Source organism: Roseibium sp. SCP14 (assembly GCF_040329475.1).
In the GTDB taxonomy this organism is placed as follows: domain Bacteria; phylum Pseudomonadota; class Alphaproteobacteria; order Rhizobiales; family Stappiaceae; genus Roseibium.
Map to the genome: position 1 here is coordinate 114,942 of NZ_JBDZYH010000005.1, position 57,142 is coordinate 172,083.

Annotated in this window: 51 protein-coding genes (2 of these 51 only partly in view); 15 read left to right on the forward strand and 36 right to left on the reverse strand. The window is 57.7% G+C overall.

Annotated elements, in window-relative coordinates:
• Together ABLQ08_RS20685 and ABLQ08_RS20690 are read right to left on the reverse strand one after the other, a co-directional pair.
• Nucleotides 1–161: the start of an ABC transporter permease gene (locus ABLQ08_RS20685; RefSeq protein WP_352945795.1), read on the reverse strand. It extends 799 nt beyond the left edge of the window; only the first 161 of its 960 coding nucleotides appear in the window; it begins with the start codon at nt 159–161; its stop codon lies beyond the left edge, outside the window.
• A 12-nt stretch (nt 162–173) separates the two neighbouring features.
• Nucleotides 174–1,760 carry an ABC transporter substrate-binding protein gene (locus ABLQ08_RS20690; RefSeq protein ID WP_352945797.1) on the reverse strand — a complete coding sequence of 529 codons (1,587 nt, stop codon included), beginning with the start codon at nt 1,758–1,760 and terminating at the stop codon, nt 174–176.
• 201 nt (nt 1,761–1,961) lie between these two features.
• Between ABLQ08_RS20690 and ABLQ08_RS20695 the strand changes: the two genes are divergently transcribed.
• Nucleotides 1,962–2,726 carry a DeoR/GlpR family DNA-binding transcription regulator gene (locus ABLQ08_RS20695; RefSeq protein ID WP_352945799.1) on the forward strand — a complete coding sequence of 255 codons (765 nt, stop codon included), beginning with the start codon at nt 1,962–1,964 and terminating at the stop codon, nt 2,724–2,726.
• Between the two features lie 19 nt (nt 2,727–2,745).
• Here ABLQ08_RS20695 and ABLQ08_RS20700 read toward each other — a convergent pair whose 3' ends face one another.
• From ABLQ08_RS20700 to ABLQ08_RS20730, 7 genes are all read right to left on the reverse strand, one after another.
• Complete coding sequence (locus tag ABLQ08_RS20700; protein WP_352945800.1) at nt 2,746–3,813, reverse strand: bifunctional transcriptional activator/DNA repair enzyme AdaA; 1,068 nt, start codon at nt 3,811–3,813, stop codon at nt 2,746–2,748.
• Nucleotides 3,814–3,895: 82 nt separating this feature from the next.
• Entirely contained in the window at nt 3,896–4,705 is an 810-nt protein-coding gene (gene panB / locus ABLQ08_RS20705) for a 3-methyl-2-oxobutanoate hydroxymethyltransferase (RefSeq protein WP_352945801.1), read from the reverse strand.
• A 37-nt stretch (nt 4,706–4,742) separates the two neighbouring features.
• A complete protein-coding gene (gene panC, locus ABLQ08_RS20710) occupies nt 4,743–5,594 on the reverse strand; it encodes a pantoate--beta-alanine ligase (RefSeq protein ID WP_352945803.1) in 852 nt (283 codons plus the stop codon).
• A 102-nt stretch (nt 5,595–5,696) separates the two neighbouring features.
• Entirely contained in the window at nt 5,697–7,313 is a 1,617-nt protein-coding gene (locus tag ABLQ08_RS20715; protein WP_352945805.1) for a thiamine pyrophosphate-binding protein, read from the reverse strand.
• Nucleotides 7,310–8,590, reverse strand: a complete 1,281-nt coding sequence (locus ABLQ08_RS20720) for a CaiB/BaiF CoA transferase family protein (RefSeq protein ID WP_352945807.1) — start codon at nt 8,588–8,590, stop codon at nt 7,310–7,312. Before ABLQ08_RS20720 ends, ABLQ08_RS20715 begins: the two co-directional genes overlap by 4 nt.
• A 128-nt stretch (nt 8,591–8,718) precedes the next feature.
• On the reverse strand, nt 8,719–9,570 hold the full coding sequence (locus tag ABLQ08_RS20725) for an alpha/beta hydrolase family esterase (protein WP_352945808.1): 852 nt from the start codon (nt 9,568–9,570) through the stop codon (nt 8,719–8,721).
• A gap of 140 nt (nt 9,571–9,710) precedes the next feature.
• Entirely contained in the window at nt 9,711–10,496 is a 786-nt protein-coding gene (locus ABLQ08_RS20730; protein ID WP_352945809.1) for an ion channel, read from the reverse strand.
• A 236-nt stretch (nt 10,497–10,732) separates the two neighbouring features.
• On the opposite strand from ABLQ08_RS20730, the gene ABLQ08_RS20735 reads away from it, so the two are divergent.
• Nucleotides 10,733–11,494 (forward strand): SDR family oxidoreductase, encoded by a 762-nt coding sequence (locus tag ABLQ08_RS20735; protein ID WP_352945811.1) that lies wholly within the window; start codon nt 10,733–10,735, stop codon nt 11,492–11,494.
• Nucleotides 11,495–11,557: 63 nt separating this feature from the next.
• Here the strand turns inward: ABLQ08_RS20735 and ABLQ08_RS20740 are convergent, their stop codons facing one another.
• From ABLQ08_RS20740 to ABLQ08_RS20750, 3 genes are all read right to left on the reverse strand, one after another.
• The gene (locus ABLQ08_RS20740) at nt 11,558–16,030 is read right to left on the reverse strand and encodes an ExeM/NucH family extracellular endonuclease (RefSeq protein WP_352945812.1); all 4,473 of its coding nucleotides are present in this window, start codon (nt 16,028–16,030) and stop codon (nt 11,558–11,560) included.
• Nucleotides 16,031–16,627: 597 nt separating this feature from the next.
• Complete coding sequence (locus tag ABLQ08_RS20745; protein WP_352945814.1) at nt 16,628–17,107, reverse strand: DUF302 domain-containing protein; 480 nt, start codon at nt 17,105–17,107, stop codon at nt 16,628–16,630.
• Nucleotides 17,108–17,201: 94 nt separating this feature from the next.
• Entirely contained in the window at nt 17,202–18,353 is a 1,152-nt protein-coding gene (locus ABLQ08_RS20750) for a YeeE/YedE family protein (RefSeq protein ID WP_352945816.1), read from the reverse strand.
• 261 nt (nt 18,354–18,614) lie between these two features.
• On the opposite strand from ABLQ08_RS20750, the gene ABLQ08_RS20755 reads away from it, so the two are divergent.
• Together ABLQ08_RS20755 and ABLQ08_RS20760 are read left to right on the forward strand one after the other, a co-directional pair.
• Nucleotides 18,615–20,000: a tetratricopeptide repeat protein gene (locus tag ABLQ08_RS20755; RefSeq protein WP_352945818.1), complete on the forward strand. Its 1,386-nt coding sequence runs from the start codon at nt 18,615–18,617 to the stop codon at nt 19,998–20,000.
• A 112-nt stretch (nt 20,001–20,112) separates the two neighbouring features.
• A complete protein-coding gene (locus ABLQ08_RS20760) occupies nt 20,113–21,327 on the forward strand; it encodes an OpgC family protein (RefSeq protein ID WP_417714935.1) in 1,215 nt (404 codons plus the stop codon).
• A gap of 81 nt (nt 21,328–21,408) precedes the next feature.
• Here ABLQ08_RS20760 and ABLQ08_RS20765 read toward each other — a convergent pair whose 3' ends face one another.
• From ABLQ08_RS20765 to ABLQ08_RS20775, 3 genes are all read right to left on the reverse strand, one after another.
• Nucleotides 21,409–21,693 (reverse strand): DUF1150 domain-containing protein, encoded by a 285-nt coding sequence (locus tag ABLQ08_RS20765; RefSeq protein ID WP_352945819.1) that lies wholly within the window; start codon nt 21,691–21,693, stop codon nt 21,409–21,411.
• A 31-nt stretch (nt 21,694–21,724) separates the two neighbouring features.
• Complete coding sequence (locus tag ABLQ08_RS20770; protein ID WP_297579392.1) at nt 21,725–22,153, reverse strand: Hsp20 family protein; 429 nt, start codon at nt 22,151–22,153, stop codon at nt 21,725–21,727.
• Nucleotides 22,154–22,314: 161 nt separating this feature from the next.
• Nucleotides 22,315–23,175, reverse strand: coding sequence for a LysR family transcriptional regulator (locus tag ABLQ08_RS20775; protein WP_352945821.1), 861 nt, complete (start codon nt 23,173–23,175; stop codon nt 22,315–22,317).
• A 104-nt stretch (nt 23,176–23,279) separates the two neighbouring features.
• On the opposite strand from ABLQ08_RS20775, the gene ABLQ08_RS20780 reads away from it, so the two are divergent.
• Entirely contained in the window at nt 23,280–23,594 is a 315-nt protein-coding gene (locus ABLQ08_RS20780; protein ID WP_352945823.1) for a hypothetical protein, read from the forward strand.
• Nucleotides 23,595–23,680: 86 nt separating this feature from the next.
• Here ABLQ08_RS20780 and ABLQ08_RS20785 read toward each other — a convergent pair whose 3' ends face one another.
• Nucleotides 23,681–23,938: a helix-turn-helix domain-containing protein gene (locus tag ABLQ08_RS20785; RefSeq protein ID WP_352945825.1), complete on the reverse strand. Its 258-nt coding sequence runs from the start codon at nt 23,936–23,938 to the stop codon at nt 23,681–23,683.
• A gap of 160 nt (nt 23,939–24,098) precedes the next feature.
• Here ABLQ08_RS20785 and ABLQ08_RS20790 point away from each other — a divergent pair, with 160 nt between their 5' ends.
• A complete protein-coding gene (locus ABLQ08_RS20790) occupies nt 24,099–24,458 on the forward strand; it encodes an MmcQ/YjbR family DNA-binding protein (RefSeq protein ID WP_352945827.1) in 360 nt (119 codons plus the stop codon).
• The gene (locus ABLQ08_RS20795; protein WP_352945829.1) at nt 24,448–25,635 is read left to right on the forward strand and encodes an MFS transporter; all 1,188 of its coding nucleotides are present in this window, start codon (nt 24,448–24,450) and stop codon (nt 25,633–25,635) included. Before ABLQ08_RS20790 ends, ABLQ08_RS20795 begins: the two co-directional genes overlap by 11 nt.
• 2 nt (nt 25,636–25,637) lie before the next feature.
• On the opposite strand, the gene ABLQ08_RS20800 is transcribed toward ABLQ08_RS20795, so the two are convergent.
• The 5 genes from ABLQ08_RS20800 to ABLQ08_RS20820 all read right to left on the reverse strand — a co-directional run bounded on the left by ABLQ08_RS20800 (nt 25,638) and on the right by ABLQ08_RS20820 (nt 31,299).
• A complete protein-coding gene (locus ABLQ08_RS20800; RefSeq protein ID WP_352945831.1) occupies nt 25,638–26,771 on the reverse strand; it encodes a DNA alkylation repair protein in 1,134 nt (377 codons plus the stop codon).
• Nucleotides 26,772–27,057: 286 nt separating this feature from the next.
• Nucleotides 27,058–28,134 carry a sn-glycerol-3-phosphate import ATP-binding protein UgpC gene (locus tag ABLQ08_RS20805; RefSeq protein ID WP_352945833.1) on the reverse strand — a complete coding sequence of 359 codons (1,077 nt, stop codon included), beginning with the start codon at nt 28,132–28,134 and terminating at the stop codon, nt 27,058–27,060.
• A gap of 8 nt (nt 28,135–28,142) precedes the next feature.
• On the reverse strand, nt 28,143–28,985 hold the full coding sequence (gene ugpE, locus ABLQ08_RS20810) for a sn-glycerol-3-phosphate ABC transporter permease UgpE (RefSeq protein WP_352945835.1): 843 nt from the start codon (nt 28,983–28,985) through the stop codon (nt 28,143–28,145).
• Between the two features lie 10 nt (nt 28,986–28,995).
• Entirely contained in the window at nt 28,996–29,877 is an 882-nt protein-coding gene (locus ABLQ08_RS20815; protein ID WP_352945837.1) for an ABC transporter permease subunit, read from the reverse strand.
• A gap of 111 nt (nt 29,878–29,988) precedes the next feature.
• Complete coding sequence (locus ABLQ08_RS20820) at nt 29,989–31,299, reverse strand: extracellular solute-binding protein (protein ID WP_352945839.1); 1,311 nt, start codon at nt 31,297–31,299, stop codon at nt 29,989–29,991.
• Nucleotides 31,300–31,938: 639 nt separating this feature from the next.
• Between ABLQ08_RS20820 and ABLQ08_RS20825 the strand changes: the two genes are divergently transcribed.
• The 3 genes from ABLQ08_RS20825 to ABLQ08_RS20835 all read left to right on the forward strand — a co-directional run bounded on the left by ABLQ08_RS20825 (nt 31,939) and on the right by ABLQ08_RS20835 (nt 37,523).
• A complete protein-coding gene (locus tag ABLQ08_RS20825; RefSeq protein ID WP_352945841.1) occupies nt 31,939–32,511 on the forward strand; it encodes an ImuA family protein in 573 nt (190 codons plus the stop codon).
• Nucleotides 32,465–33,931 carry a DUF6504 family protein gene (locus tag ABLQ08_RS20830; protein ID WP_352945843.1) on the forward strand — a complete coding sequence of 489 codons (1,467 nt, stop codon included), beginning with the start codon at nt 32,465–32,467 and terminating at the stop codon, nt 33,929–33,931. The genes ABLQ08_RS20825 and ABLQ08_RS20830 overlap by 47 nt, the downstream gene beginning before the upstream one ends.
• Nucleotides 33,932–34,136: 205 nt before the next feature.
• Complete coding sequence (locus ABLQ08_RS20835) at nt 34,137–37,523, forward strand: error-prone DNA polymerase (RefSeq protein WP_352945845.1); 3,387 nt, start codon at nt 34,137–34,139, stop codon at nt 37,521–37,523.
• Between the two features lie 314 nt (nt 37,524–37,837).
• Here ABLQ08_RS20835 and ABLQ08_RS20840 read toward each other — a convergent pair whose 3' ends face one another.
• Together ABLQ08_RS20840 and ABLQ08_RS20845 are read right to left on the reverse strand one after the other, a co-directional pair.
• Nucleotides 37,838–38,857 (reverse strand): NADP-dependent oxidoreductase, encoded by a 1,020-nt coding sequence (locus tag ABLQ08_RS20840; RefSeq protein WP_352945847.1) that lies wholly within the window; start codon nt 38,855–38,857, stop codon nt 37,838–37,840.
• A gap of 197 nt (nt 38,858–39,054) precedes the next feature.
• Nucleotides 39,055–40,005, reverse strand: coding sequence for a haloalkane dehalogenase (locus tag ABLQ08_RS20845; RefSeq protein WP_352945849.1), 951 nt, complete (start codon nt 40,003–40,005; stop codon nt 39,055–39,057).
• Between the two features lie 106 nt (nt 40,006–40,111).
• Between ABLQ08_RS20845 and ABLQ08_RS20850 the strand changes: the two genes are divergently transcribed.
• Nucleotides 40,112–41,014 carry a LysR family transcriptional regulator gene (locus ABLQ08_RS20850; RefSeq protein WP_352945851.1) on the forward strand — a complete coding sequence of 301 codons (903 nt, stop codon included), beginning with the start codon at nt 40,112–40,114 and terminating at the stop codon, nt 41,012–41,014.
• A 523-nt stretch (nt 41,015–41,537) separates the two neighbouring features.
• On the opposite strand, the gene ABLQ08_RS20855 is transcribed toward ABLQ08_RS20850, so the two are convergent.
• A complete protein-coding gene (locus tag ABLQ08_RS20855) occupies nt 41,538–42,863 on the reverse strand; it encodes a CAP domain-containing protein (protein WP_352945852.1) in 1,326 nt (441 codons plus the stop codon).
• Between the two features lie 619 nt (nt 42,864–43,482).
• On the reverse strand, nt 43,483–44,151 hold the full coding sequence (locus tag ABLQ08_RS20860) for a DUF3883 domain-containing protein (protein WP_352945854.1): 669 nt from the start codon (nt 44,149–44,151) through the stop codon (nt 43,483–43,485).
• Nucleotides 44,152–44,473: 322 nt separating this feature from the next.
• On the opposite strand from ABLQ08_RS20860, the gene ABLQ08_RS20865 reads away from it, so the two are divergent.
• On the forward strand, nt 44,474–45,115 hold the full coding sequence (locus ABLQ08_RS20865; protein ID WP_352945856.1) for a DUF4259 domain-containing protein: 642 nt from the start codon (nt 44,474–44,476) through the stop codon (nt 45,113–45,115).
• Nucleotides 45,116–45,286: 171 nt separating this feature from the next.
• Here the strand turns inward: ABLQ08_RS20865 and ABLQ08_RS20870 are convergent, their stop codons facing one another.
• Nucleotides 45,287–46,285, reverse strand: coding sequence for an aldo/keto reductase (locus ABLQ08_RS20870; RefSeq protein ID WP_352945858.1), 999 nt, complete (start codon nt 46,283–46,285; stop codon nt 45,287–45,289).
• A gap of 221 nt (nt 46,286–46,506) precedes the next feature.
• Nucleotides 46,507–47,199, reverse strand: coding sequence for a helix-turn-helix transcriptional regulator (locus tag ABLQ08_RS20875; RefSeq protein WP_352945860.1), 693 nt, complete (start codon nt 47,197–47,199; stop codon nt 46,507–46,509).
• A gap of 107 nt (nt 47,200–47,306) precedes the next feature.
• Between ABLQ08_RS20875 and ABLQ08_RS20880 the strand changes: the two genes are divergently transcribed.
• Nucleotides 47,307–47,780 (forward strand): SRPBCC family protein, encoded by a 474-nt coding sequence (locus ABLQ08_RS20880; protein ID WP_352945862.1) that lies wholly within the window; start codon nt 47,307–47,309, stop codon nt 47,778–47,780.
• A gap of 124 nt (nt 47,781–47,904) precedes the next feature.
• Here the strand turns inward: ABLQ08_RS20880 and ABLQ08_RS20885 are convergent, their stop codons facing one another.
• From ABLQ08_RS20885 to ABLQ08_RS20895, 3 genes are all read right to left on the reverse strand, one after another.
• Nucleotides 47,905–48,675, reverse strand: coding sequence for an ABC transporter ATP-binding protein (locus tag ABLQ08_RS20885; RefSeq protein ID WP_352945864.1), 771 nt, complete (start codon nt 48,673–48,675; stop codon nt 47,905–47,907).
• The gene (locus ABLQ08_RS20890) at nt 48,672–49,733 is read right to left on the reverse strand and encodes a FecCD family ABC transporter permease (RefSeq protein ID WP_352945866.1); all 1,062 of its coding nucleotides are present in this window, start codon (nt 49,731–49,733) and stop codon (nt 48,672–48,674) included. Before ABLQ08_RS20890 ends, ABLQ08_RS20885 begins: the two co-directional genes overlap by 4 nt.
• A gap of 64 nt (nt 49,734–49,797) precedes the next feature.
• Nucleotides 49,798–50,952: an ABC transporter substrate-binding protein gene (locus ABLQ08_RS20895; protein ID WP_352945868.1), complete on the reverse strand. Its 1,155-nt coding sequence runs from the start codon at nt 50,950–50,952 to the stop codon at nt 49,798–49,800.
• A 254-nt stretch (nt 50,953–51,206) separates the two neighbouring features.
• Here ABLQ08_RS20895 and ABLQ08_RS20900 point away from each other — a divergent pair, with 254 nt between their 5' ends.
• Nucleotides 51,207–52,574, forward strand: a complete 1,368-nt coding sequence (locus ABLQ08_RS20900) for an MFS transporter (RefSeq protein ID WP_352945870.1) — start codon at nt 51,207–51,209, stop codon at nt 52,572–52,574.
• A gap of 46 nt (nt 52,575–52,620) precedes the next feature.
• Here ABLQ08_RS20900 and ABLQ08_RS20905 read toward each other — a convergent pair whose 3' ends face one another.
• From ABLQ08_RS20905 to ABLQ08_RS20925, 5 genes are all read right to left on the reverse strand, one after another.
• Nucleotides 52,621–53,013 (reverse strand): GFA family protein, encoded by a 393-nt coding sequence (locus tag ABLQ08_RS20905; RefSeq protein ID WP_352945872.1) that lies wholly within the window; start codon nt 53,011–53,013, stop codon nt 52,621–52,623.
• 136 nt (nt 53,014–53,149) lie between these two features.
• The gene (locus ABLQ08_RS20910) at nt 53,150–53,716 is read right to left on the reverse strand and encodes a TetR/AcrR family transcriptional regulator (RefSeq protein WP_352945874.1); all 567 of its coding nucleotides are present in this window, start codon (nt 53,714–53,716) and stop codon (nt 53,150–53,152) included.
• A 3-nt stretch (nt 53,717–53,719) separates the two neighbouring features.
• Nucleotides 53,720–54,253, reverse strand: coding sequence for a dihydrofolate reductase family protein (locus ABLQ08_RS20915; RefSeq protein WP_352945876.1), 534 nt, complete (start codon nt 54,251–54,253; stop codon nt 53,720–53,722).
• A gap of 158 nt (nt 54,254–54,411) precedes the next feature.
• On the reverse strand, nt 54,412–55,092 hold the full coding sequence (locus tag ABLQ08_RS20920) for a DUF2161 domain-containing phosphodiesterase (protein WP_352945878.1): 681 nt from the start codon (nt 55,090–55,092) through the stop codon (nt 54,412–54,414).
• A 92-nt stretch (nt 55,093–55,184) separates the two neighbouring features.
• Nucleotides 55,185–56,054, reverse strand: coding sequence for a LysR family transcriptional regulator (locus ABLQ08_RS20925; protein ID WP_352945880.1), 870 nt, complete (start codon nt 56,052–56,054; stop codon nt 55,185–55,187).
• 140 nt (nt 56,055–56,194) lie between these two features.
• Between ABLQ08_RS20925 and ABLQ08_RS20930 the strand changes: the two genes are divergently transcribed.
• On the forward strand, nt 56,195–56,728 hold the full coding sequence (locus ABLQ08_RS20930; protein ID WP_352945881.1) for a cytochrome b: 534 nt from the start codon (nt 56,195–56,197) through the stop codon (nt 56,726–56,728).
• A gap of 27 nt (nt 56,729–56,755) precedes the next feature.
• Here the strand turns inward: ABLQ08_RS20930 and ABLQ08_RS20935 are convergent, their stop codons facing one another.
• Nucleotides 56,756–57,142: the end of an amidohydrolase family protein gene (locus ABLQ08_RS20935; protein ID WP_352945883.1), read on the reverse strand. 495 nt of this gene lie beyond the right edge of the window; the window shows 387 of its 882 coding nt (coding positions 496–882); its start codon lies off the right edge, out of view; its stop codon occupies nt 56,756–56,758.

Genomic DNA, 57,142 nt, shown 5'->3' on the forward strand with positions numbered 1-57,142 from the left:
TTCGCAATGGCTTCTGGAGTCGCCGCTTGTCCAAGCACGGCTTGCGCGACATCACCCGGCAGGATCTGGGTTCCCGCAAAGATGAGGACCGACGACGCCAGAAGGAGCAGGACACCCAGCGCCAAGCGCTGGATGACCAACAGGATCAGGTGCGCAGGCACGTTCGATCCGCCTTATTCGAACCAGGTCTTGACGGCGATGAAGCCGTTCATCATGTCGCCTTCGGGGTTGGTAACCCATCCGTCGACATTGGTGGCCATGCCATCGATATACTGGTTGAACATCGGATTGATCAGGCCGCCTTCCTCGCGAACGAGACGGGCCATCTTGCCGTAGGTTTCCTGGCGTTTTTCAGGATCCAGCTCGGCACGGGCCTCAAGAAGCATCGCGTCGAACTCGGCATTCTTGAACCGCGTGTCGTTCCAGTCGGCAGTGGAGAGATATCCAACGGACCACATCTGGTCCTGCACCGGACGACCACCCCAATAAGATGCCGCAAACGGCTTCTTGTTCCAGACTTCCGACCAGTACCCATCAGCCGGTTCCGGCTTCAGTTGAAGCGGAATGCCTGCCGCGTTCGCGCTCTGCTGGAACAGCTGTGCCGCATCCAGGGCACCGGCGAAGGCCGCGTCTGAAACGTGCAGGATGATCGGAGAACCGTCGTGACCCGACTTCTCGTAGTATTCCTTCGCCTTTTCGAGGTCGAAAGTCCGCTGCGGAACCGTGTTGTCGAACAACGGGTAAGCCTCGTTGATCGGCGTGTCGTTGCCCACCTTGCCGTAGCCCGCGAGAACCTTGTCGACCAGTTCCTCACGGTTGACGGCGTGCTTCAAGGCCATGCGAAGGTCCTTGTTGTCGAACGGCGGCGTGTCGACATGCATCACGAAAATATAGTGGCCTTTGCCCGAGGTGGTCTCGATCTTGACCGCCGGGTTGCGGGCCATGAGCTTCGCGGTTTTGGGCGATACCAGATTGATGGCATGGACGATACCGGACTGCAGCGCGTTTGCCCGCGCGGTGTCGTCATTGATCACGATGATCTCGACGCTGTCATAGTGACCGCGGCTATCGTCCCAGTAATCTTCGAATCTCTCGAATTTGTAGCGCAGGCCCGGCTCGTCCGCCGTCACCTTGTAGGGCCCGGTCGCGATTCCCGCGCCCGGATCGTCCAGGCCGCCATTCGGCTGGATGACGAGGTGGTAGTCCGACATGAGGAAGGGAAGGTCGGCATTCGGCGTCGACAGGTGAACCGTGAAGGTGTCGCCATTGACTTCCATGGATTCAATGCCGCGCATGATGCCGAGAGCACCGGACTTGGTGTTCTCATCCGAGTGGCGCTGCATGGTTTTCAGCACATCTTCGGCGGTCATCTCCTGACCGTTGTGGAACTTTACGCCCTTGCGGATCTGGAAATCCCAGGACTTACCGCCATCGCGCGGCGAAAAGCTTTCGGCCAGACGGGCGATCACTTCGCCGTCCGGGCTTACTTCGGTGAGCGTTTCACCATAGGTGCGCAGCGCTTTTGCGGTCACGTGGCTGGTCGACAGTGCAGGATCGAGCGAGTTCGTGCTCTCACCGCCCTTCAGGCCCATGACGAAGTCGCCACCCTTTTTCGCCTCGGCGGCAAAGCCGGAATCAACGGCGGAAAACCCGGCCACTGCGGCAAACATGGCCAGAGCACTCGCACGAGCCAGAACATTTCGACGGCTAAGTTTCTTGCTGGTGAACTTCCAAACGTATTTATGCAGCTTGTCAGACATCTATTCCTCCCAAATGCCACGAAAGATCGGTCAGCTGTTATCTTCGTGACAATGTATGTTAGTTTAATGACATTCTGTTGTAAACTTTCTTACAAAAATTGTGTTTTCTGAATTGTTTTGTAACTTATCGGACAAATATGGCACGTGGACATATGTGGTGGATGCTGCTTTAAATATTTGCCGGAAAAGGGGAAATGCAGAATGACTGCTTCGGGAAAGCAACAGCGGCAATCCAGACTTTTGGAGATTCTCAAGTCGTCCGGGTATGAGCGGATTGAGGATCTTTCTCAAAAATTGTCAGTTTCCGAACAAACCATTCGCCGGGACATCAACCTGCTGGACGTGGAGGGCCGCTTGCGCCGGACTCATGGCGGCGCGGCATATGTCGGCGCGCTGAACAGCGAAGATTATCTGTTGCGACGGCAGGAATCAGCGGATGTGAAACAACGCATTGGCTACAAGGTTGCTTCGCTTGTGGAAGACGGCGCGTCTGTTTTCATCGACGCGGGCACGACCTGCGAGGCCGTTGCAAGCGCGCTCAATCAAAGGCGCGACCTGAAGATCGTCACCTATTCCCTCGCAGCAGCCATGCTCCTGAAAGACCGCCGGGATTTTACGGTTGCAATTCCCGGAGGCTTCGTCCGCCATGTCGATGCATCGGTGTTCGGCGAACCGACCTCGGACTTCATCAGCCGGTTTCGCTTTGATATTTCAATCATATCGGTGAGCGGCATCGAACCGGACGGAGAAATGAGCGACGACGATCACTGGGAAGTATCGAACGTTGAAAGCGCCATGAAACGTTCCCGCAAAACGCTTTTGGCCGTCGATTCATCGAAGTATCAGAAAGGCGGCATGGTCACCCTGGGCAACATCACATCGATGGATGTCATGGTGAGCGACGCCCTTCCCGAGGAACCGCTTCGTCAGCTCGTTCTCGACAATCTTGAGTTTCATCAGGCCTGAGGAATATTCCCAAACTTCATCATGCCGAGCGCGACTGACAGCCATAACTCTGCTCGAGCTCGATCAGCCGCTGTTTACGCCACAGCCCGCCGCCATATCCGGTCAACGAACCATCGGCTCCGAGCACGCGGTGACAGGGAACCACAATCGCAATCTGATTCGCACCATTGGCTCTTGCGACCGCACGAACGGCTTCTGGCTTGCCGAGCGTTCTTGCAAGGTCCGAATAGCTGCGTGTTTCACCGGCCGGGATCTTCAAAAGCTCGCGCCAGACATCGCGCGTGAAGGCGGACCCGTGAAGTGCCAGCCTGGTTTCGAAAACACCGTTGCGCCCAGCAAAAAAGTGATCCAGCTCCTCCTGGATCTGGTCCGTGACCTCTGTCCGACCGAACCCTATCCGGCCCTTGGAAAAGGCCAGCAATTTCTTGAACTCGGCAGGCAGGGCCTTGCGGTCAAGAAATTCAAGAAGATGAAGCTGAGTGCTATCGGTCACCGCGATCAGCGGTCCCAGAGGCGACGACACCCAGTCGGCCACCAACAGCGGGTCCTGCGAAAACGACCCGGGAGCCTGACCGAGGATCTTTGCGAATGCCTCCCGGAATGCACTTGGCGATTCAAATCCTGCCGTGATCTGCGCATCAATCACCTTGCCGCCTCCGGCCAGGGTCGAAAAGCCTTCCTGCAAGCGCCGTTGCCGCGCCATTTCCAGAAATGTCATGCCGAAGTGACGTTTGAACGCACGGCGAACGGTGGACGGATCAAGCCCCATGCGAACAAGATCCGGTTCGCCCCAGCGATATCCCGGTCGTTTTTCAAGCGCCTCGATCAACGACTTCACCACCGGATCAGCGCTTGCTTCGGGTGTGGTTGGTTTGCAGCGCATGCATGGACGGAAACCTGCTTCGATACACTCACCAACCGTGTCGTAGAACGTGCAGTTTTCCCGCTTCGGCTTTCGCGCCGGACAGGTCAGTCGACAGAAAATTCCGGTGGAGGACACACCCACGAAGACGCGCCCGTCGTAAGACGGATCGCGTGCCATCAGCGCTTCATAGAGCGTGTCGAAACTTGGTCGGATCATCAGCATGACCTGAGGCTAGTCAGTTTTCGGCATGTGTGCAGTCGAAAATCGGGCGTTTATTTCCAAAGACTGCCCCCAAAGCGGACACTCAACGATAAACCTGTGCCTCGGTCGGGAAACTTCGATCCTTGACCTCATCCGAGTAGGTTTTGACGGCCGCCTCGATCTGGCCACCGAGGTTGCCGTAAACCTTGACGAATTTCGGCGGTGTCGGGTTGAGACCGAGCATGTCTTCCAGAACAAGAATCTGGCCATCACATTCGGCCGATGCACCGATGCCAATGGTCGGGACCGGAATCTCTTTCGTGATCTGAGCAGCCAGCGGCTCGACCATGCCTTCCAGAACAACGGCGAAGGCCCCTGCCTCGGTCACGGCTGTCGCATCCTCGAAATGCTGGTCCCAATCGTCCTCATGCCGCCCTTGCGTCTTGAACCCACCCATCACGTGAACGGATTGCGGGGTGAGGCCGATATGGGCCATGACCGGGATGCCACGCTCGGTGAGAAAACGAATAGTCTCCGCCATGCGGACACCGCCTTCAAGCTTTACCGCACCGCACTGGGTTTCCTTCATCACGCGTGCTGCGTTGCGAAAGGCTTCCGATGGGCTTTCCTCGTAGGTACCAAAAGGCATATCGACAACGACCAGCGCCCGTTGCGTGCCACGCACCACCGCCTTGCCGTGCATGATCATCAGATCAAGCGAAACGCCGACGGTGGATTCCATGCCATGCATGACCATGCCGAGGCTGTCGCCGACCAGAATGAAGTCTGCATATTTGTCGACAATCGCTGCCGTGTGCGCGTGATAGGAAGTCAGCGAAACAATCGGGTCACCGCCTTTGCGATTGGCGATCTGCGGCGTGGTGATACGGCGGACAGGTTTCTGAGAGCTCATGCGGCGTCCTTTCAAAGGGGCTTGAAGCTGAGAAGGGTTAGCTGGCAGGCGCAACCACGCGCTGGTCGATCAGCAATACGTCGCCAAAGCGGACGGCCAGTAAAATTACCGCCGGACGGTCCAACGTCCCGGACAGTTCTGACAGTGTCGCGGCATCGCGGATGTCGACGCTCCTGACCTCGGCGGAGGCAGCTGTCGCAAGCGTTTCGCGGACAAGCGCTTCGAGATCGGCGATTGCCGGGCCTGTTCCTGCCAGCTCGCCGGCCAGATCCAGTGACCGGTTCAGGATAACCGCGTCGGCCCTGTGATCCTCGGAAAGCCTCACATTTCGGGATGACATGGCGAGACCATCGGCTTCGCGCACCGTGGGGTGACCGATGATTTCCAGCGGCATGTCCAGATCCCGCACCATCTGCCTGATCAGGGTGAGCTGCTGATAGTCCTTCTCGCCGAACACCGCCAGATCAGGTGTGACGATGTTGAAGAGCTTGGTGACCACGGTCGAGACACCGCGGAAGTGCCCGGGGCGCAAGGCGCCCTGCAATATCCCCGAAAGACCGGGAACCTCGACATGGGCATCTCCACCCGCACCGTACATTTCGTCGACAGGAGGCATGAACACCGCATGCACGCCTTCGGCTTTCAAGAGCGCCAGATCGCGCTCCTCGTCTCGCGGGTAAGTCTCCAGATCTTCGTTCGGTCCGAATTGCGTCGGATTGACAAAGATGCTTGTAACAACTCTATCGGCCTTTTCGTGAGCGAGGCGGACGAGCCCCAAATGGCCTTCATGCAGATATCCCATGGTGGGCACCAGACCAATGCTGACGCCCTCGCGCTTCCAGCTGCGCACGGTTTCCCGCATCTCCGCCTTGGTTCGGCAGATTATCATTCCTGTCCCTCCCAGGCCTTCGGTTCCCGCCCAAGGCCAAAATTTCTTCGCAGGTGCAGCATAAGCACACATGCGGGGAAGGTCCAGTCATCCAATAGCCGACTAAAAGGTTCCGTCGTAAGCACGCCGCGATATCCGGCAGGCAAGCAGTGTGAAGCCATCCCGCTTCAAGGCCTCTTCCGCTTCCCTTGCAAGTTCCTCGGTGTTTTCGATCCAGACCCCGTGACCGCCATAGGCCTTTGCTACTGCCGGAAAATCGGTCTCGCCGAAATCAACTCCGACATTCGGCCGTTGGCTGCCACGCTGTTTGAGTTCGATGAGGGCGAGGCTGGTATCAACGAGCACACAGATGATGACCGGGATTTTCAGGTCCCTCAGGGTGGACAGCTCGCCGAGGCACATTTCCAGACCGGCATCGCCGACAAATGCGATGACAGGCGACGGACCATCGACCAGCCTGTGTCCCATGGCCAGCGGAACCGCGCAGCCCATGGTGCAAAGCGCGGACGACTGCAGCATCTGGCGAGGCATGGGGCACCGCCAGACCTGAGACACGAGGATGCGGTGCGCGCCGCTGTCGGCCGTCGCCACTGTGTCCGCCGGCATGATCTCGCGCAGCGTATGAAACACCGTTCCCGGTCCCCAGCCAGAGGCCTCCGGCTGAAAGGCGTCTTCCAGTTCCTGCCTGATCCTCGCAGGTTCTTTCTCCGGCCAGGTAATCTTGGCCGGATCCCTTGCCTCGCTCAGCCGGTCAAGCACCGGCGCGACTGCACTGCGCAGCGTTGCCGTTACACTATGCATGCCATGGGTTCGAAGGACCGGCGTGACATCGATAACCGAGGCATCCGCGTGCCAGGGATTGCGCCAGTTGACGCGCATTTCGATCGGATCATAGCCAAGCAGAAGAATGCAGTCGGACTGGTTGATCAGCGGCAACAGGTGTCCGTCTGCCTTGGGAGACAGACCTGCGCCTCCCATGGCCAGAGAGTTGTTCTCGTCGAGCAGGCCCTTACCCTTGTAACTGGTGACAAGAGGTATCTGGAACTTCTCGCAGAATTCGGTGATCACAGCCGAAGCGTTTTCATTGACCGCATCGACGCCGGCAATTGCAATCGGCCGCTCTGCTGCGGCAAACAATTCCAGCGCCGTTTCGAGGTCCTGCCCGGCAGCCGGCGCCGTCGCAACGGGTGCAGACTGGAAGGTCTTCGACCAGCGTTCTTCTGTTTCCGTTTCCGCAACATTGATCGGCACGTCGATGTGAACTGGACCGGGCTGCCCGTCGAGTGCGATCGCCAGCGCCTTTTCCATCATCACGTCCAGCGCGCCGAGGCGAGCGGAAAAACTTGCCTTCACGATCGGGCGCAGCAATTGCTGATGGTCGAAAACCTGATGTGTATAGCTCTCCGCTTCACCATGATCGACACAGCCTGTCAGAAAGATCAGCGGCACCCGGTCCTGCCAGGCATTGGCAACCACATTGACGGCGTTTGCCGCGCCCGGTCCGAGCGTTGCCAGCAGAATGCCCGGCGCGCCATCGGCATGCCAACCACCTTCCGCCATGAAACCACCGGCATTTTCATGCTTCACCAGCACAAAATTCAATCCGGCCTGATCAAGCGCCTGCATCAGCGCCAGAACCTCTCCCCCGGGAATCCCGAAAGCATGGCGGCAGCCCGCAGCATGGAGTTTGCCTGCGATGATATCGGCACCGGTGGTCATGAGTCTGAGTTTCCTTCGTTACGGGCATCAGCGCCCAGGTCCACGATGCCCTTTTCGGCCAGATCAGCAAGGGCCGATGCATCCAACCCGAGATGGCGTGTCAGAACATCTTCCGTGTCCGCCCCAAGCAGCGGTGGCGCCTTGGCGTAAGTGACGGGTGTTTTTTCCAGATTGATCGGCGACCCGATCAGATCGACCGTGTCACTCAAGGGATGCGGCAGCGTGATGCGCATGTTGCGTTCAACGATCTGAGGATCGGAAAACACCTGACCGAGATCGTTGACGGGACCACAGGGAACGCCCGCCTCTTCCAGACGCCTTATCCATTCCGCAGCCGTTTTTTCGATCGTTAAACGACGGATCAGTGGGATCAGCTGCTTACGGTTTCTGACCCGGTCGGCATTTTTCGCAAAGAGCGGATCCGAGGCCAGCTCCGGCGCCCCGGCCACATCGCAGAACTTCTGGAACTGGCTGTCGTTGCCAACTGCAATGATGAAAGACTGGTCGGCGGCCGGGAATGTCTCGTAAGGAACGATGGTCGGGTGACCGTTTCCGAGGCGACCCGGAACCTCTCCCGAGACGAGATAGGCAACACCCTGGTTGATCAACCAGGAGACCTGCGCGTCCAGAAGCGAAATGTCGATATGCTGACCTTCGCCGGTTTCATGACGGTGATTGAGTGCGGCAAGGATCGACACGGCCGCGTACATTCCGCACATGACATCGGCAATCCCGACACCACATTTCGTTTCTGTGCCACCCTCGTCGTCCGGAAATCCTGTCAGGGACATGATGCCGCCCATGCCCTGGATGAGAAAGTCGTAACCCGCCCGATGGGAATAAGGCCCTGTCTGGCCGAACCCGGTAACCGAGCAATAGATCAGCCTGGGATTGAGAGCCTTGAGCGTTTCGTAATCCAGACCTCGGCGTTTCAGGTCGCCGACCTTGAAGTTCTCGACGAGAATGTCGGCCTTCACGGCAAGCTCCCGGATCATCTTCTGACCTTCTTCGCTCGCCAGATCAATCGCGACGGAAGCCTTGTTGCGGTTGGAGGAAAGATAGTAGGCGCTTTCCTGGGTCTCGTTTCCGTCACCATCCTTCAGAAAGGGCGGTCCCCAGCCACGCGTGTCATCCCCACGTCCGGGCCGTTCGATCTTGATGACCTCGGCACCAAGATCTCCGAGGATTTGCGTACAGGTAGGACCGGCCAGAATGCGCGACAGATCAAGGACTACAAGACCGGCAAGAGAACCGGGTGCGGCGGGGGATTGGGACACGGGCCACCTAAGATCATGAACTCACGAATGCTTTTCGGAAAATGGCCACATAGCCCCCGTCTCGTCAACTCCGCGGAGTGAACGAGCAGGACACCACGCCTCACTTTCCTGTTAAAGTAGAGTGAGTTTCAGCTCTTTTCGTTCCAGCCTTTTATGGAACCCAGTTCGCGCCAGGCACGCTTGATCCAGTTTGCCTGGACGCTGTGACCACCATCGTGAAGGCAAAGCTCAAACAGCCCTCCCTCCGGCGTCCAGCGTTCACATTCCAGATTGCCATCCGTCAGCTTCTGAGGCTTGGCGTCGGTCAAGCCGTTCTGGCGACGCCAGACGTCAAAACTTTCAAAGACGTCTCCCTGCTTCCACTGCCCGCCACCAAGCCAGCGGCCGGCCAGGGGAACGACGGTGTCGCTGGTCCCGTGGACGTGAAACAGATAGGGGTTCTCGGTCGGACAGTTTTCCGGCAGCGGTTCCCAGAATGCGCCGGCGATCGGTGCATAGCCGGAAAAGCGTCCGGAATCTTCGCATGCCAGATACCAGGTCATAAAGCCACCGGACGAAAACCCGGACAACATGGTGCGATCCTTATCGACGTTGAAACGGCTGGCCAGATCGTCCAGCACTTCGTCAAAAAACTCCGACTCGTTGCGCAGGCTGCGCGGTGCGGTCGGAAAGGACCAGGTTCCGTTCACGCCCTGAACCGCAACAAACGCTACTCCCAACTCATCCGCAATGCGCTGAAAGCCCTTGTTCCGGATTGCATTCAGCGCTTTGCCGCGATGGCCATGAAGATAGAGAATTGCTCCGAGCGGCCCATCATCCTGCCGGGTTTCAGGCAGATGAATATAGTACTGCCCGCTCTCGATCTCGCAAGGCATTTCCTCGCCGCAACTTGCTTTCCCCTCAGCCAAGGCGGCCGTGGAGGAAAAGAGAGAAGCAATGAGGGAGGCACAGGCCAGGGGTCTGGAAATCTTTGAAGGCAATACCGGCTCCTGTGACACGATCTGCAGCGGTCAACCATGAAGGACAAATACTGCCGCAAAGATTGGATTGAAGACCGGAATTGTCCAGCCCTGCGTGTTCACAAGTCAGCGAGAGCCCAGCGCACAGACCACCCGCACCATCAGTCCCAGACGCCTTCGGTCGGAATGTTGAGCAAACGCCCACAATGCTTGCAATGGACCGCGTCAGTGTCATGACGGCTCAATCCGCAGTCCGGGCAGGAGACCTGCGCCTTGGCAGGACGGAAAATCGTCTGCACCAGCCGGAGAAACAGGGCCACGCCGAAGATCATGATCAGGACAGTCATGAACCGGCCCACGCTGTCGGTCATGGTGATGTCGCCATAACCGGTCGTTGTCAGCGTGGTGACGGTGAAATAGAGCGCGTCGAGATAGGTGTTGATGTTCTCGTTGCGATCATCCTCCACCACGAAAACGATCGCCGTCACGACAAAGATGAAAACCACCAGGTTGAGGGCGGATTGCAGTATTTCCTCGTTGCGCCGAAACCATCCGGACGCCTCGCGCAGCTCCTTCAACAGATGATAAGAACGCATCAGACGCAGCATCCTGACAACCCGAAGGAAGCCGAAGTTTTCCAGGAAAGCCGGTGCTATCAGGGAAACAATGACCACGACATCCGCGAACGAAGTGAAATTGAAGAGATAGCGGGTCGTGCTCATCGAAGCGATCAGACGAGCCAGGTAGTCCAATGTCAGAACCGCAGCAATGGCATAATCGAGCTCATGATGCACCCGGTTCGGGTCCAGCACCGACGAGACGATGAAATAGCCAATCGTGATCAGGTCGAATGTAAGCAGAACATACCGGAAGGCACGGGCTTTGGTCGAATGACCGAAATAGAGTTGACGGAAAAATGTCTGCAAAGCCGGTTTCTCGACCGCCATAAATAAAGCCCCGTGCCCGTTTAGCTCGTTCCGCCGGCCACCCGACTAGAAGAGCATAGAAATGTCAATCCGTCAGACAGCCACACAACTCTTCTTTTCAAGCATTCGTGTAATTGCCGCACGATAATCCTGCAAACAAGCTGTTTATTCTGTGTGCGTCTCACACTAAATTCGCCCGACGATCAACAAGGGCCGAAGCGAATATGGACCCTGGCCTGAATGAATGGGGACGCTAGATGTTTGATTTGTCGGGGCAAGTTGCCCTGGTTACCGGCGCAAGCCGAGGAATTGGCGAGGCCGGTGCACGCAGTCTTGCCAAATATGGCGCCACAGTCGTGCTGGCGGCACGCTCCAATGAACACGTTGAGCGCATTGCCGCGGAAATCATGGAAGACGGCGGAACGGCCACGGCCATCAACTGCGATGTTGCGAACTACAAAGACCTCGAAAGAGCCGTTGAATTGTGCATCGACTTCCACGAAGGCATCGACATTCTGGTGAACAATGCCGGGGTCATCGAACCTATCAGCCGGATTGAATCCTCCGACCCGGAGGCCTGGGGAAGGGTTATCGATATCAATGTGAAGGGTGTTTACCACGGCATTCGCGCCGTCGCACCGCACATGCTGGAAAAGGGCTCCGGCACTATCGTCAATATCAGCTCCGGTGCCGCGGTCGGCGCCCTGGAGGGCTGGAGCCAGTATTGTTCGTCGAAAGCGGCCGCTCTCTCCCTGACCCGATGCGCAGACAAGGAGTTCGGCGAAAAGGGATTGCGCGTGATCGGTCTCAGCCCCGGCACCGTCGCAACGCAGATGCAGGTCGACATCAAGGCTTCCGGCATCAATCCGGTCAGCCAGCTCGATCCTTCGGTTCACATTCCGGCTGAATGGGTCGGCGAAGCCATTTCCTGGCTGTGCACCGATGCGGGTGACACCTACCGCGGCATCGATTGCTCGCTGCGAGACGAAGATGTCCGCAAGGCTGTCGGGTTGATTTAATTACAGCTCGACAAACAGAAATGGCGGCCAGAGGCCGCCATTTTCATTCATGATCTCTTGGTCTTACGAGAACATCGCATCGGATTGCGATCCAAGATCCAGACCGACGATCACCGGATCATGGTCAGAAGCTGCAAAAGGATCATCGGAGTAGAAGTCGCCGTCGCGGTAATTGAACAGGTCCGGCTCATCCGCATTGATATGCCACTCGGTGAGGCCGGTTACCTGATCGGTCATGCTATCTGACGCAAGCGCCTGGTCGAGCGTGCCCTGTTGACCGTCAAAGACAAAGCTGTAGGCATCCTCCTGACCGATGAACTGGTCGATCAGGTCCGTATAGCCAGCGCCATCGCGAACCGACTGGACCGGATCTTCTTCGGCATAGGCGTTGAAATCGCCCATCAGCAGATAGTCTGTATCCGTGAACCCAAGATCACCGAGGTCTGCAGCATAGGTGCTTTCCAGCCAGGCTGTCAGCTCGGTTGATGCATCCGTACGAACCTGGTTCCAAAACCCCTGTCCGTTGCCCTGGTCGAAGTTCGGATCAGCGCGCAATGCGGTCAGGGCCGCTTCCACGTCGGCAATGTCGTCTGCCGGAATGTTGCCTGCATCCAAGGCGGACTGAACGGCATCCGCGAGATCCTGCAGGTTGCTGTCACCCTTGGATTTGAAGTGATTGGAGGCAACGGTGAATACTTCGCCGTTCTCGTCCTGGAATGTTGCCACTGTCGCCGGACGGTTGCGCTGGAAATCGCCAACCTGGTCACCAGAAGACACAAAGCCGTTCAGGTACTCGGCGATCGCATAAGTATCTGCAGCCGATGCTTCTTCAAAGACCAGTGTATCCGCGTGTACCAAGGTCAGCTTGGTCGTGTCGTAGACCATGCCGGTCATGATGGCGTCGGAACCAAGAAAACCGTCGGCACCCAGAGGATTGACGTAGGCATAGACCGCACCTGTTCCCTGGGCCTGTGCTTCGGCATTCAACGCATCTACCAGCGTGGCGATTGCAGAAGCGTCACCGAAACCGTTGTTCTCGATTTCCTGAAGCGCGAAGACTTCTGCTTCGGTCTTGATCATGGCATCGACGATCTTCTCGGTCTGACGGTCGAACTGTTCCTGATTGCTCGCACCGCGAGGGCTCAGGTCGCCATTCGGCCCGGTCCCGCCGGAGAATGTCGTGAAGTAGTTCAGGACGTTGAAGCTGGCGACCTGCAGGTCTCCGCCGACATCGGCAGGTGCGTCTTCGCGTGCACCTGAATTGGTGCTTTCGTCCACGGACAATGTGCCATCGACCAGAATCTTGTACTCTCCGAAATCGTAGGTCAGAACTCCTTCGACAGGAGCATTGAGCTCTGCACCCAGACGAAGTGTCGGACCGTCTTCGCCAATGACATCTCCACGGCTGAGAATGCCATCGCCATTGTCGCCGCCCGTCGTGTTGGCGATATAGCCGTAGCTGTCCGGGTTGCTTGCCGACGAACCATCGGTGATGCCGAGACGGTTGTTCTGATTGGCCTCGATATGCGCGGATATTTCATCCTGCTGGGTTTGCGCATCATAAAGCTGGGTTGCCTGCGTTTGCGTTCCGGCACTGATGGTGATGTCGCCGAACCTGTCGAGATTGAAATTCTCGATGACGGTCAGTTCTTCGCCGGCAATGCCGCTGGTGACCGAAATCCGCATGCCCTCATATTGCTCGAAGTTGGTCGCAACCTGGGACAGCTGGATGTTGGCCGCTGTCGGCAGCGTGGTGGTGGATCCCGTCTTGGTAACGTCCGTAACATTGCCGAGTTGTGTGAAACCGAAGAATTCGTCCACGGTTCCGGCAACGTCCACGATGTCACCTGCAACAACCGTCGGCGCACTGCCGGTGAAGACGAAAATGCCTTCAGACGACAGGGCATCCGCATCCGCATCAGCATCCTCTTCCTGCAGGAAGAAGCCGTTACCGGTGGTGTAGGTGACGACCGCCGAAACCAGGACATAGTCGCCGACCAGCAAACTCGCCGAGCCCGTTCCCTGGATTTCAGAGATAAAGCGTGCAGTCGGTTCCGGCCCTGTGCCGCCGTCTTCATTTGCCGCGCCTTTTGTTTCCGCCGCGGCGCTGTTCCAGGTTCCATCGTCCTTACGCTGCAGCGAGAATCCGACCTGCGTCGAGTTGCTTTCCGAAACGCCGATGTCGGTGGATGTGACCGTACCTTCAGCAAACTCGGCGTCGAAGCTGCCTTCGTAGCTGATGAATTCGACGACCTGGTCACCATTGAGCAGGGCAACGCCGTCCGGCGACCCGTTCTGGATGCCATCGGCCGGCAGCTCCCAGACGTAATAGTCGTAGGTGCCGTCCGAGGTTTTGCTCAAGGTCGAAAGGTCGGCACTGTTATAAGCCGAACCGCCATTGCCGTTGATCAGCTGAACCTGAACACCCGTGACATCCGCATTTGCATTGACGCGGATCTCGACAAACTCACCGGTATCGGAGCTTTCATTGTCGTAGTGCAGCTCATTGATGCGGGCTTCGGTGAGTGGCACGGTCGGGGCACTGTTTTCGGCGCCCTTTGTTTCGGCCGCTGCCTCGTTCCAGATGTCACCCGTATCGCGTTGCAGGGAAAACCCGACTTCGGTTCCGCTGCCTTCAGAGACCCCGATATCCGTTGAAGTGACTTCCACTCCTTCGATCTGCGTCGTGATCGTTCCCTCATACGAGAGAAACTCGAGCACGTCGCCGTCATTCACCAGAGCAATGCCGTCCGGGGCACCATTCTGGATACCGCCGGACGGCGAGTCCCAGACGTAGTAGTCATAGGTGCCGTCGGTCGTCTTGGTCAGGGAAGCGACGTCAGAGGAATTATAGGCAGCTCCTCCGTTCCCATTGATCAGCTGCACTTCCAATCCGGAAACATCGGCTCCTGCATTGACGCGGATCTCCACAAATTCGCCGATGTCCGAACCGGCATTGTCGTAGTGGATTTCGTTGATCCTTGCGCCCAGCTCCACAACGGGTTCCTCGTTGGCCGCCCCCCTGGTTTCCGCCGCGGCTTCGTTCCAGGAACCGTCTTCATTGCGCTGAAGGGAAAACCCGATTTCTGTGCTGCTGCTTTCAGAAACGCCGATATCGGTTGAAGTGACAGTCTCGTCGCCGATGGTTACTTCCATCGTTCCTTCGTAGCTCAGGAATTCCAGAACCGTACCGCCATTGACCAGCGCAATACCATCCGGCGCACCATTCTGAATTCCATTACTCGGCAGTTCCCAGACGTAGAAATCATGCGTGCCGTCGCTGGTTTTCTCCAGCGTGGAGACGTCAACTCGTCTGTACTCGGCGCCATTGCTGCCGTTAAACAGAATGATTTCCAGATATGAAACGTCGTCACCCGCAGCGGTGCGGATTTCGACGAACTCGCCAACATCTCCGCCGCTATTGTCGTAGTGGAACTCGTTGATACGACCGTCCACGACCGGGATTTCAAGCACATCGGTCACATCGACAGTCAAAGCCTGCTGACTTTCCGCCCCTTCGGAGTCGGTTGCCACCACGATCAACTGATAGGCATTGTCCTGACCGGTGTCAGCCGGCGCCTCGAAGTCCGGTGACGCCTTGAAGCGAATTTCGCCTGTTGTTTCTTCAATCGTGAAAAGCGCCGCATCGTCACCCTGCAGGGAGAAAGTCACACTGTCGCTGTCGACGTCGCTTGCGCTGGCAACTGCAACGACCTGCGTATCGTTTTCAGCGTATTCGACGCTTGATGCGACCTGCAGATCCGGAGCGTCGTTCCTGCCGGTGATGGTAACTGAAACGGTTGCGGTCGTTGCGCCTCCATTACCGTCGTCAACGGTGTAGGAGAATGTGTCGGTAAGGGTTTCCCCTTCCTGCAGAGAGTCGAATTTGCCGACCGGGTTGTAAATGACCTGGCCATCCACAAACGAGATCACGGCACCGAGCTCGCTCAAAACGTCAACGCCGGTGATGGTCAGAGTATCACCGTCAAAATCGGTGTCATTGGCCAGAAGATCCTCGGCAGACAGCGTCAGCGATGTGTCTTCATCCGTTGCTGCGGTGTCGTCGAGAGCCAGGACCTGATTGTTCCGCCTGTCGATGTAGAGAGTGTAGTCCTCATCCTCGAAGTGGAGTGCTTCGACCTTCTTGAGGTAGTCGACCTCGACGGCATCTCCGTCGTCTCCAAAGCGGGTGACGATTGCAGTCGTCGAAAACCAGCTTTTGCGCAGATTGACGTCGTAATCAAAGATCGAGCCGTCAAAGGCGGCAGTGTCGAAACCCCGTCCACCGTCGATGACATCGTTGCCGTCGCCTCCACGGATCCAGTCATCGCCTCGCCCTGCAAAGACCGTGTCGTCACCGGTGCCTGCGTCGACCCGATCATTGCCGCGTCCGGCAAATATCCAGTCATTGCCGCCTCGACCGTGAATTTCATCGGCACCGCCGAAGCCGAAAATGAAGTCCGACCAGTTCGAACCTTGAAGAAAATTCGCGCGGTGATTGCCAAAAACGAACCCGAAACGGAAATGCCAAGTCATCGGAACTTTACCCCATCCTCCAGTGCGACACTGAGGCGGTTGGTAGTCCATGCCTCGTGTCAGAGGCGTGTCAGTTTTCTGACATTTGACCGAATGGGCAAGAAAAAATTAGCCGTAAAAATAAACACTTAGACAGCTAATATGTAGAATTTCTCAATTGTTGCACTCGCAAGCAACCTCGGCACAACTTCGTAACCTTTTGTTAAGAAAACGCTTTTTCTCATTCGTAATTTTACTTAAATCTCAACTACTTTAGATAATCTGAACAAATTATTGCAATCAAATTTTTTCCACTGGCTGAATTTTTTTTCAAAAATACCGGTTTGAAAAACGAAAGAGGGCCGCAAAAGCGGCCCTCCCATGAGATCGACGTGACTAATTGTCCGGATCAGATCCCGATGAAACCGATCGACGCAAGAGGCTGCTCCGGCACCGTTCCATTCCACCCAGACAATTGGGCCACGTTCCGATACTCACTAGACATGGGCATACCTCCTTTCTGTTGTTGACGACGTTATTAATGTGGCGCTGAAAAAGCGCCTTCACAAGACCCAAACAGCCTCAGAGGCCTCCACACAACGAACATGTGAGAGTGTGTTACCGGGAGGACACAGCTTGTTCGGCGATTGTCAGAAAAACGAGATCAAGCTCTGAAGCAAGTTCTGACAGCGCTTCACCGCCCTCGTCCATGTAGGGCGCAAAGACGAAGCTCGGCGTTTTCCAGGAAAGCGTTGCCGAACCATCGCTGTTCCCGGTGACATAGAAACGTATGGGTGCCTCGATACCGGCAGCAACCGAAGCGTCCAGCATCCTCAGCGCGTAGTCGTTCCGGTAAACACCGATAATCCGATTGCCTGGTATTGTAATTCCCCGCCCCTTGGCACCGGCGGACGCGCTGGCCTGAGTTACCAGCAGCATTTTCTCGGCCTTCACAGCAGCTTTGAGATCTTCAACTAGGTCGCTGTAGCTTTTGGAGGTCGGAATGACCCGCCATCCCTCTCTTTCAGAAATGCTGTCTGCAAAAGCTGAGGTCCCAGCCAGCGAAAACAGAAGGACCAAACAGGTAAAAATGCGCATAGAAATATCTCCCGGAACCTGGAAATCAGGTAGCAGGCAATTTATCGGGCCCAGGCTCACGGATGTTTCACAATCCGGTGTGCCAGGCAGCCCCTTACTCCATGCCGAAACGCAAGCGGAGGCGCGTACCGGCGAGACTGCCGAGAAAACCGAATGCCAGCCAGAGCCAACCATGAAGAGATCCTGACACCAACCCGCCCAGATAGGCGCCGATGTTGCATCCGTAAGCAAGCCTTGCGCCATAGCCCATCAGCAACCCGCCCGCTATCGCGGTCAACACGTCGCGGCGGCTCAGCTGCCAGACAGGTGCAAAACGTCCTGCCAGCGCCGCAGCAACCATAGCACCGATGATGACACCGAAATCCATCACAGACGTCGTGTCGCGAAGAACCGAGTTTTCCAGAGCGCTTCGCTGCCAGGTCCAATAGGGCCAGGTATCGACTGGAATGCCGATCGCGTGAAACAACTTGCCGCCCCAAAGCGCAAAGGCGGACGTAATGCCCCAGGGTCTGCCGACGACAATAAAGGTTGCGATCCCCACCAAAGCCAGCATGATCGCGCCGAGCATCGGAGACCAGGGGCCTGCCAGAAAGGACTGGGTGGGGCGTGGAGCAGCGATTTCCCCGTGTGCCTGCCGCTCGATGCGAAGCGTTGCCAGTGTCAGACCTCCCAAAACCAGTGCGGTCAGCAGAAATGCGCCATGCGGCCCGAATTCCCGGATCAGGGAGACCGGTGGCAGTTTGGGCAGCCGCCCCCACAAATGCAGATGGGCCGTTGCAGCGACGGAGCCCAGAACGAAGGCCGCGAGGGTGATCATCATGCGTGTCGAGCCGCCGCCGGCGGTGAACAGGGTCCCGGACCCACAGCCGCCTCCGAGCTGCATGCCGACGCCAAACATGAAGGCGCCAAGGGCCGCAGCAATGCCGAACGGGAACACGAAACCACCGGTTGGCCACCCCAGTTGGTTTCCCCAGGCAATCAAGGGAAAGGAGACCGCACTTGTCAGAAGGATCAGTACAAACTGTGCCCTGAGGCCTCCGCCACGCCTTTCGGTGACGACCCGCCGCCACGCCGCCGTAAAACCGAAGCTCGCATGATAGAGCGACAATCCAGCAATCCCGCCAATCAGCGTTGCAACGGCCTGGCGCGGGCCCGCTTCCCCATAAGCTCCCAATGCAATCAACAGAAGAAGGGCAATGCCGACGCCGACCACGGTAGTTTGAGATTTTTGGACTGTCAGAGCCATGAATTGACCTTCTTCGGGAGCAGCCGGACCTGTGTGATCGAACTGCCAGTTTCTTCAGGCACACCCTCGCACTAGAAGCCATAATTTCACAACGAAAGTATCATTTTCCGGCCTACACATTGCCAACACCTTTTTGTGTTTTGCAGTTCATGTAAAGCCTGCGGAAGTTAGGCAGTGACTTTACATTCGGCCAGACGTCTTCCGCGATCATATTTGAGATCGGATTTCGGAAGCCCGGCACTGAAACTATGAAGGCCTGACATGCGTCTTAGTGATCAATTCGGATATGATCTTACACTTACCGACCGGGACGCCCTTGCGGCATGGAACGCGACCGTGCAGGCCTTTCTGGCCCATGGCAAAACAACACCGGAACATCTGGAAACCTGCCTGAGCCTCGCGCCGGATTTCGCTCTCGGTCATGGTGCCCGCGGTCTCTTCTGCCTGCTGCTCGGGCGCAAGGAACTTTATGCGACCGCAAGCGAATGCCTTTCGATCGCCAGAACTTCAGCACAGCACACGCCGATCACCGACCGCGAAACGGCAGTCCTCGACGCCCTCGGCGCCTGGCTCCAGGGGTTTCCGACACGGTCAGCGGACATTCTTGATGCCATGCTGGTCAAGGCACCGGAAGACGCCCTGATCATGAAGCTGGTGCATGCAATCAGATTCGTTCTCGGTGATGCTACCGGCATGCGCCAGTCCATCGAGCGGATCCTGTCCTCCTACAATGAAAGCCATCCCGCCTACGGATATCTGCTCGGCTGCCGCGCCTTTGCGCTTGAAGAGACCGGAGACTACAGGTTGGCCGAAGCTTCCGGTCGAAAGGGACTGGAGTTTGCCCGGGACGATGCCTGGGGACTTCATGCGGTTGCCCATGTGCACGACATGACAGGCCGGTCGGAAGAAGGTGCCGGCTGGCTGGAAAACCACCCTGGCGGTTGGGCTCACTGCAACAATTTCGGCTATCACGTCTGGTGGCACCTTGCGTTGATGTATCTGGATCAGGGCGATGCCGACAAAGCGCTGGCGCTCTACGATTCGGATGTACGCAAGGACAAGACGGACGATTATCGGGACATTTCCAACGGCGCCTCCCTGCTGGTCCGGCTGGAGCTGGAAGGTGTCGATGTCGGCTCGCGTTGGGACGAGCTTGCCCTTCTGTCCGACAAGCGCGCTGAAGACGGCTGCAACGTCTTTGCCGACCTGCATTATCTGCTGGCACTGTTGAACGGTGGCCGTCGCATGGGCACCGAAAGGCTGCTCAACGGGTTGAAGGAACGCTCCAGGAGCGAGACCGATATCGGCCGCATCGCCGCGGAAGCCGGTGTGCCAACCGGTCTGGGCCTTGAACAGTACCGAAAGGGAAACTACGCCTCCGCTTTCACCCTGCTGACATCGGCCAGGGACAATCTTTACATGGTCGGGGGCTCTCATGCCCAGCGCGACGTGTTCGAACGCATCACGATCGATGCCGCCTTGCGGGCCGGTTTCTCGACCGAAGCAGAGGTTCTGATCAAGAGCCGCAGCCGCAAGCGCGGCGCTCTTGACCGGTTTGCCGAGCAACGTCTTGAAGTTTGCGATAAGATGCAACGTGCCGAGCAGGTTATGGAAGACGAAAGCCTCCGGGCAGCAGACTCTGTATAACGTCTTCTCTCCGCTCCAAAATTGACAGAAATACTCTGGACTTGACGTGAACGTTCATTCTCAAACGAAGCGCCCGCGCGACCCGCGGCTGGATTTTTTCCGCGGGCTCGGCATGTTTATCATCTATGTCGCCCATGTCCCCTGGAACTGGTGGACACTCTGGATTCCGGCCCGTTTCGGCTTTTCAGACGCCACGGAAATCTTCGTGTTCTGCTCCGGAATGGCATCCGCCCTGGCCTTTGGCAAGATCTTCGATGTCCATGGCTGGGGAATAGGCGCAGCCCGCATCCTGCACCGTATGTGGCAGGTCTACTGGGCCCATATCGGCCAGTTCCTTGTTATCGCGGTCGGGCTGGTGATGATCCACGAAAGCGGCTATCTCTCGCGTTGCTGTGATCTCACCCAGGACTATGTGGTCTCACTGAACCTCTGGCACCTTTTCGACAACACCAAGGTCGCCCTTCCAGGTATTCTGACTTTGACCTGGGTACCCAACTATTTCGACATCCTGCCGATGTATATCGTCATCCTGGCGCTGATTCCGGCGGTGATGCTGATTGCCCGCTATTCCGTGCCAGGTGCGTTTGCGTTTTCCATCGCGCTCTGGCTCGCCTCGCAATTCGATCTTCTCAGCCTTCCGGCAGAGCCGTGGTCGGACCGTGAGTGGTTCTTCAACCCGTTTGCATGGCAGATGTTGTTCTTCACCGGGTTTGCCTTCATGCGCGGCTGGATACCGGCTCCTCCCGTCAATGCCAAACTGATCTGGTTCTGCATCGCGGTTGTCCTGATCACCATCCCGTTCGCCTATTTCCGGGTCTATGGCCAGAACAATTGGGACTTTGCCTGGGCCCGCGAGGTTCGCGAAGCCATCAGGCCGCTTTGGATCAAAACCGAATTCGGCCTGTTCCGGTATCTCCATTTCCTGGCGCTTGCCTATCTGGGCTGGGTCGCGGCCGGAGAAGGCGGCAAGCACCTGCTCGGCCATGGCGTGTTGTGGGGACGGTTCGTCCGGATCGTGCAGAAGGTTGGTCAGCAATCGCTCGCCGTATTCATGGCCAGCCTGGTGATTGCGCAGGCCGCCGGTCTGTTGCGTGACATGGTCTGGGGGCGCGGTGAGTGGATCCCGCAAATCCTGTCGAACCTGTTCGGCTTCCTGGCCCTGATCGCAGTTGCCTATGTTGTCGGCTGGTACAAGAGCGAACCCTGGCGCAAGCCACCAAAGGTCTCTCCTTCAAGCACTTCGGACAGGCCCTCACCGACGCCGAAGGATGCCGTGCAAGAAGGGCAGCGCCCTTCCTCCAAGGCCAAGGAACCAGCCCTCACCTGAGGTGAAGTATCGACCTGAAGCAAAAACACCGGCCAATGGGCCGGTGTTTTTTGTTCGGGCAATCTGATCGGGTATGGCAACTCAGTGAAGCGATGCCATTTCCAGATCTGCCTCAAAGGCGTTGGCAACCGCTGCTTCACGGCTGTCGGCAAGGAGGATCGGCGTCCCGTCGGCGTTCAGCAGCGCATAAAGCGTCATGTTGTCATGCAGTGGCGGCACTTCCGGAAACATCTCACGCAAGTCGCTTGCCTTGATCGCCTTGATGTAAGCGACATCGCCTGTCCCAAGTTCCGTCAATTCATCGACGGACATGAACTCGGACAGGTATCTATGGTCTGCCCAGGCAGGGCTCTTTGGGTCGTGCATCAGTATTCTCCATATGTTGGCTGACGAGGGTCTATTCGCCGCTGGAGATTTCTATTTTTCGTATGACACGTTCCGGTTCCGGGCGTGCCAGATCGATGGACAGAAGCCCATCTTTCAAATCGGCTCCGAGGATCTCGATCCCCTCAGCCAAGACGAACGCCCGTTGAAACTGCCGGGCCGCAATGCCGCGATGCAGGTATTGGCGAGACTTGTCATCAACCTGTCTGCCGCGGATCACCAACTGACTCTCTTCCACTGAGACATCCAGTTGATCCCTGGTAAAGCCGGCGACTGCCAACGTGATCCGAATGATATCGCCCTGACCGTCGGTTTTCGGCAGTCTTTCAATGTTATAGGGCGGATAGCCGTCGTTGGCGGCCTTGGAAACGCGATCGAGCACACGCTCGATATCGTCGAACCCGAGCATAAACGGGCTAGAAAACGCTGACATGCGTGACATCCTCAAAGTCCTTGTCGAAGCGACCTTGCGCCCGGACCCTCAACGAGGCATCCGGACCGGAACCTTCCGGTTCCCTTCATTAGTAAATATGGCCACTTGTTAAAATTGATTCAAGGAGCATGGATTTCTGCGCCGATATTCAGGGGTTTTCCCGGTGTTGTTCACAGGATCGGGCTTAAATATGGGTCCTGCTTGAGAAAATTGCCAAGGGCGGAAACAGCCTGACGTACCTGAGGTTCGTGCCTCTCATCCTGATGCATCACCAGCCAGCGCTCGGTTTGCAGGCTGTCGATCGGGTCCGTCATGCGCATCAGATCGTCAAACGCTTCGCCAACAAACATGGGAAGCAACATGCGCGCCTTGCCCTTGCGAACGAGCGGCAAGGCCAACGCAGCCTTGTTCACGGTGATGGCTATCTCGTCTCCGTGATTTTCCCTGATCCAGCTGCCGGTCGGAAAGTGTGCCTCGTCCTCGATCAATCCCAGCCAGCCGACTTCCTGTTCCGGAGAAACACATTTCGCCTGATAGACAGCAAACCGGACAATCCCGGTCTTGCGCCCTGCAAGCCATTCCTGCTTTGGCCGTCTGCTGCGAATACCTATATCGATCTGCCGTCTCGCGACATCACGATTATGCGGATCTGCCAGAAACTCCGGCACCCAATCTGCATCCGGCGACCAGAATTCATCAACATTGTCCATCAGGAGTCGGGTTGTCCAATCCCCCGCGGAAATTCTAATGCGACGGCGCGTACGGCCGCTATCCCGCCAGGTGCAGATAGACCGGGCGACCTGATCCATGTCCTCCAGTTGCAGAACAAGTTCCCGCCCGGCAGACGTCAACTGATAGCCGCGCGCTTCCCGCTCCACCAGGCGAACGTTCAAGCTTCGCTCCAATGAGGAAACCCGCCGTCCGAGGGTTGCCGCGCTGACACCGGTCTTCTGCGCGGCCCCTGCAAGACCACCGGCCTTGGCGACCGCGAGAAACAGTCGCATATCCTCCCAATCCATATTTCGTTTCATTTTTGAAATCTCAATTTCACTTTAAAAACATGCCTCTAATCTCTCCCCATGAGATTATCTGCAAGTGAACTCCCAAGACAACTATATTTGAATGGAGGCAACAGATGGTTGTTCCCTATCACTTGCACTGCGGGCCGCATCCGCAACGGGCCGATCCGCACGCGTGGGAATACACACGCAGAGTGCTTTACCCGTATCATGCCGAATTCTGGCCGGAAGACGTTCCGGAGCACGTCTATTATGAACAACAGGCCAAACTTCTCCGGCGACGGCTGCAGAATGAGTGGTGTCTGTCGTTGATCCGGTTTCAGTGGCTCAAGGCTTTCAAACCGTTTGCGATAAGGCTGCTTCATCCAGGATCGTTTTTTGAAGATCCATTGAGGCACCGGAACGAGTGTAACGGCAAACGTGCCGTTTGATGGTGTCGACATCGGCGACGCCAATCCGCCGGTGAAAGTGAAGCCGGGGAGAGTGGCTGAACCGTATCCGGTTCAGCCTCTTCCTTTCAGAGCCGTGAGGCAGAAAGCAGTCTGCTGCCATGAGGATTGTCGATCACCATTTTCCAGGAACCATCCGCCTGACGACGCAACACCGCGATTGAGAGCCCTTCTCCCTTGATCGAATTACCCTCAGGATTGACCAGAATCCTCCGGGCAAGGTTATGAACCCTGTCCCGAACTCCCTCCAACACTGTTTCCAACGCTTGCCTATCCCCCTGCTGAGCAGATTTCACCACATCCGGGGATACGTCCATTGCAGCCATTTCACGATCCTGCTTTCTGTCGTTACATGGTGTTAGAGGGATCAGGATGCCTGTGTGTGACATTTTTTTTGATCAGGCTGCAGCTTGCGTGATCATGCGTGAGAGGTCACTGTTGGCACCAACTTTCCCGCCCGCACTTATTTCGAAAAACGAGCTTTCCATGACCCGCGATGAATTTGATGCCTTTTGCAAAAAGCTGACCGCCACCACCCATGTCATTCAGTGGGGCAATGCGTCGGTCTGGAAAGTTGGCGGCAAGATCTTTGCGATCTGCTCCGGTTGGGGCGAAGGCGATTTTCCGCGGTTCAGTTTCAAGTGTTCGGACATTTCCTATTCCCTGCTTACCCAGCAGGAAGGGTTGATCCCGGCGCCCTATCTTGCCCGCGCCAAATGGGTTCAAATGGAAGAGGAGGGCGCGCTCTCCGACGACGACCTGAAGGCCTATATCGAGGCGGCACACAAGATCATCGCCGCCAAACTGACCAAGAAAACCCAGAAAGAACTCGGCCTTGCAAGCTGACTTTTCCGGCAAATGGCGTTCTCTCACGCTGCTGATGCTGGCCGAGATTGCCGGCATGAGCCTGTGGTTCATGTCCGCCGCAATCCTGCCGGACCTTACCCGCGAATTCGACATTTCCGAGTTTCGCCAGGCGGCGCTTTCCAGTGCAGTGCAGATAGGTTTTGTCGCCGGTGCGCTCGTCTCCGCTCTTCTGGGACTGGCTGACCGGATCGATCCACGCCGCTTCTTTGCCGCCTGCGCAATTCTTGCCGCCTTCTTCAACGCCAGCCTGCTTGTTGTCGAACCGGGCGGTTCGATATCCATTCTGGCGCGTTTCATAACCGGTGCACTGCTTGCCGGTGTCTACCCGGTCGGCATGAAAATCGCGGTCGGCTGGGGAAAGGCGGATCGCGGCTTTCTGGTCGGAACACTCGTTGGCGCTTTGACCCTCGGATCGGCGGCTCCCCATCTTCTGGCGCTTCTGGGCGGCACGGACTGGCGCTGGAGCCTGAGCGTCGCTTCCCTGGCCTCGGCAGCCGGCGGAGTTGCCTGCCTGTTTGCCGGACTTGGGCCATTTCACGCCAAGGCGCCGCGCATGAAGATGAAAGCCGTTCTGACCGCATGGACGAACCCGAAAATCCGTTATGCCTATTCCGGCTATCTCGGTCACATGTGGGAACTTTATGCCATGTGGGCGTGGATTGGTGTCGCGCTGACCATATCATTCGCCGGTCAGATGTCTTCCGAAGCAGCTCTATCCCTGTCGCGGCTGATTGCCTTTCTGACCATTGCCGCGGGGGGAGTTGCAAGCGTCATTGCCGGTATCGTTGCCGACCGCGTCGGCAAGGCCAACATCGCAATCCTTGCCATGGCAGTGAGCGGCAGCGCCGCAGTCGCATCCGCGCTCACCTTTGGCGGCCCCGCGTGGATGACGATCATCTGCGTGCTCATCTGGGGCGCGGCCATTCTGCCAGACTCTGCACAGTTTTCAGCCCTCGTTGCCGACTATTCTCCACCTGACCAGGCCGGCAGCCTGATGACCTTCCAAACGGCCCTCGGCTTTGCACTGACGTTTTTCACGGTGCAGTTGACGCCACTGGTGGCTGACTGGATCAGCTGGCCAGGCGTTTTCATCATCATGGCGATTGGACCAGTGCTTGGGATTGTGGGGATGCTGAGGTTGAAACGGATTGGGTAGTTTCATCCAACGCTCGGCATCACCAGTTCAAACTCCGAATACCCGAAATCCTGACCGTTGATCCTGAGGCTGACGGCCTGTGTGCCACCGTAATAGACCCGGGTGGTGATCGGCCTGATGGGATGCTTGCGCGATAGCGTGACGGCTTCACCCGGAGCCAGTTTGACCTTGGTCCATTTGAAGACCTTGGGAGACAGGGTGCCATTCGCCTTCCTGAAATGGATCAGATAATCGAGCACGAGATTCTGGGGTTCAGAAGACGTCGACTTCATCTCAATCTGAAAATCCATTGAGTTGCCGTACTGAACCGTTCTGGTCGTCACCTCCGGCTCGTTCAAGGCAATTTCGGGAGGATTGAGACCAAAGGCTTTCAGCGTTGCCGGATGCCCCTGCTTGACAAGGGAGCGGCAAGCATGGCGGACGAGTTTTTCTCTGTCTTTATCCGCATCCTTGAGCCAGCGCGCCGCGATTTCTGCGACCAGATCTGGATGATCCTTGGCGATATCGTTCAGGTGATTGGCGACCGACCGTCGAACATATTCTTCTGGATCGTCTTTCAGCGCTTCCAGCAGCGGCAGCGTCGGCGTCGGATCTCCGACCAGCTGCTTCAGCCGCATGCCCCAGGGCAGGCGCGGCCGGGTGCCTTCCGAGACCAGCCGGCGGACGTGAACGCTCGGATCGTTCACCCACGGCGTCATGATTGACAGAGCACGTTCCTGATCCTTGTCCAGAAACGGGCGAACTTCGAATTCCGCCGTCGCCCGTTTGGTCATTTCCTTCAGCAAGGCAAAAGACTTTTCAAAGTCCTCCAGGCCATGATCGGCCACGATCATGCCAAGGGGCATCATGCCCCAGCCGCGAATGCCTTCTTCATCGCTCGACCGATCGACACCTTCGTTTTCGAGCGGATGCAGGACAGATCGCAGAATATGGAATTTCCCGTCGAGAGGATCCGGCAGGATCCTGGCGGTTTCATCGGCAATCAATCTGGCGCGCTGCTTCAGTTCCAGACTGGACAGTTCCGCGAGAATTACAGCCTCGTAGCTTTCGCGATCGAACCCTTCCAGATGACGCTCGATATGCATTCCGAGACACTGCACAAGGTCCGGTGAGATCTTGTTTTTGAATGGTTCCATCTGCTTGTCCCTGAGCCCGCCTTGATCGTTCACCCTGTGTGCCAGAGGACGCTCACCGGTCCTAGTCTCTTCCTGCCACACTCCTGACAAGCACCGTCAGGAGGCTTAAGCCTGTCTGTCTCCACAGATCGGAGCTTTTTCGGCCCTGGCGCGCACCACGCTTGGCAGGAATGACGAATATGGACAAATGATCCGTCCCATAGAAAAAGCCACCCCGGTCGCCCGGAGTGGCTTTTTGAGACGGGCAGCACCCTCGTCTGCCACCCTTCCCGTATCGGATTTGCCGTCAGTCGACCCGGCGGCCGGTATCGGCATCGAAGAAATGCACGTCCTTGGCGGCTGCCTTCAGGTACATCTTCTCGCCTGGTTCGTGATGTGCATGGCTTGAAACGCGCACGACCAGTTCCGGTCCGCCATTCGGGAAACTTGCATAGACAAAGCTTTCCGCGCCGACCGGCTCGAGAACATCAACATTGACTTCCAGGTTGATGCCATCGCCATCGACCGGGCTGTCGACCACTTCCAGATGCTCCGGGCGGATACCGACAATATACTTGTCCTTGCCCTTGGTATTTGCACCCGACAGGCCTTCGCTGCCTTCAAGCGCAAGACCACTGCCGTTTGACTTGACGTTCAGAAGGTTCATCGCCGGAGAGCCGATGAAACTTGCCACAAAGGTGGAGGCAGGCTTGTCGTAAACATCGATCGGCGCGCCAATCTGCTCGATGTTGCCGCCGTTCAGGACCACAAGCCGGTCCGCCAGGGTCATGGCTTCCAGCTGGTCGTGGGTCACGTAGACGCTGGTGGTGCCGAGCGACTGCTGCAGGCGCTTGATCTCAACGCGCATCTGCACACGCAGCTTGGCATCCAGGTTGGAAAGCGGCTCATCGAACAGGAAGGCAGCCGGTTCACGAACGATGGCGCGGCCCATGGCCACACGCTGACGCTGGCCGCCGGAAAGCGCCCGCGGCTTGCGGTCGAGATAATCGCCAATCTCCAGAATGCGTGCGGCTTCCTTCACGCGGCGGTCGATCTCATCTTTCGCCATGCCACGGTTTTTCAGGCCGTAGGCAAGGTTGTTGTAGACGGACATATGCGGGTAAAGCGCATAGTTCTGAAACACCATTGCGATGTCGCGGTCGGCCGGATCAACCTTGTTGACCAGACGATCGCCAATCTTGATTTCTCCGGTGGTGATGTCTTCCAGACCCGCGACCATGCGCAACAAGGTGGACTTGCCACAGCCGGACGGACCAACCAGAACAATGAACTCGCCGTCGGCAATGTCGATGGAGACGCCTTTGACGGCCTCCACATTGCCCGCATACACCTTACGGACGGTGTCGAGAGTAATCGTTGCCATTTAAAACCTCACTTATCGCTCTCGACGAGCCCTTTAACAAACCAGCTTTGGAAGATCACCACGATGAGAACCGGCGGCAGCATGGCCAGGATTGCCAGCGCCATTGCCTCGTTGAAGGCCGGGATCTGTGCCCCCACCCAGACCTGCAGGATCTGCTTGATACCGCGAACCAGGGTGAACAGGGATTCGTCGGTGGTGATCAGGGTCGGCCAGAGATACTGGTTCCAACCAAAGACGAACATGATGATGAAGATGGCCGCGATCATCGTCTTGGACAGCGGCACCAGAATGTCCTTGAAGAACTTCCAGGGACCGGCACCGTCGATGCGTGCGGCCTCCAGCAATTCATCCGGAACGGACATGAAGAACTGCCGGAAGAAGAACGTTCCTGTCGCAGACGCAATCAGCGGCACGATCAGACCGGAGTACGTATTCACCATGCCAAGCGACTGTACGATCTCGTAGGACGGCAGAATGCGAACCTCGAGCGGCAGAAGCAGCGTGGCGAAGATGATCCAGAAGCAGAACGACGCGAACGGAAAACGGAAGTAGACGATCGCGTAAGCGGCCAGCATCGAGATGATGATCTTGCCGATGGCGAAGCCGAAGCCAAGGATCATCGAGTTCTTCAGCATAACGAAGCCATTGACTTCCTTGGTGAAGCCGCCGGCCTGGAACAGGACGGTTTCGTAGTTCTCCAGGAACTTGTCGCCCGGCAGGAACTGGACGCCGCCCTTGTAGATCGCGATCGCGTCGTGCGTGCTCGTGATGAAGGTCAGAACCACCGGCGCAACCATGAAGAAGACGCCGGCAAGAAGGATCAGATGGTCCGAAATCTTGAGTTTGTACATATCCGCCCCCTTACGTGTAGTGCACGCGCCGCTCGATCAGGCGGAACTGTATGATTGTAAGGATGAACACTAGCGCCATCAGGATCACGGACTGGGCCGAAGAACCACCAAGGTCGTTGCCGCGGAAACCGTCCAGATAGACCTTGTAGACGAGCGTCACCGGGTTGTTGCCCGGCTCGTTTTTCACGATGACGTCGACGATACCGAATGTATCGAAGAAGGCGTAGGTGATGTTGATGATCAGCAGGAAGAAGCCTGTTGGTGCCAGCAGCGGGAAGGTCACTGTCCAGAACCGGCGCATACCGGAACGGCAATCGATGCTTGCAGCTTCCTGTACCGACCTTGAAATGCCCTGAAGCCCTGACAGGAAGAAGATGAAGTTGACCGGGATCTGCTTCCAGACTGCGGTGACGGTCATCGCGAAACTGGTATCGAAATAGTTCACGCCGATCTGCATTTTCCAGCCGAACATCGCAAACAGGTCAACGATCGGGCCGACATGCTGGTCAAACAGCAGAACCCCGATCAGACCGGCGACGGGCGGTGCGACCGCATAAACCCACATGAGCAGCGTTTTATATGTCGAAGCCCCGCGCAGAACCTTGTCGGCCTTGACTGCCAGCAGCAGGGCAATGCCCAGCGACAGGAAGGTCACGAAGAAGGTGAAGACAGCGGTAAAACGCGCCACCCGACCGTAGTCGGAGGAGGTCAGCATGTCGGTGAAATTGTCCAATCCGACAAAGGTCGAGCCGAAGCCAAACGGATCTTCCAGATAGAAAGACGACTGGACAGCTTCCGCAGCGGGCCAGAGGAAGAAGATCGTCACGATGGCGAGCTGCGGCAGAAGCAGCATGTACGGCACCAATCGGGACTGAAACTGAACTTTTTTCATTGCGTCACCGGAAACGGAGGAAGCGGACCACCAGTAAAACAGTTGGCCCGCGTCCTCTCAAGGAAATGGGGGCGCTGTTGGCGCCCCCAATAAGGGGTAGTTCAGATCGGCTTAGTTGCCGGTGGTCTTGGAGAAACGCTCCAGGAGCTTGTTGCCGTCCGCTTCGATGGTTGCGAAAGCGTCTTCAACAGAGGTTTCACCGGACATGATCTTACCGTATTCACGGTTCATGACGTCGCGGATCTGGACGTAGAAGCCCATACGGTAGCCCTTGGTCCACTCACCACCCGGCAGGGTCAGCTGCTTGATGCCGATTTCAGCTGCCGGAGTGCTTTCATAGTAGCCGTCTTTCTTGGCCATCTCGTAGGCAGCGTTGGTGATCGGCACGTAACCGGTTTCCTTGTGCCACATGTACTGGACTTCCGGAGAGGTCAGGTACTCGAAGAAGGAAGCGACACACTTGTTTTCTTCGTCCGGCTTGCCGGCCATGGAGAACAGAGCCGCGCCACCGATGAAGGTGCCGGTGCCTGCGCCGTCAACGGCATCCCAGTAAGGCAGGTAGGTCGCGGAGAACGGGAAGTCGACGGTCTTGGAAATGCCACCGAAGGACCCCGAAGAACCGAGCCACATGGCAACCTTGCCTTCGTTGAACGGGGTCTGGTTGTCGCCCCAGCCGGTGCCGTAGTAGCCGAACAGGCCATCGTCCAGCCAGCCCTTGACCGCGTTGAAGTGGTTCTTGATCGGCTCACCGAAGACCAGCGTGGTGTCCTTGGAACCATCGTAACCGTTGTTGTTGGTTGCGAACTGCAGGTTATGACGGGACTTGAAGTTTTCGGTGAAGATCCACGGCAGGTGAGACTGAGCGAGCGGAACGTAACCGGCTTCCTTCAGCTTCGGTGCGATGGCTTCGAACTCTTCCCAGGTCTTCGGAGCTTCAACACCGGCTTTTTTCAGAGCGTCGACATTGTAGTAGAGGATCGGGGTGGACGAGTTGAACGGCATGCCGATCATCTTGCCGTCGCTGTCGGCATAGAAGTAGCGAACGCCATCGATGTAATCTTCGATGTTGAATTCTGCACCGGCGTTTTCCAGGATGTCCTGAGCCGGAATAACAGCGCCTTTGGCGCCGATGATGGTTGCTGCGCCTGCGTCGAAGACCTGCAGGATGTTCGGCTGCTCACCGGCGCGGAATGCTGCGATACCGGCGGTCAGGGTCTCTTCGTAGGTGCCTTTGTAGACCGGAGTGATCTGGCAAGCGTCCTGGGAAGCGTTGTAGCCGTTTGCAATGTCGACAACAACTTCACCCAGACGGCCGCCCATTGCGTGCCACCAGGCAATGTCGGTCGCCGCATAAGACGCGGAGGAGGTGCCCAGGAGGGCTGCCGCAGCGACGAGGCTGGCGACTGTTTTACGATAAGCCATGTTCATTTGCTCCCATCTAGAAGGGCGTTTCGGCCCCGGTCAGCAGTTTGTTTTCTTGACGCCGAAATGGCTCGATCAGCATCAGAAACGATAGCGCCTGCGTTTCGTATTGTTTTCATATGAACGTTATATGACGCTCATATGAACATTAAAAGACGCCTTGACCGCGTGTGCAAGAGGGAATGAATCAATTTCTGCAATTGCCGCCTGCCTGTTTTGGCAAGGTTCCGCTTTTTTGCCGCCCGTCAGGTCGTACCAATCATGAGGTTCACCTGCCTGCGGCGCCAGCGGAACGCTGCGGCACCCCTGCTTTTCCGGCCTTCAGGAAGCTTAGCCAGCTCGGACGAAAACGGAAAGCCTTTCATATGACTGAGAAACAATAAGAGGCCAGCCGCGGAAAGAGATCCGGTTTTCAACTCATGCGATTCTCCGCCTTGGTTACGCTCAAAGGTGGAAACTCCAAATATCTCACAACTCCTGCCCTGTACTTTTCGCGTGCCCGGTTTCGAATCGACTCCAGTTGAAACGCTAGCGAAACCGGCGTTCCAAGCTTTGCCTGCGGATGGAAAATGCAAAGCCGGTTTCTCTGTCAGAACGCTTCGGCTAAGCTTCTTTCGTCTTTCACTGAAAAAGTATTCCATGTCGTTACCGTTTTCGTCCGTCTATCCATTGAAACGCTCCCGCGCGCATGAGGTTTGCGGCGAAGGCGGGCTGGTGTTTGCCGCCATCAGCGCCGGTCAGGCGACGGGAGCCGTCGTCTGGGTGTCGGAAGAGTGGCGGCCAACGGTCAATCCGGAAGGCCTTTCTCCCTATTGCGATCCCGGCAAGTTGCTGATCACGCGCGCGGGCAGTCAGCTCGATGTTCTGGCAAGCGCCGAAACGGCTCTCAGGTCCGGTGCGGCCGGTCTCGTGGTTGCCGAGGTCAGCGGTGCCATCGGCCTGACGGAGGGCAGAAGACTGCAGCTTGCGGCGGAAGCCGGACGCACGACAGGCCTTCTGATCATTCCGGAAGGCGCGGGCAGCAATGCCGCGGAAACCAGGTGGCGCTGCGACGGACTTTCCGCGCCTCACACCCCTTGTCAAAACAGCCACGACTCGACTCACTGGCGCTGGTCGCTTATAAAGAACAAAATAGGAACATTGTCGGAATGGGTAGTCCGTTGGGATGCAGCGTCGCATCGTGTCATTGTGGTTTCCAAGGCTGGCGGCTGAGCGTTCTCAGCGCGCCAATCCTGTTGATGCGCCTTTTGCCCTGACCCTTTTCGACCGCAATTCCGAGCGGATTTACGACCTTTGCCCACGTGCGGAAGACTTTGGCCTGCAGCGGGGCATGACGCTGGTCCATGCCCGCAGCTTCTGCCCCTCCCTCCTGACAAGGCCGGCGGACCCGGAAGCCGATCAGCGCTTCTTGAGGCTGTTGGCCCGGTGGGCCACGCGTTATTGCCCCTGGGTCGGGCTCGACGGGCGGGACGGCCTGTTTATGGACATCACCGGATCGGCGCACCTGCTAGGCGGAGAAGAGCCTCTTCTGGACGATGTCCGGGCCCGGCTGACCCGCGCGGGCCTGACCGCCCGGCTTGGCCTTGCCGGCACGCCGGGGGCTGCCTGGGCACTGTCTCATTTTGCCGAAGGCATTGCCAAACCCGACGAGACCCTTGCCCGGATCGGCCCGCTGCCGCTGGCGGCCCTGCGCCTTTCCCAGGAAATCTGCACCAACCTGGAACGCCTTGGCATTGCGACCGTTTCCGAGCTTTACAACCTGCCCAGGGCAACCATTGCCCGGCGTTATGACCAGAGCGTGCTGCGCCACCTCGATCAGGCGCTCGGCGCCATCGGAGAGCAGATCTCCCCCCTCAAGGACGAGCAGAACTTTGCCGTCCGGATCACCCTGCCCGACCCGATCGGCCTTCTGGACGATGTCATGGCAGGCACGCGGCGCCTGCTCAACCATCTGTGCGCCCGGCTGGACACGGCCCAGAAGGGCGCGCGCCTGCTCAAGCTGACCTTCCGCCGGGTGGACCAGGAAAACCAGTCGGTCGAATTGCGGCTGGCCCGTCCGATGCGCGATGCGGAGCGGATGCTGGCTTTGTTCGAGCGTGGGGTGAGTGCGGTCGATGCCGGCTATGGCATCGACATGATCCGGCTGGAGGCCGTCCAGATCGAAGAGCTCGGCATGCGCCAGCTTGACCGGGCGCAGGGCCGGGAAAAGGACAGCCTCGCCGACCTGATCACCCAGCTCGGCAATCGTGTCGGCCTTGAAAACATCCTGCGCTTTGCCCCCGTCGACAGCCATATCCCCGAATGCAGCTTCAAGCTGGTTCCGGCGGCCTACAGCAATCCGGTGCGTTCATGGCCGAGCAGACGCCCCCGTCCCTTGAGGCTGTTTCCGCCCGAACCCATTCTTGGCGATGGCCCGCAGCCGCCGGCCCGTTTCCGCTGGCGGGGCCGGTCGCTGACGACGGCCGAGGCAGAAGGTCCGGAGCGGATCACTCCTGCCTGGTGGGAGGATAACGACAGCTGGGCCCATGGTCTCAGGGACTACTGGCGCGTCGGTACCCGCCAGGGCCAGCGGCTGTGGCTGTTTCACACGCCGCAGAATCCGGGCTGGTTCGTGCAAGGGGAGTTCGGCTGATGACCTCGTCCGCTTTCCAGCATCAGAGGCAACCGCTCTCCCCCCCTCCGATTGTCCTCCCGGACGCAGCGCAGCGGAGAACCGGGATCGGGGAGCCGGGGTCTTTCGGGTTAAACACACCGGAAACACAAGGCCCTGTGCCTCTCCGGCCCCGGTTCGCACTGCGCTTGACCGGGGTGACGATGGATAAAAGAGGGAGGCCGCAATGACCTCCCATGTCATTCCCGACAGCCTCCATTGGGACATTCCCCGTTATGCGGAACTGTGCGTCACGTCCAATTTCACCTTCCTGCGCGGAGCCTCCCATCCGGAGGAACTGGTGACCCGCGCCGCCTCGCTTGGTCTGGATGCCATTGCCATTACCGACTGGAACTCGCTGGCCGGGGTCGTCAGGGCCTATTCGGCGCTGAAAGAGATCAGACGGACGACCGAAGAAGGCGTCCAGATCCGTTCCCACACCCAGGTCGACCCGTCCTCCCGGCAGGCGAGCAGCACGGCCCCTGCCCTCATCGCGCCGGAAGTGCCGAAACTGCCACGCCTGATCGTCGGTGCGCGGCTGGTTCTTGAAGACAGCCCGCTGGACTGGCTGGCCCTGCCCACCAACCGCGCCGCCTATGAGCGGCTGAGCCAGTTGCTCACCCTCGGCAAGCGGCGGGCGGAAAAGGGCGACTGCCATCTGGAATTCGCCGATCTTCTGAATTTCTGCAAGGGCCTGATCTTCATTGCCCTGCCGCAGTTCGACCATGCTGAAACCGAATTTTGTGAGGCGGCTAAGAACCACATCCGCACGCTGCGCCAGGAGGCGCCGGGCCATGTGTTCTTGGGGGCGGCACCGCGTTATGACGGCACCGATCAGGCCTGGTTCCGCACCTGCGCGAAAACCGCCCACAGCCTGGCGACGCCGATGGTTGCCATCGGCGACGTACTGATGCACCGGGCGGACCGGCGGCGGGTTGCCGATGTGCTGACCTGTCTGCGCGAGGGCTGCACCATCGACGAGATCGGCACCCGCGCCCTTCTGAATGGCGAACGGCGGTTGAAGTCGGCCGGTGACATGGCCCGGCTCTACCGTCACCATCCGGCAGCCCTGCGCCGGACCATTGAAATCGCCACCCGCTGCAGCTTCGACCTGTCCGAGCTGTCTTACGAATATCCGGACGAGATCAGCGACGGGGAGAGCCCGCAGGACCGGTTGGAGCGGCTGACCTGGCAGGGCCTTGAAAACCGCTACCCCACCGGGGTCCCCGCGCATGCCTCGACGCTGGCGGAAAAGGAACTGAAGCTGATCGCCAAGCTCAAGTTCGCCGCCTATTTCCTGACCGTTCACGACATCATGCAATTTGCCCGCCGACAGGAAATTCTGTGCCAGGGGCGTGGGTCGGCGGCCAATTCCATTATCTGCTATGCGCTCAGGATCACCGATGTCGGGCCGGAAACCATCACCATGGTGTCGGAACGCTTCATCTCCGAGCACCGGGGCGAGCCGCCGGATATCGATGTCGATTTCGAGCATGAGCGGCGCGAGGAGGTGATCCAGTATGTTTACGAAAAATACGGCCGCCACCGGGCCGGGCTCTGCGCCACGGTGATCCATTTCCGCACCCGCGCCGCGATCCGCGAGGTCGGCAAGGTGATGGGACTGAATGCGGATGTCACCGCGGCGCTTTCCGGCCAGATCTGGGGCAGTTCCAACAAGGGCCCGGAGGAAACCCGCGTCCGGGAACTGGGGCTGGACCTTGCCAATCCACGGGTGATCCGGACCATTGAGCTGATCCGCGAGATCATCGGCTTTCCGCGCCATCTCAGCCAGCATGTCGGCGGGTTCGTCATCACCCAGGGGCGGCTCGACGCGCTCTGCCCGATCGAGAATGCGGCGATGGAAAACCGCACGGTGATCGAGTGGGACAAGGACGACATCGACGCGCTCGGCATCCTGAAGGTGGATATGCTCAGCCTCGGCATGCTGACCTGCATCCGCAAGTGTTTCGACCTGCTTGAGGATCATCACGGCCAGAACCTGACCCTCGGCACCGTGCCGCAGGCCGATACCGACACTTACGACATGCTGTGCAAGGCCGATGCGATCGGCGTCTTCCAGGTGGAAAGCCGGGCGCAGATGAACTTCCTGCCGCGCATGCGCCCGCGTGAGTTCTACGATCTCGTCATCGAGGTGGCGATCGTCCGCCCCGGCCCGATCCAGGGCGGCATGGTGCACCCCTATATCAACCGGCGGCAGGGCAAGGAGCCGATCAAGTTCCCCTCCAGGGAACTGGAAGAGGTGCTGGGCAAGACCCTTGGCGTGCCGCTGTTTCAGGAACAGGCAATGCAGATTGCCGTGGTCGCCGCCGGGTTCACGCCGTCGGAAGCCGACAAGCTGCGCCGGTCCATGGCGACCTTCCGGCGCATGGGCACCATCGGCCAGCTTCGGGACAAGTTCATCTCCGGCATGATCGAACGTGGCTATGAGCTGGAATTCGCCCAGAACTGCTTCGGCCAGATCGAGGGTTTCGGCGAGTATGGCTTTCCGGAAAGCCACGCGGCGGCCTTTGCCATGCTGGCCTATGTCTCGGCCTACCTGAAATGCCATTACCCGGCCGAGTTCGCCTGTGCCCTTCTCAACTCCCAGCCGATGGGCTTCTACGCCCCGGCGCAGATCGTGCGCGATGCCCGCGACCACCAGGTGGAGATCAGGCCGATCTGCGTCAACCAGAGCTCATGGGACAGCACGCTGGAGCGGCGCAGCGACGGGGCATTGGCCTTGCGGCTCGGCTTCCGCCAGATCAAGGGCATGCGCGAGGAGGATGCGGACTGGATCGTGGCCGCGCGCGGCAACGGTTATCCGGACACCGAGACCCTGTGGCTGAGGACCGGCGTACCTCCGGCAACACTGGAGCGATTGGCCGAGGCCGACGCCTTTGCCGGCATGGGGCTCAGCCGCCGGGCGGCGCTGTGGCAGGTGAAGACCATCCGCAGCCCGAAACCGCTGCCGCTCTTCAACGATCCGATTGACGGCGAAGCGATCTTCGAGCCCGACGTCATCCTGCCGCCGATGCATCTGGGCCAGGAGGTGGTGGAGGATTATCTGTCGACCCGTCTGACGCTGCGCGCCCATCCGATGGAACTGCTGCGCCCGCATATTGCGAACCTCACCGCGCATGACCGGCTGGCCCGCGTCTCGCCGCGCGAGGCCCGGAATGTTTCGGTCTGCGGCCTCGTCATCACCCGCCAGCGCCCGGGCACCGCCTCCGGCGTCATCTTCCTGACGCTGGAAGACGAAACCGGCGTTTCCAACGTGGTCGTCTGGCCCAAGATGTATGAAAGGTTCCGCGCCGCCGTCCTCGGCGGACGCCTGCTAAAGGTCCGTGGCCGCCTGGAGCGCGAGGGCATCGTCGTACACCTGATTGCCGACCATATCGAAGACTGCTCCCACAAACTCACCCTTCTCGGCCACCCGAAGGACGACATTCTGGTCGAGACGACAGCCAAGACCGACGAGGTGCCGGTGCACCTGAAAGCCGACACCCCCAAACCCCGCGCCTTCCACCCGCGCGAGCAGGCAAAGAAGCTGTTCCCGAGCCGGGATTTTCATTGAGGGGTGGTTTCGGTGAGCGTGTGAGTTTGAGGTGGTTTGTTCCGGGTTCTGCCATGCGGGCAAGGCACCAATTGGATACGCCTTATGTAAACGACGCTTCGCGGACCTTTGAGAGATTCAGGTGCCTCCGAGCCCACCCCGGAAGTGGTTCCTGTTATCCCGCCGCAATTGGAACAGCACACAGGATGAAACGGGTATCTGTCTATGTCTGTCATTCGGTCACTGTGAGACAACAGCAAGAAAGAGCCGCGGTCAGATGACATTCACGCGAATACCGCCGGGGAATTCGGAATACGCATCATAGCTGGATGAAATTAATGCAGTTCAGCTGATACGCGCAGGACCAATTTACCCCTCACATGTCCTCCCTCCAGTTTTTCGTGTGCTCGTGCGACGTCGTTCAGTTCGAAGGGCTCAGTGGGGGGAAGCCACATTCCACCGGCGTCTACAATATCAATCAACTTTTGCAGTTCTTTGCCAAAACGCGAGTCATCGACGTAAGCCAAGATTTTGGTAGCGCCGCGTTCCTTCGCTTCAGCAATGCTCGCTTCGATGTCACCGTCATCCGTCAACGTTGCGATACTGACAAGCTTTCCACCTTGCTTTAGCAGGGCAATGGGGTCAGTGAGAGAGTCGGCACTGATCGCGTCGACTATCAAATCAACGCTCTTCGGCGCCCATTTGGCGATTTCGTCGCTGATATTCTGGGTTTTGTAGTCAATTAGGAAATCGGCTCCCAGAGATCTGACATACTCCAAATTGGCACCACTGCAGGTCGTGGCCACGTCTACACCAGCCCACTTGGCCAGTTGAACTGCAAAACTGCCTACACCACCGGAAGCACCGTTAATCAATATTTTTCGGGTCTCTCCCTTTTTTAACGCGCCCTTGTCAGCAGCAAACAGTGCCTGCCAGGCTGTGATGCCTGCGATAGGTATCGTGGCCGCAGATTCTAAAGTCATTTCTGACGGAATCAACGCAACACGCTGTTTATTGACGACGAGATATTGTGCGTAGGAACCAGGTTTTCCCGCAGTAAATTGATTGGTTCCTGAAACGACTCTGTCGCCCTCTGAAAATTCAACAACGTTTTCACCCGTCGCTACTACGATCCCCGAAGCGTCAAGCCCGAGAACCAGAGGAAACGCTCCATTGGGCAATGCCGACTCAAGGTAACCAGCTCGCATTTTCCAATCAGCGGGATTGACTCCCGCGAATGCCACTTTGATCAGTACGTCGTCCGCCTCAAGTTCAGGTATTGGACGTTGTACAATCTCGAATGTCTCCGCACTGCCCCATTGATTTATGACAGCAGCCATCATTGATTTAAGCATGGTTCCGTTCTTCCATTAGTTGATCACCCTAATTCTTGCAGGGTTTGGTCTCCCAAACGGCTGGGTTATCAATCGTGGCTGTGCTTTGTGCCGCTGGTTCCGCCAGTGATGACGGCAATCTTGTCCTTCAGTCGGTTCACGCTGTTCCTTTTCAGAAATTCTTGTCGGGTGGGAAGAATCGGCACACCGGCTTCACGTCAATTGCGCGTGAGCCACTCGGCCAGTGCCCTGCCGATCTCGTCGGGATAATCTTCCTGAACGAAATGCCCGCCTTGACCCAAAAACACCGTCTCGAGGTTCTTCAGTGTTTTCTTCAGGTGTTCAGCCTGCGCCATCGGAATGATCGCCCCGGGATCGACATGGAACATCAGCTTCGGCAGGTCGCTTGCCAGCAGCCAGTCATTGTTGGCCCTTGCCACCGTATCGACGTCCGCCGGCTCCCCCGCGACGGGAATTTCGCGCGGCCAGTCCAGCAGGATCTTTCGGCTTTCGGGCGTCGGGTAATAGCGGTTGTATTCAGCCATCACCGCATCGGGGAGCGGCCCGTTGGGGCTGCCGTGGCGCATGAACTGATCCAGAAGGATGTTCTGCTTCATGACCATTTCCTCGCCGACGCCGGAGGTTTTGACGTTGCGGACGAATTCGGCGAACGGTCCAAGGGCCTCGTAGCTTTCGTAGGGAATAAAGGGCGGCGTCATGGCTTCCATGAAGGCGATGGCCGAAATCCGCTCAGGGCGCGTACGCGCATAGTGCCAGCCAAGGCCCGATCCCCAATCGTGGATCACCAGCACAGCATCGCTGAGATCGAGCGCATCCAGAAACGCAAAGAGATATTCCGCGGTATCGGCATAAGTGTCGGTCAGCACCGGCTTGTCGCTATCACCCATGCCGATCAGATCCGGGGCGATGGCGCGATGGCCGGTGGAAACATAGGGAATGATGTTGCGCCACAGGAAGGACGATGACGGGTTCCCGTGCAGGAACACGACCGGGCGACCCTCACCGACATCGACATAGGCGACTTTTTGCCCCCGAACGCTCATATAGGCTTTTTCGGGCAGGCTCACCGTTGCGGCCGATCCGGGCAAGGGCATCGCCGCCATGGCAGCGGCCGAGGCGGCATTTTTCAGAAACGATCTGCGGTTCATCGTTATCTCCGTCATTTGGTCTGCCCGAAATTTATGTTAATCAGCAGATACATAAACTGCACATTTTTGAACAGAATGTTCCAAATATGAAACATAAGGATGAACCATGCGACCGAGCGACTGGGAGACGATGCCGTTCTTTCTTGCCGTGGCGCGCGGCGGCAGCCTGCGCGCGGGCGCGGCATTGATGAATGCCAACCACGTCACCGTGGACCGCAATATCCAGATCCTGGAAGCAAGCTACGGCGTTCAGCTTTTCACCCGTTCCCGGCGCGGATTTCAGCTGACGACAGCGGGCGAAGCGCTCCTGCCGCTGGCTGAAGAAGCCGAGCGAATTTTCCTGGGCGCGCGGCGGCGGGTCGACGGGCTGGACAGGAGCGAAACCGGAACGATCCGGTTTTCGCTTTCCCCGATGATGGCCTATGACGTCGTCGCACCCATTCTGGCGCGTTTTTTTAAGGCCTATCCCGGGATCGATATCGAGTTCCGCCTAACCGACAGGAAGGAGGACATCAACCGGGCCGAAACGGATGTTTCGCTGCGCGTCGCCTATGAGGTGACCGACGACGTAGTCGCGCGCAAGCTCTATCCCATCGCGATCGGCACCTATGCCAGCCGAAGTTATCTTGAGACCGCTGTCTTAAAGGCTGAATCCGATGGGGCTGGGCTTTACTGGCTTGGTTGGACCGGGCCAGGCGAAAATACCGAATTGCTTCGTCAGTCACCATTTCCGTTGGCTGCTGTCCGCCATGCTTCCGACGAAGGTTACATGCATTTGAGCTTGCTCAGACAGGGGTGTGGCATGTCAAAGCTCCCGGTTATCTATGAGCACCTGTACCCTGATCTGTGTCAGGTTCCTGGCACTGAGATGGAATTGAGTCGCACTCTTTGGATATTGCTTCACACGGATTTGCGCCGCACAGTCCGCGTTCGAAGGTTTGTGGACTTCCTGGCGGAAGAGTTGCGTGAATTGCAACCCAAAATGCAAGGGACGCTCTATCGCAAGTGATGCGTTTTGGAATTGTGACGGCATCTGGCTAACCCACAGGCTCGGACCAGGATCGATCCCATCTGGAATTTCACCTGTGTTGAGACGTTTCCGAGCAACACCACGCTTGGTCAATTCACGCGCGCTGAGATAATCAAAAGAGCCATTCAATCTTGTTCTTGTGCCTGTAATTCGCATGGCACTTTGTTTTCCACACTCTAACTGTCCTGTTCCTAGGACGTGTTGGCAGAAAATGGCATTTTTCGGAAGTCGGCCCGGCTTGAGGTTGAGTACTTGAAGCGGCAGCTAAAAGAGCTGGTCTGGCACACGGTGTTGAGCCGCAAAAACCGAGTGTTGACACCCCAAACGGCACTGCAGATCGTAAAGACCGATGCCCCTCCCTGCGGACGCATCGAAACCTGCATTGTTGAGGGGATGAGATGTCCAATCGATTGCCTTCTCATCCGCATTGACCGGGCTGGCCATCGCAGAACGCGACAGCCAGCCCGACTTTCCAAGTCACAACGAAACTGATCCGTTGGTGTCAGCAGAACAGGTCGAACGCATCCACAGTCGACAGATCGGTAACGCCGGTGAGGGTCAAGGTGTTGCCGGCACCGAAATCGACAACCGTGTTTCCGTCCTCAACAGTCACATTGTTTTGCCAGGACTCCGCGGGATTGCCGCCTTTCCAGAGATTTCGATGGAGGAGCAACGTGTCTTCCCCTGCGGTGAAGTCCGTGATCGTGTCATTTCCTCCGGCGAAGAGGAACAGATCCGGGCCCTCGCCACCGGTCATCATGTCGTCTCCGGCACCGCCGATCAGATAGTCCCGGCCATCGCCGCCATCCAGAACGTCGTTGCCCCGGCCTCCGATCAGATAATCGGTGCCACCGCCGCCAAAAAGCAGATCGTTGCCGGAGCCACCGTTGAGGAAATCGAAGCCGTCATTGCCTGTTACGGTATCGTTGCCAGCTCTCGCGAAGACCGCTGACCATGACCCGGTAGAGACCAGATTGTCGTCACCTGAGGTGCCACGTGCGAAGCCGGAAACAGACACGCTTTCCCTCGGCTCCGGTGTGGGCACTGGCTCCGGTGTAGGGTCCGGCTCTGGTGTGGGATCCGGCTCCGGCGTAGGATCCGGCTCCGGTTGTGGGTCAGGTTCCGGCGTGGGATCCGGTTCCGGCGTAGGGTCCGGCTCCGGTTGAGGGTCCGGCTCCGGTGTGGGATCCGGTTCCGGCGTGGGGTCCGGCTCTGGTGTGGGATCCGGCTCCGGTTGTGGGTCAGGTTCCGGCGTGGGATCCGGCACCGGTGTGGGGTCCGGTTCCGGTGTGGGATCCGGTTCCGGCGTGGGGTCCGGTTCCGGTTGCGGGTCAGGTTCTGGTGTGGGGTCTGGCTGGGGTGTCGGTGTCGGATCGGGCACCGGTGTCCCGTCCGGCTCCACGGACCCCGATGTATCCCCATCGGTCACCGCAAAATTCTGCGTTACAATTACCGCATCGGTCCCCCGGAAGTTACCCCTTTCGATTCCGATCCCGATCTCCGTGAAATCAGGATTGAGAATATTCGCACGGTGCCCCGGACTGCTCATCAATGTTTCATGCAATTGACGGACGTCATCTTCGATGCCTTGCGACCCCCGTTCCGATTGCCAGGCAATGTTTTCGCCTGTCCGCCAGCTGCCTTCCAAGGGGTATCCACTGTCGGATATCCGATCGGTCGCCGAGGAACCACCTTCACCGGTGTGTGAGAAATTGCCCGAGCGCAGCATCCACTCACTGTGCTCTTCACTGGATTCGTTGAGTAAAACATTCAGCCTCAGGGGCTGTAGCCCGGCATTGGCCCTCTCTTCATTTATTAGTTCGAGCATCTGTCGCTCGAAGCTGCTTGCACGCGCCATACGATGACCTTTCTTGCTGCGTGGAACCCAACCCTTTTTGGGGCGCGTTCAAACGTGAAAGGGATGACAGGCAAAAGAGAGGTCAAACCTTGATAAAAATACGAAGGTTTGGTGCAGGCGCTGCACCAATATTAACTGTAAAGATGGAGCCTCAGGAGGCGTTCCGGCAGGGTGGCGGAAATCGTACCGGACCGGAGATCCTGCCCCCTGTGGAATCCGTAAATCAACCACTTACGGACATTCTTGTTGCAGACAACACGATTGACCGCACTGTTGTGAGGGCTCTGGCGTCCTCCGATGACGCCCGGACAATCTGTTCAGAATTGGGCCTTATTAAGATGAGGGACCGTCAGAGCAGCCGTTTCTTGGGCCTCAGTCTGTTCGGCACGGCCCGACCGATCTGCACACACGGTGCAGACATGTCCGTTTGACCGGAAACGTGTCCGGACCCTGCCGGACGGCAACCGGCCCCAGAACCGACATTCGCAGAAATAGCTACACAGGCCGCATTGGGCTCTGAACACCCGCTTGTTGCAACACGTCAAACGCCGGTCGAAGCAGAAACCTTTCGCTCACCAATCCACCCTGATCACCCGAAACTCGCCTGAAAGCTCGTCGCGGTCAGTGCGACATGTGCTTCAAGAGGTGGCCGCAGTTCAAAAGCCCTGGGACCTCGCGCGAATTCATAGAGGCGGAAAAGATACCAGTCCTCCTTCCGGGCTTCGGCGACATCCAATTCGTTTCGGGATATGTGAAACGGCGTGCGCTCCCAGCCGTTCGTTGTCTTAACCTCGATCAAACGGTCCCTGCCTGCCGGTGTGAAGCTGAGAATGTCGTAACCGGCCCCATCACCATCTTCCTGAGAAACCCAGCGAACGCGTTTTGCCAGATCTTCACGGCCCTGATGCTGAAGCTGGGAACGCTCGCGGTGAAACACCAGCTCTTCCCCTGCCTTGCCCAATGCCCTGTTGCGTTCATCGCGGCCAGCAACATCGAACCTGCGCGCAACGGCCTGCAGCATTTCGGTTTCTTCCGGCGGGGGCGCATTCCTGAGTGTCGGCGCAACTCCGACGAACAGTGCCGAGGCCTCGGCCAGTCCGGGTGGTTGCGCGTCTTTCAGCGCGACCTCCCAGAGCGGGTGCTGCGCAAGCCAGCGCATGATTGCTTCCGCCAGCGACATCTGAAAATTGAAACGGGGTTGATAGCCCTTGATTATCGGCAAACCCAAACCTTTGGCGGCGGCCGAGATATTGCTCAATTTGAACTCAATCGCCCCGCGGCTACGCCCGGTCTGCTGCTGAAGCAAACGGTTTTGAGCGGCTTTGACGTACGGACGACCAGAGAGCTCATCACCAAGCATCGAAAAATAAGATGCAACAACGGCGTCATTTTCAGTATCTGACCAATTGTCCGAACTCATAGCACCCAAGTTAAACTAGCGCTCTGGTTGTGTCATTTCGAAAAATGCTCTGCGCAGGACAATCCACCGCAGGACGTCTTTCGATACGATTGAATCAATTGTTCACCTGGTTCCTTAACGCCGCTTGCGTAGAATTGCGCAACACCTGCGGGAGAGGGTCATGGGCGTTTGGGCGTCAGGCAGTTTTGGCAATGATACGGCCCTGGACTTTGTGGCCGACGTGAAGAGCTTCGCGGCGGTGCGCGACACCCTGAAGAAACTTGAACCCGATACCGGCGCGCTGGATGCGGATGAGGCATCGATTGCCCTGGCGACTTGCGACATGCTTGCCGCCGCCATTGGACGGCCGCCCGCCGATCTTCCCGACATGCCGAATTTCGAGAACGAACAGGTTTCCGAAGATCTTCTGGAGAGTGCCAGAGCAATCGTCAAACGGGTAAGGGAAACGTCGGAACTGGCCGAACTCTGGTCGGAAGAGGATGATGCTGAATGGCAACTGGAGCTGGACGGCCTGCTGCTGCGCCTGACACCGTCAGAGCCATATGAAGCCCCGGCCAGAAAAGAGGAGCCGGAGCTTCCAGAGGACTTTCTGGGATATTGCTATCTTTGCTACGGGATGGTCACCGAGCGCGATGGCATCAATTTCGAATATACGATGCCGGAAGGTGGAACCCTGTCGATACACCCGCATCGCAAATGCGTTGAGGCCCTGATGTCGGGACCGCATTGGGAAAAGGACGGTTCGCCGACGGAAAAAACCAGAAGGCGGCTCATGCAGGACATGGGATTTGAAGTTGATTGACGACCCGAGCGGACCGGCGCGTTTGCTTCGCCGGGCCCTACCTGCGAACGCCCGCTCCAGCAAGGTCCCCTGCCGAGTTTCGGCCTGGAGCAGACATTCGCATTTGAATTCATACAGGGAGTTCAGGTCGATAGCCTATGCCGGGCTCCTGAATTCGGAGCCCGGTTCGCCTCAGCAATACCGCTCCGGTCCGTTCCATTGCTCGGCCGAATAACGATCCCCATGCGCCCAGCCGACCGGCAGCACCGCCTCAATCCGTTCGAGATCGGATTGCGTCAGGCTTAACGCGGCTCCCGAGAGGCATTCGCGCAAGTGATCGACCGACCGCGTTCCGGGGATCGGGATCACATGTGGTCCGCGGCTGAGCAGCCAGGCATTTGCCAGCCCGGCCGCCGACGTGCCCATTTCGGCTGCGAGTTTGCGGAAACCTTCCGTAATACGCAGGTTCTCCGTCAGGTTCGGTTCCATGAAGCGCGGGTTGCCCGCAAGGAACGGCAGATTGGCGATCCGCTCGCGCGGGATCGGATTGTCCGTCAGCAGCGACCGCCCCACGGGCGAGAATGCCACCATGGCGACCCCCAGCTCGGCGCAGGTCTGTACAAGTCCGAGATCCGGGAAGCGTGTGGAGAGGGAATATTCTGATTGAACGGCGGCGATGGGAAAGACTTTCGATGCGCGCCGCAAGGTTGAAGGGGCAACTTCCGAAAGACCGATCGCCCGGGCCTTGCCCTTTTCAACGAGCCGACCGAGATTTGCAGCCGTTTCTTCCGGCGTGAAGCGCGGGTCGCGGCGATGAGCGTAGAAGAGGTCCACATATTCCAGACCAAGCCGTTGCAGCGACTTGTCCAGTTCGGCTTCCAGGTGTTCCGATGAATTGTCGAAAGTGCGGTTGCCTTCCGGATCAGTCGTGATGGTTGCCTTCGTCGCGATGACAAACTCATCCCGCGCGCCCGGATCAGCCTTCAGATAGGTTCCGATTGCGCTTTCCGACTTCCCCATGCCGTAGACATTTGCCGTGTCCAGAAGCGTCACGCCCAAATCACGGCAGGCATCGAGGATTGCGTGGCTCTCTGTTTCATTCGTGGGCCCGTACATGTCGGCAAAAGACATTCCACCGTAACCGATTGCCCCGACTTCCGGTCCGTTAGCACCCAACCTGCGTTTTTCCATTTTGCCTCTACCCATTGAAGAACCTGAACAATTCTTTTCTGTTTCACTATTTCAGTCATGAAAGCGTCGAAGCCTATATAGGTCTTCCGGCCGTAATCAGCTTCACTTCAGCGATAATTTTTTGATCCTTCGAAGACAACACATACTCCTTCGGACCGGTCACGACCCGACACCGGAAACGGAGATTTTCATTCTTCCTGTCAACTTGAAGCGCGGCCGTGTCAGCCCTGATGCCGTTTTTCCATGGCCTCCTCCCACTCCCTGACCAGAACTTCGCGGCGCGCCGGATACTTGTCCTCAAGCACCTTCAGGTTCTGCACCCGGTCCGTTCGAAAATGCCTGTAATCCTGTCTCGTTTCGCACCAGGCGACGATGTATCGGACTGCATTCAGATAGGCGATCAGCATCGGCCAGACCACACGGTTGGTGACATCCCCGTTTTGGCCCTGGTAGGTGAGCTGCAACCGCGAGCGATCCCGTATCGCACGCCGCAAGACGACACCGTCGAACTGATCCTGGACTTGGGAGCGGGTGGCAATGGATCTGGAACTTGCATCCAGCACGATCGGGCGCAGTTCCTTCGGTATGGCCTCCGACAATTTGGCAACCAGGTCCCTGGCGGCACGGGCAAGCGAAGGGTCGCCTTGCAACGTCACCCAGGTGGCGCCAAGCGCGGCCGCCTCCAGCTCATCAGCTGTCAGCATCAGGGGTGGCATGTCATAGCCATCGTCCAGCACGTAACCGGTACCGGCCTCGCCAATGACAGGCACGCGCTGCGCGGTGAGTTCGGCCATGTCGCGATAAAGGGTCCGCAGCGATATCTCCAGCTCATCGGCCAGATCACGCCCTGTCACGGGCGATCGTTTTGACCGAAGAATCTGGATGATCCGGAAAAGCCGTTCCGTGCGACGCATTTCTATCTCCTACTGCCACACTGCTGCCACAACGGTGGCAGCAGGGCAAGTTTATGAAGTTCTCAGAAACAGAAAAAACGACGCGATTGCTGAAGTGAGTGGCCCCGATGATACACCACCAACGCACCCTTTTGATCGATGCCAGCCCGGAAGCCGTCTGGGCGGTTCTTGATCGTTTCATGCACATTGATGAGTTTGCACCACTCGTGAAATCGGTCGATGCGCTCACCTCGGGCGCCAATCAGGTTGGCTCGAAACGGCGCTGCCATTTCGATGACGGCAACTCTCTGGTGGAAGAAGTGACACAGTGGCAGCCAAACCGCGGTTACCGCGTTCGCCTGCTGGATACCGATCCCATGCCGCTGAAGGAAGCCTACGCAGAGCTGCGCATCCGACCCCAGGGTTCCAGGCAGACGCTCGTGGAGTGGAGCATGGACTATCGTGTCAAATACGGCCCGATGGGCTGGCTGCTGGGCCAGACCATGATGAAAATGATGATGGGCAAGGTCCTGGATGGAAACCTGAAAGGGCTCGCCGACAAGGTTCAGGCAGGCGAAACAGCATCCGTCTCAGCGGCCTGAACGAGACACTTCCTCATGAGCGGGACCCCAATCCTCTCGCGGAGCCAGCAAGACCGACAATCAATCGTTCAGCCGCTTTCGGCCAAATGTCGAGCTCAAGGAAGCTGCGCTTCGTCGCTGGACCTCATGCCAGCCTCGCGTCAACATAGAGCGCTCCTTTGCTGGTGCGCTCAAGATCCGCCTTGACGCGATAGGTCTCGCCGATTTCCGGCAGTGCGAGGATGTCGCCTGGTCGCCCGTCGGCCAGGATCACGCCCTCGCGCAGCAAGATCAACCGGTCACAAAACTTGGCGGCAAGATTCAGATCGTGGAGCGCGGCAATGACCACCGGTTTCTTGCGGTCCATCTCGTTGCGGATCGAGGTCATGATCGAAAGCTGGTGGTGCAGATCAAGCGCGCTTGTCGGTTCGTCGAGCAAGATGACTTCCGGTGCGCGCACGATGGTCTGCGCCACCGCGATCATTTGCGCCTGGCCGCCACTGAGATCGGCAATACCGCGATTGGCGAGATGTGACAGGCCAAGCGCATGAAGCGTGTCCGACACCCTGTCGAGATTATCGGCATCGACCCGCCATCCGGTGGTTTGCTTCAGCGCCAGAAGCACGCTCTCGAACACCGTCAAAAGCGCATTGCACCCATAGGCTTGCGGCATATAGGCAATGCATTGCGCCCGGTCCTTGCGGCGCAGGTGCGTGATGTCTTCGCCGCCGATGGTGATGTGGCCTCCCATCGGCTTCACCAATCCGGCGATCGTCTTGAACAGCGTTGATTTACCTGATGCGTTCGGCCCGATGAGACCGACAAAGGTCGCGGGTTCAACGTTCTTGACGGAGACATCGTGCAGAATTTCCGTTCTGCCATATCCTGCCCGAAGGTTCGTGATGTTCAATGTCATGACAGCCGCTCCCGCCGCGTACTGAGAATGATCGACACAAACACCGGCACACCGATCAGCGAGGTTATGATCCCGATCGGATAGATGATGCCCGGGGTGATAGATTTCGAGATCAGCGACGTCAGCGACAGGACCAAGGCCCCGACCAGAGCCGAAAGCGGCACGAAATAGCGTTGGTCTTCCCCCACCAGGAGCCGCGCTATGTGCGGACCGACCAGCCCGACGAACCCGACCGTGCCCACGAATGATACGGCGGTTGCAGCAAGAAGGGAGATGCAGATCAGCATCTCCACACGCAGCCGTGCGACATCGACACCCATGCTTTCAGCGGTGGCCTCGCCCATCCGCAAAGCCGTCATGGACCATGTGCGGTAAAGACTGAAGGGAATGGCGATGCATAACAGCAATGTGCCGAGGCCGATCTTCTCCCAGCTCGCACGGCTCAACGATCCCATCATCCAGAAAACGATCCGGGCGATCTGATCTTCCGAGGCCATATACTGCATCAGCGCCAGAAGCGCGGAAAAGGTGAAGAAGATCGCGATGCCGAACAGAATCATCGTCTCGGACCCAACACCCTTGAGGCGTGTCGCAAACAGGATGAAGCCACATGTGGCGAGCGCAAAGACGAAAGCGTTTGCAGTAACGAGCAAATGCCCGACGGCAGGTATGATTGAAATCCCCATCACGATCGCAAGCGAAGCGCCGAAACTTGCAGCCGCCGAAACCCCAAGCGTGAACGGTTCGGCCAACGGGTTGTTGAGAATGGTCTGCATTTGCGCGCCTGCAACCGCCAGGAGTGCACCGACCAGCACTGCGGTCACCGCGACAGGCAGACGATAATCCCAGACAATGACCTTCAACCGGACCCCGTGGGACATCGGGTCGGCGAAAACGTCAAAGACCGTGGACAGCGGGTAGTTTCCCGGGCCCGTCGCGACATCAAGAAAGAAGCTCAGCGCCAGGAGACCGGTTACGACGGCAATCATTCCATAGCGGCGTGCGATCTGAGATGCATAGCTTTGCCGCATCTCGATGACATTCACATCGACACTCATCTGAAATTTCCTAAAAGCAAAATGGCCCCGCCACGAAGCTGGCGAGGCCTGAAAGGCTTTCGGCTCAGCCCTCGACTTCGAGGCTGCCCCAGAAGACGCCGGAATAGTCGATCGGCAGGAACCTTTCGTGCAGTTCCTTGATCGTGGCATCCGGGTTCACGTCCTCAAACAGCTCCGGATGGATCCACTTGGCAAAGGCCTGCATGGCAACGAAGTGATAGGGGCTGTTGTAGAACTGGTGATAGACCGAATGGAACCGGCCGGACTTTACGGCTGAGAGGTCGGACCAGCCCTCACGAGCAGCCAATGCGCCAAGACGCTCTTTCACCATTTCGTCAGTGGCCTCATAGCCGAAGAGAACGGCGGCCGTGTCCGGATTGGCTTCGGACCAGTTGCCACCGGTGCCGATGATGATCTCGGGGTCATCGGAAAAGATGGCTTCAAGAGAAACGTTGGTCGCAAAACCCGGGAACTTGAGCGAACCCCAGTTGCGGCCTCCCGCAAGGTCGACCAGGCGCCCCAGATTGGCGGCACCAAATGTCGAGCAGCATTTGGCCGGGTTGTAGCCCGCTGCACGCTCGATGAAGACGATCGGCCGTTCTTCGGCCGGGATGGCTTCAACACGCGAGAAGATCAACTTCATCTGCGACTGATAGTAGTCGGTGAAGGCGTCCGCTGCATCGCGCTCGTCAAAAATGCGCCCCAGCAACTGAATGCTCGGTACCGTGTTCTGGGTCGGGTCCTGCCGGAAATCCACGAACACTGTCGCGACGCCCGCCTCTGCCAGCTTGTCGATAATTCCGCTTTCCTGAGCCTTCAGAAGATTGCCGAGGTTCATCAGCACAACTTCCGTTCCCAGCGAAATGACGGCTTCCAGGTTCCATTCGTCTGAATACGGGCTGCCGAAGCTCGGGAGATCAGCGGCTTGCGGAAACGCTTCCCGGTACTTGCGGTACGCATCCGGATCGAAACGCACCATGTCGTCTTTCCAGCCAACGACGCGTTTGAACGGGTTGTCCTGGTCCAGCAGCGCGATCGTGTAGATCATGCGCCCTTCACCAAGGACGACCTTGCTGGGGTTCTTTTCCACTTCGACCGTGCGGCCGGCGATATCGGTTACGGTGATTGTCTCTGCGTTTGCGAACGTGGCTGAAGCGAAACAAGTCGCTATGGCTAAAGCAGCGGAGCAAAGACCCGCCGTCAGTGATCCGACTTTCATGGGTCTCTCCTGTCAGGAATGCAATCCATGGCTCTTCCATGGGCGAACGAACCTAGGCTGGTCCGGCAAGCATTGTCAATAAACTGGAGTCAAATACTCAAGATATTATTTTCGTGTCCGTTTGTGCTCTGCGTGACCGAAAACAGTGGCCCGAAGTCTTCTCCCGTCAGACCCGCTCATCGCAGTTGCGAAGCCAACGGACATCTGAAACTCTACCGTCACAGGCATAACTTCCGGAGAGACAAGAGCAATTGGTGGCTGAGAACCGGAGAAAATGGTGGCTGCTCGGCGCAATGAGCGGCGTACTCGGGCTCATCGTGCTGGACGAAACCATCGTTGCGGTGTCGCTGCCGTCGATTACTCAAGAGCTCGGACTGTCCGTCTCGGCAGCCCACTGGGTAGTGAACGCCTATCTTCTGAGTTTCACCTGCGCTGTGGCGATTGCCGGCCGCCTTGGCGACCAATTCAGCAGGAGACATTACTTTTCATCCGGTGCGGCACTCTTTGCCGCCGCCTCGCTGCTTGCCGCACTTGCCAGTGACGGGACGACGCTCATTGTTGCCCGCGTTCTTCAGGGCATTGCCGCTGCCGTGATTTTCCCGACATCGATTGCGCTCATAACAAAAGCATTCGATCCGGAAAAACGTGGAACGGCGTTCGGGTATCAGACCACGGTCGGGGGCATATTCATGGCATCCGGCCCGTTGGTCGGCGGGCTGCTTACCCAAACGCTTTCCTGGCGCATGATATTCTGGGTCGGCATTCCGATCGTTCTTGGAATTGCGGTACTGCTGTGGCTGATCTGGTCACCGAATTACGATGTGCAGAAACACAAGACTTCCAGCGCGCAAACACCACTGGAGTTTGCAGGACCCGCCTTTCTGATTGTCGGTCTCTTCGGTCTGGTGACATCTGTGATGCAGGGCCCCTCATGGGGCTGGACATCCCCCATGACACTCGGTCTTATTGTCCTCGGGCTCGCGACCCTGGCCCTGTTCCTGCAAAGGGAACTGACGCATCCGGCACCGCTTCTCGACATATCGCTCCTGAAGATCCCCGAGTTTGCCGGAGGTGTTTTCATCTTTGCGATTTTTCAACTTGAGAAGATCGCCGTTTTCGTCTTCGCCGCCCAGTTCTTCCAGGACATTCTGGGCAGGACACCCATCTTGTCAGGCGTCGCAGTTTCCCTGGCAATCCTGCCAACGCTCGGCACATCGATCCTGGTCGGAAAGCTCACGGATAAATTCGGCTCGAGGTTCACGCTGGTCAGAGGGGTAACCTGTCACGGGGCGGCACTCATTCTCCTGGCCTTTGCAGCAATCCAGCAGAGTTTCCTTCTGGCTCTCATACCTCTGATACTTTGGGGAGCCTCCATGCCGAGTATCGCCATCCCGGTCAGGCGGGTGCAGATGAATGCCGTGCCGAAGGACAAGCACGCGCAGGCGAGCGGTATCAACCTCACCATTCAAATGCTCGGAGGCAGTTTCGGACTTGCAGTCTGTAGCGCGCTCATCACTGAAACCGGCAGTTATCCCCTGCTCTTCTTCGTTGTCGGATGCCTCACGCTTCTGGTCATTCCGATCGGACAACGCTCAATGGCAAAACGCGAAGGCCGGGCATAGCGCAATCCGTCCAACCGATTCCAAGCGTATGCGGATTTGAGAGACCCTAGTCTTCAAAGCGACCTGCGTCGTCCCGATCACGTTCATGTTGTTTCATGCCGGGAAAGGGCGGTAGCCACGCCTCGCGGCGGGTCGTCCAGCATTCATAAGTGGGCTTCAGCTGGTCAGGGGCATCGAGCGAACCGAGATGCACCTCGACTTCATCACCGGAACGGGCAAAAATCGACGAGCCGCAGTGAGGGCAAAAATGCCGGCCCGCATGGTCCCGCGTTTCACCTTCAATTGTCACTGCATCTTGCGGGAACACGGCTGCAGCATAGAAGAGAGCGCCATGATGCCTGCGGCAGTCGAGGCAATGGCAAATGCCGACCCTGTACGGACGTCCTGACGCCATGATACGCACACTGCTGCAGACGCATCCGCCCGTGAACCGTTCCATGTCAGGTCTCCCTTAAATCACGCTCTGGTGCCGGACCGTCATTCGCCAGCTCGCGGGCGGCCAACTACACCGGGTTTCGACTTCACTATACCCACATCAACCAGTCCAACGCAGATGCGCTCTTCCGGTGTAGTACTCAGGATTCAGACACACAGGTTCGAAGCACCCAGTCGACACTTCTGAGAAAATCTTCCTCAGTCAGATTATGTTCCGGAGCGGCAGCAACCGCTGAAAAAACAAAACCATGTGTGTAGTCGACCAGCAGATTGAGCATGACGTCATTCGGGTCACCATCGTTCAAAAGTCGCGTATTCTTCCTGATCTCTTCCGTGATCTCAATGATCTCTGAACTCATCAGCGATGTGTCGTTCAGGATGCAGCGCACGACCTTCGCGTTTTCAAGTGCTCTGACGCAGTACATGGAGAGAATGTGCCGAAGGCGTTCGGCGGGTGTTCTCCCTTGAATGCTGCCACGCGTTCCCTCGAAGGCACGTTCAACCAGCGCGGCGAGCAGCTCCTGCTGACTGCCAACGTGATACTTGATCGCCATTGCCGTCACACCAAGGCCGTCCGCCAGCCGCCGGAACGACACCGCCTCAGCGCCGTGCTCCCGAAGCAGCGGCAGCGCAGTTGCCAGGATACGCTCTCTGGAGAGCGTCCCGTCCCGTTTTTGAGGCCGCCCTGCGGCTCTGCCGGATGTCATGTCTCAGGTCACCACGTAGCGCATTTCGACAAAATCGGACCCGAACCGGCGCACGTCTTCAAGCCTCAGGTCAACGTCCTTGTCCAGTTCTCCGAACATCCGGATACCTTCGCCAATCAGGATGGGAGCGATCGCAATCCGCATGTCTGCGACGTAACCGGCGCGCAGGAAGGATCGAATGATTGCCCCGCCATCCACATAGACCCTGTCAACGCCGCGCCCGTCCAGTTGCGTCATCAGTTGGTCAGGTGAGAGACGGCTGATTTCAACCTTGTCTTTCACGTCTTCCGGGATATTGTCCTCGGCAAGAGTTTTGCTCAGAACCACAACGGGTTTCCGGTAGGGCCACTCGCCGAACCCAAGAACGGTCTTGAACGACCCGGTTCCCATGACAATGACATCGATGCTGTTCTGAAAATCCGTGAAGCCGGTATCTTCAGAGCCGGTGTCGAATTTCATCAACCAGTCAAGTGCGTGGTCCTTGCGCGCAACAAACCCGTCCAGGGTCATGGCCATCATTGTGTGCCCGGTCGGCATTGTTATCTCCATAATATTTATACACTGTATAATAATGAAGGACGGAGACTGTCAACAGTCCTTGCAGCACTCGCTGTCTGGAACATCAGCTGAAGGTCATCGGCCGAGTGCCGCAGACCTTACGCATTTATCGAGCTGAATTTCTTGCGCAGAACGACCTAACCCAAGTCGGTGTTTTTCACCTGATCCTGGATGGAGGCTGCCCCCTTGGGGCTCAAGGCATAAACGCCACGTTCGACGCGTTCAAACCAGCCATAATGATCGTCGGCCATCATCCTGGTGGCACGCTCGACGCCGGTTGCCTTGGCCACATCCGTACCACGACTGGGACCGTTCTCCTCCAGGTGTTGAGCGCAGCGGATCGCATCCTGGCGATAAGCCGTCACCAGGGTTACGCGGGTCGACCCACCAGTGTTCGGATCGCCGACACGGCGGGAAAACTCTCTGAGTAGCCGGTCCTTGCGCGGCTTCGATTTGCGCGGAGTATAGGGAGCCGGGTCTGAATGCACCTCAACCAAACCATCGGACAGCCTGACAGTCATCAAGCCAAGACCCAGTCGCCGGGCAAGCTTGAGATTGCTCTTGAGCGCTTGCTGAAACCGCCTCCCCGTCCCCCGTGCCACTGCAACATAGACGGCATCGGTGACGGCCTGACGCTCGATAGCCTGGTGGAAAAGCGTCAAGGAGAAGCCGGTTTTCAATTCAACGATCACCGGGTCTTCATCACCACGGCAGGCAACGATATCGGCGGCACCCACCTCGGCCTTTACCTCATACCCCTGCCCGACCAGATAAGCCTTGACCGGCGGGTAGAGATCGGTTTCCAAAATGCGTGCCATCCGGGCATCCTACGTTCGAAGCTGCATACAAGCGATTGAGCGTGAACGACTGCCAGGCAAAAGGAGCGACCCGGAAGTTCACTGACCACATTCTAAAGTGCATGTTTTAATGAGAGCAGTTCCTCGGTCAGAAAATCGACAAACCGTCGGACACGTACCGTCTTTTGAAGATCCGAATGCAGCAAGATCCATAACCACGGGCCCTTGGACAGTTCCGTCTCCGGCACGCGGCGCAGGTCTGGAAACGCGTTTTCAAAGAGAGTTGGCATATGTGACATTCCGCAGTGCTGACTCAGCAGGCGAACCCGCATATAGCCGTCGCTCACCTTGTGCCTGACCTTCGCCATTTGGAATGGTGACGGCACACGCCAGTTTTCGTCTGCGGTTCCAATCCAGCTCAATCCTTTGCCCTGTTGACCTGCATTGGGGAATACATCCCGAAGGTATGTCTCACTGGCATATACGCCCAGGGTCAATCTGAAGAGCTTTCGAGCAACAACATCATCCGCGACATCTTCTGCTGCGCGCAGCGAAACGTCGGTTTCGTCGTTGGTTATGGATTCAACCTCTGACGTCAGATGAAATTCGAGATCGATGTTCGGATATCTGTCGTGAAACCGTCCAATGATCGGGGCGATGAAATCATAGGCAAGCGTGGGAGAAAGCGAGAAGCGGATCGTCCCCGTCTCGCTTTTGTCCAACCCTTCCACCTTTTTGCGCGCAGCGAGGACAGTTTGCTCCGCGGCTTCGACCACAGGCAGCAACGCCTCTCCGAATTCCGTGAGAGTGAACCCGCGCTTGGAACGATGAAACAGGCGGACGCCATAGCTTGCCTCCAGAGCCTGAATGTTCCGGTTTACGGTTCCATAGCTTGCATTGATCGTGTTTGCCGCGGCGCGCAAGCTGCCCGTACGGGCAACAGCAAGAAAATACGGCAACTGCTCCCAATCGAACGATCTCATTTCACCTTCATCTGTTTAACTCACGTAACAAGGTGTTCTATCTTGTTATATTTTTGAACGAATGACCATCTGCTAAATCGCGTCGAGATACCTCGCTGACGGCAAGATTTTCGCATGTCGGCTTCAAAGGGAGACGTTAGATGAAAAGATATCATCCATTGCTTGTCGCGTTTCATTGGCTTGTCGCGATCATGGTCCTGGTTGCACTGGTTGTCGGCGGACCAGGGCTTGCAGAATTGAAAAACTCTGACCCTCAAAAACTGACAGCACTCATCGGTCACATGGTATGGGGCATGGTCATTGGCGGATTGATGCTCGCGTTTCTTGCCACACGTGTGTTTTCGCGCAAACCGCCTTACGCTGACGCGGAACATCCAACACTGAAGGTCGGCAGAAAATTCACCCATGTGGCACTGTATGTGCTGGTTCTTGCGATGGTTTCCAGCGGCATCGGAATTGCCCTTTCCGCGGATCTGTTCGCAATCGCATTTGGTGGCTCTGAGGCGCCATTGCCTGCCAGTTTCAATGACATTCCAGCACGCACAATTCACGGTATCATTGCAACGCTTCTGCTGCTGTTGATCGCTTTTCACTTGCTTGGCTGGGCCTATCACCAGTTCGTGCTCAAGGATCATCTGATCAGCCGCATGTGGTTTGGGCGAAGAAGCAGCTAGGCATGTTCTCAATCGGGCCAGTCGGGCTTACCGCTCGAGCCGATACGCTTCTTTCGCCGTTGAAAAATAGACGGCGTCCCTTTCTTCAAGCGTCAGATCGCGGAGCAGTGCCTTGTAAGCGGCCCAGACGGTCTCATAGGTCGACGTGAGTTTTTCGATCGGAAAATTGCTGCCAAGCATACACCGCTCCGGGCCGAAAACCTCCAGAACCTGGTCGACCAGCGGCCTCATGCTTTCCACGGTCCAGCGCGCATCTGCTTGAGACAGGCCCGAAATCTTCATGAAGGTGTTGGGCAAATCGGCAAGCGCCCTGATGCCGTCGAGCCAGACACCCAGAGCCGCATCGTCACCGGCAATCGGCGACCCCAGATGGTCGACAATGACCGGAATAGCCGGATGATGCGACAGAAACTC

Coding starts and splice junctions, on each gene's coding strand:
- ABLQ08_RS20735 (WP_352945811.1), top strand. CDS start 10,733: ATGTTTGATTTGTCGGGGCAAGTTGCCCTGGTTACCGGCGCAAGCCGA.
- ABLQ08_RS20755 (WP_352945818.1), top strand. CDS start 18,615: ATGCGTCTTAGTGATCAATTCGGATATGATCTTACACTTACCGACCGG.
- panB (WP_352945801.1), bottom strand. CDS start 4,705: ATGAGCTCTCAGAAACCTGTCCGCCGTATCACCACGCCGCAGATCGCC.
- ABLQ08_RS20915 (WP_352945876.1), bottom strand. CDS start 54,253: ATGCCGACCGGGCACACAATGATGGCCATGACCCTGGACGGGTTTGTT.
- panC (WP_352945803.1), bottom strand. CDS start 5,594: ATGATAATCTGCCGAACCAAGGCGGAGATGCGGGAAACCGTGCGCAGC.
- ABLQ08_RS20895 (WP_352945868.1), bottom strand. CDS start 50,952: ATGAAAGTCGGATCACTGACGGCGGGTCTTTGCTCCGCTGCTTTAGCC.
- ABLQ08_RS20870 (WP_352945858.1), bottom strand. CDS start 46,285: ATGGAAAAACGCAGGTTGGGTGCTAACGGACCGGAAGTCGGGGCAATC.
- ABLQ08_RS20700 (WP_352945800.1), bottom strand. CDS start 3,813: ATGCTGATGATCCGACCAAGTTTCGACACGCTCTATGAAGCGCTGATG.
- ABLQ08_RS20770 (WP_297579392.1), bottom strand. CDS start 22,153: ATGTCACGCATGTCAGCGTTTTCTAGCCCGTTTATGCTCGGGTTCGAC.
- ABLQ08_RS20765 (WP_352945819.1), bottom strand. CDS start 21,693: ATGCACGACCCAAAGAGCCCTGCCTGGGCAGACCATAGATACCTGTCC.
- ABLQ08_RS20820 (WP_352945839.1), bottom strand. CDS start 31,299: ATGGCTTATCGTAAAACAGTCGCCAGCCTCGTCGCTGCGGCAGCCCTC.
- ABLQ08_RS20885 (WP_352945864.1), bottom strand. CDS start 48,675: ATGACATTGAACATCACGAACCTTCGGGCAGGATATGGCAGAACGGAA.
- ABLQ08_RS20930 (WP_352945881.1), top strand. CDS start 56,195: ATGAAAAGATATCATCCATTGCTTGTCGCGTTTCATTGGCTTGTCGCG.
- ABLQ08_RS20760 (WP_417714935.1), top strand. CDS start 20,113: ATGTTTATCATCTATGTCGCCCATGTCCCCTGGAACTGGTGGACACTC.
- ABLQ08_RS20840 (WP_352945847.1), bottom strand. CDS start 38,857: ATGCTTAAATCAATGATGGCTGCTGTCATAAATCAATGGGGCAGTGCG.
- ABLQ08_RS20815 (WP_352945837.1), bottom strand. CDS start 29,877: ATGAAAAAAGTTCAGTTTCAGTCCCGATTGGTGCCGTACATGCTGCTT.
- ABLQ08_RS20905 (WP_352945872.1), bottom strand. CDS start 53,013: ATGGAACGGTTCACGGGCGGATGCGTCTGCAGCAGTGTGCGTATCATG.
- ABLQ08_RS20865 (WP_352945856.1), top strand. CDS start 44,474: ATGGGCGTTTGGGCGTCAGGCAGTTTTGGCAATGATACGGCCCTGGAC.
- ABLQ08_RS20715 (WP_352945805.1), bottom strand. CDS start 7,313: ATGACCACCGGTGCCGATATCATCGCAGGCAAACTCCATGCTGCGGGC.
- ABLQ08_RS20890 (WP_352945866.1), bottom strand. CDS start 49,733: ATGAGTGTCGATGTGAATGTCATCGAGATGCGGCAAAGCTATGCATCT.
- ABLQ08_RS20880 (WP_352945862.1), top strand. CDS start 47,307: ATGATACACCACCAACGCACCCTTTTGATCGATGCCAGCCCGGAAGCC.
- ABLQ08_RS20750 (WP_352945816.1), bottom strand. CDS start 18,353: ATGGCTCTGACAGTCCAAAAATCTCAAACTACCGTGGTCGGCGTCGGC.
- ABLQ08_RS20925 (WP_352945880.1), bottom strand. CDS start 56,054: ATGAGATCGTTCGATTGGGAGCAGTTGCCGTATTTTCTTGCTGTTGCC.
- ABLQ08_RS20775 (WP_352945821.1), bottom strand. CDS start 23,175: ATGAAACGAAATATGGATTGGGAGGATATGCGACTGTTTCTCGCGGTC.
- ABLQ08_RS20800 (WP_352945831.1), bottom strand. CDS start 26,771: ATGGAACCATTCAAAAACAAGATCTCACCGGACCTTGTGCAGTGTCTC.
- ABLQ08_RS20855 (WP_352945852.1), bottom strand. CDS start 42,863: ATGCTCGAACTAATAAATGAAGAGAGGGCCAATGCCGGGCTACAGCCC.
- ABLQ08_RS20740 (WP_352945812.1), bottom strand. CDS start 16,030: ATGACTTGGCATTTCCGTTTCGGGTTCGTTTTTGGCAATCACCGCGCG.
- ABLQ08_RS20745 (WP_352945814.1), bottom strand. CDS start 17,107: ATGCGCATTTTTACCTGTTTGGTCCTTCTGTTTTCGCTGGCTGGGACC.
- ABLQ08_RS20730 (WP_352945809.1), bottom strand. CDS start 10,496: ATGGCGGTCGAGAAACCGGCTTTGCAGACATTTTTCCGTCAACTCTAT.
- ABLQ08_RS20850 (WP_352945851.1), top strand. CDS start 40,112: ATGCGACCGAGCGACTGGGAGACGATGCCGTTCTTTCTTGCCGTGGCG.
- ABLQ08_RS20910 (WP_352945874.1), bottom strand. CDS start 53,716: ATGACATCCGGCAGAGCCGCAGGGCGGCCTCAAAAACGGGACGGGACG.
- ABLQ08_RS20790 (WP_352945827.1), top strand. CDS start 24,099: ATGACCCGCGATGAATTTGATGCCTTTTGCAAAAAGCTGACCGCCACC.
- ugpE (WP_352945835.1), bottom strand. CDS start 28,985: ATGTACAAACTCAAGATTTCGGACCATCTGATCCTTCTTGCCGGCGTC.
- ABLQ08_RS20780 (WP_352945823.1), top strand. CDS start 23,280: ATGGTTGTTCCCTATCACTTGCACTGCGGGCCGCATCCGCAACGGGCC.
- ABLQ08_RS20785 (WP_352945825.1), bottom strand. CDS start 23,938: ATGGCTGCAATGGACGTATCCCCGGATGTGGTGAAATCTGCTCAGCAG.
- ABLQ08_RS20690 (WP_352945797.1), bottom strand. CDS start 1,760: ATGTCTGACAAGCTGCATAAATACGTTTGGAAGTTCACCAGCAAGAAA.
- ABLQ08_RS20830 (WP_352945843.1), top strand. CDS start 32,465: ATGCAGCGTCGCATCGTGTCATTGTGGTTTCCAAGGCTGGCGGCTGAG.
- ABLQ08_RS20805 (WP_352945833.1), bottom strand. CDS start 28,134: ATGGCAACGATTACTCTCGACACCGTCCGTAAGGTGTATGCGGGCAAT.
- ABLQ08_RS20835 (WP_352945845.1), top strand. CDS start 34,137: ATGACCTCCCATGTCATTCCCGACAGCCTCCATTGGGACATTCCCCGT.
- ABLQ08_RS20875 (WP_352945860.1), bottom strand. CDS start 47,199: ATGCGTCGCACGGAACGGCTTTTCCGGATCATCCAGATTCTTCGGTCA.
- ABLQ08_RS20845 (WP_352945849.1), bottom strand. CDS start 40,005: ATGAACCGCAGATCGTTTCTGAAAAATGCCGCCTCGGCCGCTGCCATG.
- ABLQ08_RS20920 (WP_352945878.1), bottom strand. CDS start 55,092: ATGGCACGCATTTTGGAAACCGATCTCTACCCGCCGGTCAAGGCTTAT.
- ABLQ08_RS20695 (WP_352945799.1), top strand. CDS start 1,962: ATGACTGCTTCGGGAAAGCAACAGCGGCAATCCAGACTTTTGGAGATT.
- ABLQ08_RS20825 (WP_352945841.1), top strand. CDS start 31,939: ATGTCGTTACCGTTTTCGTCCGTCTATCCATTGAAACGCTCCCGCGCG.